The organism is Microbacterium sp. NPDC055599 (genome assembly GCF_053618975.1).
Genome location: NZ_JBSHIM010000002.1, coordinates 9,316 through 62,922 on the forward strand (window position 1 = coordinate 9,316; position 53,607 = coordinate 62,922).

Annotated in this window: 58 protein-coding genes, 2 tRNA genes and 1 pseudogene (1 of these 61 only partly in view); 32 read left to right on the forward strand and 29 right to left on the reverse strand. The window is 70.1% G+C overall.

Annotated features, from left to right (window positions below; translation table 11 throughout):
- Positions 1–146: 146 nt before the first annotated feature.
- Both ACWGQ1_RS01550 and ACWGQ1_RS01555 read right to left on the reverse strand, forming a co-directional pair.
- Positions 147–1,784: a solute symporter family protein gene (locus ACWGQ1_RS01550; RefSeq protein WP_206253002.1), complete on the reverse strand. Its 1,638-nt coding sequence runs from the start codon at positions 1,782–1,784 to the stop codon at positions 147–149.
- The gene (locus tag ACWGQ1_RS01555; RefSeq protein WP_452312228.1) at positions 1,781–2,128 is read right to left on the reverse strand and encodes a DUF485 domain-containing protein; all 348 of its coding nucleotides are present in this window, start codon (positions 2,126–2,128) and stop codon (positions 1,781–1,783) included. The genes ACWGQ1_RS01550 and ACWGQ1_RS01555 overlap by 4 nt, the downstream gene beginning before the upstream one ends.
- 110 nt (positions 2,129–2,238) lie before the next feature.
- Between ACWGQ1_RS01555 and ACWGQ1_RS01560 the strand changes: the two genes are divergently transcribed.
- Positions 2,239–3,096 carry a LuxR C-terminal-related transcriptional regulator gene (locus ACWGQ1_RS01560; RefSeq protein WP_136037066.1) on the forward strand — a complete coding sequence of 286 codons (858 nt, stop codon included), beginning with the start codon at positions 2,239–2,241 and terminating at the stop codon, positions 3,094–3,096.
- Between the two features lie 71 nt (positions 3,097–3,167).
- Positions 3,168–3,518, forward strand: coding sequence for a histone-like nucleoid-structuring protein Lsr2 (locus ACWGQ1_RS01565; RefSeq protein ID WP_136031573.1), 351 nt, complete (start codon positions 3,168–3,170; stop codon positions 3,516–3,518).
- A gap of 17 nt (positions 3,519–3,535) precedes the next feature.
- Here the strand turns inward: ACWGQ1_RS01565 and ACWGQ1_RS01570 are convergent, their stop codons facing one another.
- Positions 3,536–4,198: a MarR family winged helix-turn-helix transcriptional regulator gene (locus ACWGQ1_RS01570; protein ID WP_247637583.1), complete on the reverse strand. Its 663-nt coding sequence runs from the start codon at positions 4,196–4,198 to the stop codon at positions 3,536–3,538.
- Between the two features lie 73 nt (positions 4,199–4,271).
- Between ACWGQ1_RS01570 and idi the strand changes: the two genes are divergently transcribed.
- Genes idi through ACWGQ1_RS01610 form a run of 8 tightly spaced genes read left to right on the forward strand, consistent with a single transcriptional unit; the run spans position 4,272 to position 12,196 of the window.
- Positions 4,272–4,793, forward strand: coding sequence for an isopentenyl-diphosphate Delta-isomerase (idi, locus tag ACWGQ1_RS01575; RefSeq protein WP_136031571.1), 522 nt, complete (start codon positions 4,272–4,274; stop codon positions 4,791–4,793).
- Between the two features lie 3 nt (positions 4,794–4,796).
- Positions 4,797–5,879, forward strand: a complete 1,083-nt coding sequence (locus ACWGQ1_RS01580) for a polyprenyl synthetase family protein (RefSeq protein ID WP_136031569.1) — start codon at positions 4,797–4,799, stop codon at positions 5,877–5,879.
- Positions 5,876–6,784, forward strand: coding sequence for a squalene/phytoene synthase family protein (locus ACWGQ1_RS01585; RefSeq protein ID WP_452312229.1), 909 nt, complete (start codon positions 5,876–5,878; stop codon positions 6,782–6,784). Before ACWGQ1_RS01580 ends, ACWGQ1_RS01585 begins: the two co-directional genes overlap by 4 nt.
- Positions 6,781–8,370, forward strand: a complete 1,590-nt coding sequence (crtI, locus tag ACWGQ1_RS01590) for a phytoene desaturase family protein (RefSeq protein WP_452312230.1) — start codon at positions 6,781–6,783, stop codon at positions 8,368–8,370. Before ACWGQ1_RS01585 ends, crtI begins: the two co-directional genes overlap by 4 nt.
- A gap of 44 nt (positions 8,371–8,414) precedes the next feature.
- Positions 8,415–8,717 carry a lycopene cyclase domain-containing protein gene (locus ACWGQ1_RS01595; protein WP_136046294.1) on the forward strand — a complete coding sequence of 101 codons (303 nt, stop codon included), beginning with the start codon at positions 8,415–8,417 and terminating at the stop codon, positions 8,715–8,717.
- Positions 8,714–9,073 carry a lycopene cyclase domain-containing protein gene (locus tag ACWGQ1_RS01600; RefSeq protein WP_136046248.1) on the forward strand — a complete coding sequence of 120 codons (360 nt, stop codon included), beginning with the start codon at positions 8,714–8,716 and terminating at the stop codon, positions 9,071–9,073. Before ACWGQ1_RS01595 ends, ACWGQ1_RS01600 begins: the two co-directional genes overlap by 4 nt.
- Positions 9,070–9,963, forward strand: a complete 894-nt coding sequence (locus tag ACWGQ1_RS01605; RefSeq protein WP_136046249.1) for a prenyltransferase — start codon at positions 9,070–9,072, stop codon at positions 9,961–9,963. The genes ACWGQ1_RS01600 and ACWGQ1_RS01605 overlap by 4 nt, the downstream gene beginning before the upstream one ends.
- 46 nt (positions 9,964–10,009) lie before the next feature.
- Positions 10,010–12,196: an MMPL family transporter gene (locus ACWGQ1_RS01610; RefSeq protein ID WP_447653111.1), complete on the forward strand. Its 2,187-nt coding sequence runs from the start codon at positions 10,010–10,012 to the stop codon at positions 12,194–12,196.
- A gap of 20 nt (positions 12,197–12,216) precedes the next feature.
- On the opposite strand, the gene ACWGQ1_RS01615 is transcribed toward ACWGQ1_RS01610, so the two are convergent.
- The 4 genes from ACWGQ1_RS01615 to ACWGQ1_RS01630 all read right to left on the reverse strand — a co-directional run bounded on the left by ACWGQ1_RS01615 (position 12,217) and on the right by ACWGQ1_RS01630 (position 14,946).
- A tRNA-Arg gene (locus ACWGQ1_RS01615) sits at positions 12,217–12,290 on the reverse strand.
- Positions 12,291–12,338: 48 nt separating this feature from the next.
- On the reverse strand, positions 12,339–12,836 hold the full coding sequence (locus tag ACWGQ1_RS01620) for an HNH endonuclease (protein WP_452312231.1): 498 nt from the start codon (positions 12,834–12,836) through the stop codon (positions 12,339–12,341).
- A 305-nt stretch (positions 12,837–13,141) separates the two neighbouring features.
- Positions 13,142–13,876 (reverse strand): M23 family metallopeptidase, encoded by a 735-nt coding sequence (locus tag ACWGQ1_RS01625; protein WP_240744570.1) that lies wholly within the window; start codon positions 13,874–13,876, stop codon positions 13,142–13,144.
- 368 nt (positions 13,877–14,244) lie between these two features.
- Entirely contained in the window at positions 14,245–14,946 is a 702-nt protein-coding gene (locus ACWGQ1_RS01630; RefSeq protein WP_136031553.1) for a metal-dependent transcriptional regulator, read from the reverse strand.
- 101 nt (positions 14,947–15,047) lie between these two features.
- Here ACWGQ1_RS01630 and serC point away from each other — a divergent pair, with 101 nt between their 5' ends.
- A complete protein-coding gene (gene serC, locus ACWGQ1_RS01635; RefSeq protein ID WP_136037069.1) occupies positions 15,048–16,160 on the forward strand; it encodes a phosphoserine transaminase in 1,113 nt (370 codons plus the stop codon).
- Between the two features lie 10 nt (positions 16,161–16,170).
- Here serC and ACWGQ1_RS01640 read toward each other — a convergent pair whose 3' ends face one another.
- Both ACWGQ1_RS01640 and ACWGQ1_RS01645 read right to left on the reverse strand, forming a co-directional pair.
- The gene (locus tag ACWGQ1_RS01640) at positions 16,171–16,833 is read right to left on the reverse strand and encodes a DUF3027 domain-containing protein (RefSeq protein ID WP_378802650.1); all 663 of its coding nucleotides are present in this window, start codon (positions 16,831–16,833) and stop codon (positions 16,171–16,173) included.
- Positions 16,817–17,197, reverse strand: coding sequence for a cold-shock protein (locus ACWGQ1_RS01645; RefSeq protein WP_136031547.1), 381 nt, complete (start codon positions 17,195–17,197; stop codon positions 16,817–16,819). The genes ACWGQ1_RS01640 and ACWGQ1_RS01645 overlap by 17 nt, the downstream gene beginning before the upstream one ends.
- Before the next feature lie 116 nt (positions 17,198–17,313).
- Here ACWGQ1_RS01645 and ACWGQ1_RS01650 point away from each other — a divergent pair, with 116 nt between their 5' ends.
- The 6 genes from ACWGQ1_RS01650 (at position 17,314) to ACWGQ1_RS01675 (ending at position 23,932) form a co-directional block, all read left to right on the forward strand.
- Positions 17,314–17,589, forward strand: coding sequence for a multidrug ABC transporter ATPase (locus tag ACWGQ1_RS01650; protein WP_136031545.1), 276 nt, complete (start codon positions 17,314–17,316; stop codon positions 17,587–17,589).
- Between the two features lie 10 nt (positions 17,590–17,599).
- Positions 17,600–19,309: a helicase-associated domain-containing protein gene (locus ACWGQ1_RS01655; protein ID WP_452312232.1), complete on the forward strand. Its 1,710-nt coding sequence runs from the start codon at positions 17,600–17,602 to the stop codon at positions 19,307–19,309.
- A 37-nt stretch (positions 19,310–19,346) separates the two neighbouring features.
- Positions 19,347–20,993: a DNA repair helicase XPB gene (locus tag ACWGQ1_RS01660; RefSeq protein WP_136046254.1), complete on the forward strand. Its 1,647-nt coding sequence runs from the start codon at positions 19,347–19,349 to the stop codon at positions 20,991–20,993.
- Positions 20,994–21,065: 72 nt separating this feature from the next.
- Positions 21,066–21,758: a response regulator transcription factor gene (locus ACWGQ1_RS01665; protein WP_136031539.1), complete on the forward strand. Its 693-nt coding sequence runs from the start codon at positions 21,066–21,068 to the stop codon at positions 21,756–21,758.
- A gap of 55 nt (positions 21,759–21,813) precedes the next feature.
- Positions 21,814–23,505 carry a sensor histidine kinase gene (locus ACWGQ1_RS01670; protein WP_136031538.1) on the forward strand — a complete coding sequence of 564 codons (1,692 nt, stop codon included), beginning with the start codon at positions 21,814–21,816 and terminating at the stop codon, positions 23,503–23,505.
- A gap of 139 nt (positions 23,506–23,644) precedes the next feature.
- Positions 23,645–23,932 carry a WXG100 family type VII secretion target gene (locus ACWGQ1_RS01675; RefSeq protein WP_136031536.1) on the forward strand — a complete coding sequence of 96 codons (288 nt, stop codon included), beginning with the start codon at positions 23,645–23,647 and terminating at the stop codon, positions 23,930–23,932.
- Between the two features lie 74 nt (positions 23,933–24,006).
- Here ACWGQ1_RS01675 and groL read toward each other — a convergent pair whose 3' ends face one another.
- The 4 genes from groL to ACWGQ1_RS01695 all read right to left on the reverse strand — a co-directional run bounded on the left by groL (position 24,007) and on the right by ACWGQ1_RS01695 (position 27,657).
- Positions 24,007–25,626: a chaperonin GroEL gene (groL, locus tag ACWGQ1_RS01680; RefSeq protein WP_136037073.1), complete on the reverse strand. Its 1,620-nt coding sequence runs from the start codon at positions 25,624–25,626 to the stop codon at positions 24,007–24,009.
- A 123-nt stretch (positions 25,627–25,749) separates the two neighbouring features.
- Positions 25,750–26,328, reverse strand: coding sequence for a LytR C-terminal domain-containing protein (locus ACWGQ1_RS01685; protein WP_206252986.1), 579 nt, complete (start codon positions 26,326–26,328; stop codon positions 25,750–25,752).
- Between the two features lie 69 nt (positions 26,329–26,397).
- Positions 26,398–26,655, reverse strand: coding sequence for a DUF3263 domain-containing protein (locus ACWGQ1_RS01690; protein ID WP_136031532.1), 258 nt, complete (start codon positions 26,653–26,655; stop codon positions 26,398–26,400).
- 9 nt (positions 26,656–26,664) lie between these two features.
- Positions 26,665–27,657: a DUF2332 family protein gene (locus ACWGQ1_RS01695; RefSeq protein ID WP_452312233.1), complete on the reverse strand. Its 993-nt coding sequence runs from the start codon at positions 27,655–27,657 to the stop codon at positions 26,665–26,667.
- A gap of 72 nt (positions 27,658–27,729) precedes the next feature.
- On the opposite strand from ACWGQ1_RS01695, the gene msrB reads away from it, so the two are divergent.
- Both msrB and ACWGQ1_RS01705 read left to right on the forward strand, forming a co-directional pair.
- Positions 27,730–28,134, forward strand: coding sequence for a peptide-methionine (R)-S-oxide reductase MsrB (msrB, locus tag ACWGQ1_RS01700; RefSeq protein WP_136031528.1), 405 nt, complete (start codon positions 27,730–27,732; stop codon positions 28,132–28,134).
- Positions 28,131–28,829 carry a nitroreductase family protein gene (locus tag ACWGQ1_RS01705; protein WP_452312234.1) on the forward strand — a complete coding sequence of 233 codons (699 nt, stop codon included), beginning with the start codon at positions 28,131–28,133 and terminating at the stop codon, positions 28,827–28,829. Before msrB ends, ACWGQ1_RS01705 begins: the two co-directional genes overlap by 4 nt.
- Here the strand turns inward: ACWGQ1_RS01705 and ACWGQ1_RS01710 are convergent, their stop codons facing one another.
- The gene (locus ACWGQ1_RS01710) at positions 28,830–29,741 is read right to left on the reverse strand and encodes a DMT family transporter (protein ID WP_136031603.1); all 912 of its coding nucleotides are present in this window, start codon (positions 29,739–29,741) and stop codon (positions 28,830–28,832) included.
- A gap of 211 nt (positions 29,742–29,952) precedes the next feature.
- Here ACWGQ1_RS01710 and ACWGQ1_RS01715 point away from each other — a divergent pair, with 211 nt between their 5' ends.
- The 4 genes from ACWGQ1_RS01715 to ACWGQ1_RS01730 are packed head-to-tail and all read left to right on the forward strand — an operon-like array spanning position 29,953 to position 33,625.
- A complete protein-coding gene (locus ACWGQ1_RS01715; protein WP_136031524.1) occupies positions 29,953–30,864 on the forward strand; it encodes an ABC transporter ATP-binding protein in 912 nt (303 codons plus the stop codon).
- Positions 30,861–31,673, forward strand: coding sequence for an ABC transporter permease (locus ACWGQ1_RS01720; RefSeq protein WP_136031522.1), 813 nt, complete (start codon positions 30,861–30,863; stop codon positions 31,671–31,673). Before ACWGQ1_RS01715 ends, ACWGQ1_RS01720 begins: the two co-directional genes overlap by 4 nt.
- A 9-nt stretch (positions 31,674–31,682) precedes the next feature.
- Complete coding sequence (locus ACWGQ1_RS01725; protein WP_452312235.1) at positions 31,683–32,951, forward strand: histidine kinase; 1,269 nt, start codon at positions 31,683–31,685, stop codon at positions 32,949–32,951.
- Positions 32,948–33,625, forward strand: coding sequence for a response regulator (locus ACWGQ1_RS01730; protein ID WP_452312236.1), 678 nt, complete (start codon positions 32,948–32,950; stop codon positions 33,623–33,625). The genes ACWGQ1_RS01725 and ACWGQ1_RS01730 overlap by 4 nt, the downstream gene beginning before the upstream one ends.
- Before the next feature lie 4 nt (positions 33,626–33,629).
- On the opposite strand, the gene ACWGQ1_RS01735 is transcribed toward ACWGQ1_RS01730, so the two are convergent.
- Together ACWGQ1_RS01735 and ppk2 are read right to left on the reverse strand one after the other, a co-directional pair.
- Complete coding sequence (locus ACWGQ1_RS01735) at positions 33,630–34,586, reverse strand: aldo/keto reductase (protein WP_452312304.1); 957 nt, start codon at positions 34,584–34,586, stop codon at positions 33,630–33,632.
- 62 nt (positions 34,587–34,648) lie between these two features.
- Entirely contained in the window at positions 34,649–35,452 is an 804-nt protein-coding gene (gene ppk2, locus ACWGQ1_RS01740) for a polyphosphate kinase 2 (RefSeq protein ID WP_206252979.1), read from the reverse strand.
- A 184-nt stretch (positions 35,453–35,636) separates the two neighbouring features.
- Between ppk2 and ACWGQ1_RS01745 the strand changes: the two are divergent.
- The 3 genes and pseudogenes from ACWGQ1_RS01745 to ACWGQ1_RS01755 form a co-directional block, all read left to right on the forward strand.
- A pseudogene (locus tag ACWGQ1_RS01745) lies at positions 35,637–35,789 on the forward strand (TetR/AcrR family transcriptional regulator); the annotation flags it as partial.
- 36 nt (positions 35,790–35,825) lie between these two features.
- The gene (locus ACWGQ1_RS01750) at positions 35,826–36,206 is read left to right on the forward strand and encodes an LmrA/YxaF family transcription factor (protein WP_240744569.1); all 381 of its coding nucleotides are present in this window, start codon (positions 35,826–35,828) and stop codon (positions 36,204–36,206) included.
- On the forward strand, positions 36,203–36,940 hold the full coding sequence (locus ACWGQ1_RS01755) for a metallophosphoesterase (RefSeq protein WP_452312237.1): 738 nt from the start codon (positions 36,203–36,205) through the stop codon (positions 36,938–36,940). Before ACWGQ1_RS01750 ends, ACWGQ1_RS01755 begins: the two co-directional genes overlap by 4 nt.
- 55 nt (positions 36,941–36,995) lie before the next feature.
- On the opposite strand, the gene ACWGQ1_RS01760 is transcribed toward ACWGQ1_RS01755, so the two are convergent.
- Together ACWGQ1_RS01760 and ACWGQ1_RS01765 are read right to left on the reverse strand one after the other, a co-directional pair.
- Positions 36,996–37,068: transfer RNA gene (locus tag ACWGQ1_RS01760), tRNA-Thr, on the reverse strand.
- Between the two features lie 39 nt (positions 37,069–37,107).
- Positions 37,108–38,061, reverse strand: a complete 954-nt coding sequence (locus ACWGQ1_RS01765) for a thioredoxin domain-containing protein (protein WP_452312238.1) — start codon at positions 38,059–38,061, stop codon at positions 37,108–37,110.
- Between the two features lie 228 nt (positions 38,062–38,289).
- Here ACWGQ1_RS01765 and ACWGQ1_RS01770 point away from each other — a divergent pair, with 228 nt between their 5' ends.
- Complete coding sequence (locus tag ACWGQ1_RS01770; RefSeq protein WP_136031508.1) at positions 38,290–39,393, forward strand: ABC transporter ATP-binding protein; 1,104 nt, start codon at positions 38,290–38,292, stop codon at positions 39,391–39,393.
- Between the two features lie 72 nt (positions 39,394–39,465).
- Positions 39,466–40,770: a DUF4032 domain-containing protein gene (locus ACWGQ1_RS01775; protein WP_136031506.1), complete on the forward strand. Its 1,305-nt coding sequence runs from the start codon at positions 39,466–39,468 to the stop codon at positions 40,768–40,770.
- A gap of 9 nt (positions 40,771–40,779) precedes the next feature.
- On the opposite strand, the gene ACWGQ1_RS01780 is transcribed toward ACWGQ1_RS01775, so the two are convergent.
- The 5 genes from ACWGQ1_RS01780 to ACWGQ1_RS01800 form a co-directional block, all read right to left on the reverse strand.
- Entirely contained in the window at positions 40,780–41,421 is a 642-nt protein-coding gene (locus tag ACWGQ1_RS01780; protein WP_136031504.1) for an NAD(P)-dependent oxidoreductase, read from the reverse strand.
- A gap of 20 nt (positions 41,422–41,441) precedes the next feature.
- Positions 41,442–42,443, reverse strand: a complete 1,002-nt coding sequence (gene rlmB / locus ACWGQ1_RS01785; RefSeq protein WP_136031502.1) for a 23S rRNA (guanosine(2251)-2'-O)-methyltransferase RlmB — start codon at positions 42,441–42,443, stop codon at positions 41,442–41,444.
- Positions 42,436–43,836 carry a cysteine--tRNA ligase gene (gene cysS, locus ACWGQ1_RS01790; protein WP_452312239.1) on the reverse strand — a complete coding sequence of 467 codons (1,401 nt, stop codon included), beginning with the start codon at positions 43,834–43,836 and terminating at the stop codon, positions 42,436–42,438. The genes rlmB and cysS overlap by 8 nt, the downstream gene beginning before the upstream one ends.
- A gap of 59 nt (positions 43,837–43,895) precedes the next feature.
- Positions 43,896–45,122: a 2-C-methyl-D-erythritol 4-phosphate cytidylyltransferase gene (gene ispD / locus ACWGQ1_RS01795; protein ID WP_452312240.1), complete on the reverse strand. Its 1,227-nt coding sequence runs from the start codon at positions 45,120–45,122 to the stop codon at positions 43,896–43,898.
- Between the two features lie 68 nt (positions 45,123–45,190).
- Positions 45,191–45,673: a CarD family transcriptional regulator gene (locus ACWGQ1_RS01800; protein ID WP_136031496.1), complete on the reverse strand. Its 483-nt coding sequence runs from the start codon at positions 45,671–45,673 to the stop codon at positions 45,191–45,193.
- A 134-nt stretch (positions 45,674–45,807) separates the two neighbouring features.
- Here ACWGQ1_RS01800 and ACWGQ1_RS01805 point away from each other — a divergent pair, with 134 nt between their 5' ends.
- Positions 45,808–46,281 (forward strand): DNA modification methylase, encoded by a 474-nt coding sequence (locus tag ACWGQ1_RS01805; RefSeq protein ID WP_136031494.1) that lies wholly within the window; start codon positions 45,808–45,810, stop codon positions 46,279–46,281.
- A gap of 60 nt (positions 46,282–46,341) precedes the next feature.
- Here the strand turns inward: ACWGQ1_RS01805 and ACWGQ1_RS01810 are convergent, their stop codons facing one another.
- The gene (locus ACWGQ1_RS01810) at positions 46,342–47,025 is read right to left on the reverse strand and encodes a response regulator transcription factor (protein ID WP_136031492.1); all 684 of its coding nucleotides are present in this window, start codon (positions 47,023–47,025) and stop codon (positions 46,342–46,344) included.
- The gene (locus ACWGQ1_RS01815) at positions 47,022–48,242 is read right to left on the reverse strand and encodes a sensor histidine kinase (RefSeq protein WP_136031490.1); all 1,221 of its coding nucleotides are present in this window, start codon (positions 48,240–48,242) and stop codon (positions 47,022–47,024) included. Before ACWGQ1_RS01815 ends, ACWGQ1_RS01810 begins: the two co-directional genes overlap by 4 nt.
- A 211-nt stretch (positions 48,243–48,453) precedes the next feature.
- Here ACWGQ1_RS01815 and phoU point away from each other — a divergent pair, with 211 nt between their 5' ends.
- Positions 48,454–49,149 (forward strand): phosphate signaling complex protein PhoU, encoded by a 696-nt coding sequence (phoU, locus tag ACWGQ1_RS01820; protein ID WP_136031489.1) that lies wholly within the window; start codon positions 48,454–48,456, stop codon positions 49,147–49,149.
- 75 nt (positions 49,150–49,224) lie between these two features.
- Here phoU and ACWGQ1_RS01825 read toward each other — a convergent pair whose 3' ends face one another.
- A complete protein-coding gene (locus ACWGQ1_RS01825) occupies positions 49,225–49,974 on the reverse strand; it encodes a phosphoglyceromutase (RefSeq protein WP_136045551.1) in 750 nt (249 codons plus the stop codon).
- Positions 49,975–50,034: 60 nt separating this feature from the next.
- On the opposite strand from ACWGQ1_RS01825, the gene ACWGQ1_RS01830 reads away from it, so the two are divergent.
- On the forward strand, positions 50,035–50,862 hold the full coding sequence (locus tag ACWGQ1_RS01830; RefSeq protein WP_452312241.1) for a class I SAM-dependent methyltransferase: 828 nt from the start codon (positions 50,035–50,037) through the stop codon (positions 50,860–50,862).
- Positions 50,863–50,877: 15 nt separating this feature from the next.
- Here the strand turns inward: ACWGQ1_RS01830 and ygfZ are convergent, their stop codons facing one another.
- The 3 genes from ygfZ to ACWGQ1_RS01845 all read right to left on the reverse strand — a co-directional run bounded on the left by ygfZ (position 50,878) and on the right by ACWGQ1_RS01845 (position 53,056).
- Entirely contained in the window at positions 50,878–51,993 is a 1,116-nt protein-coding gene (ygfZ, locus tag ACWGQ1_RS01835) for a CAF17-like 4Fe-4S cluster assembly/insertion protein YgfZ (protein WP_247982023.1), read from the reverse strand.
- A gap of 20 nt (positions 51,994–52,013) precedes the next feature.
- On the reverse strand, positions 52,014–52,616 hold the full coding sequence (locus ACWGQ1_RS01840; RefSeq protein ID WP_136031483.1) for a nitrobindin family protein: 603 nt from the start codon (positions 52,614–52,616) through the stop codon (positions 52,014–52,016).
- Between the two features lie 149 nt (positions 52,617–52,765).
- Positions 52,766–53,056, reverse strand: coding sequence for a hypothetical protein (locus tag ACWGQ1_RS01845; RefSeq protein ID WP_168387152.1), 291 nt, complete (start codon positions 53,054–53,056; stop codon positions 52,766–52,768).
- Between the two features lie 74 nt (positions 53,057–53,130).
- On the opposite strand from ACWGQ1_RS01845, the gene ACWGQ1_RS01850 reads away from it, so the two are divergent.
- A protein-coding gene (locus tag ACWGQ1_RS01850; protein ID WP_136031479.1) for a winged helix-turn-helix transcriptional regulator crosses the window boundary here: on the forward strand, positions 53,131–53,607 show its 5' portion. 207 nt of this gene lie beyond the right edge of the window; 477 of the gene's 684 nt are visible here — the first part of the coding sequence; it begins with the start codon at positions 53,131–53,133; the stop codon falls past the right edge of the window.

Genomic DNA, 53,607 nt, shown 5'->3' on the forward strand with positions numbered 1-53,607 from the left:
GGTAAACACCCAAACCGCAAACGGTCCCTCCTCAACCTCGGTTCCCACGGACCCCCCCAACCCCACACACCCCACCCCACAGAAAAGTGGCCCCGGCGGGTGGCCCGCTGGTCCCACCTCCCTGTTCCGCCGAGGCGACGGGGTCTCTAGTGGTCCACCGCCTTCTCGGCACCGAAGCCGGTGAGGGAACGGACCTCCATCTCCGCAGCGAGCTCGGGCGACTCGCGTCGGGTGCTCGTGACCGTGCCGAGCCAGCCGAGGAGGAAGCCCAACGGGATGGAGACGATTCCCGGATTGTTGAGTGGCCACACCGCGATGTCGATGCCGGGGATCATCGACGTCGGCGTCCCAGAGAAGACCGGAGACAGGACGATCAGCAGGATCGCCGAGCCCAGGCCGCCGTACATGCTCCACACCGCGCCACGCGTGGTGAACCTCCGCCAGAACAACGAGTAGAGGATCGTCGGCAGGTTCGCCGACGCCGCGACGGCGAAGGCGAGCGCCACCAGGAACGCGATGTTCTGCCCCTGAGCGCCGATACCGCCCACGATCGCGAGGATGCCGATCACGATGACCGTACGACGGGCGACGCGCACCTCGCCGTTCGGATCGGCCTCGACCGGGTTCCCCGCGGCATCCTTGCGTCCCTTCTGGATCACGTTGGCATAGATGTCATGGGCGAACGACGCCGCAGCCGTGATGGTCAGCCCGGCGACCACCGCGAGGATCGTGGCGAACGCGACGGCCGAGATGAAACCGAGCAGCACGGGGCCGCCGAGCTGCAGCGCCAGGAGCGGTGCCGCCGAGTTCACCCCACCGGGTGCTGCCGCGATCACATCCGCTCCGACGAGCGCGCCGGCGCCGTAGCCCAGTACCAACGTCAGCAGGTAGAAGCCGCCGATGAGCCAGATGGCCCACACCACAGACCGCCGCGCCTCCTTGGCCGTCGGCACCGTATAGAACCGCATGAGCACATGCGGCAGACCGGCGGTACCGAGCACCAGGGCCATGCCGAGGGAGAGGAAGTCCCACGGATTCGCCCCGTACTGCAACCCGGGCGCGAGCACCGCGTCACCCTTGTCGGAGTTGGCGACCGCAGCCTCAAGCAGCGTGTTGAGGCTGAACCCGTTGAGCGCGAGCACCCAGATCGTCATCCCGAGAGCGCCGCCGATGAGCAGGACCGCCTTCACGATCTGCACCCACGTGGTTCCCTTCATCCCCCCGATCAGGACGTACACGATCATGAGGATGCCGACCACCGCGATCACGATCGACTGTCCGACGCGCCCGTCGATGCCGAGCAGCAGCGAGACGAGCCCGCCGGCGCCGGCCATCTGCGCGAGCAGGTAGAAGAAGCACACCGCCAGGGTGGTGATGGCCGCCGCCATGCGCACCGGGCGCTGCTTCAAGCGGAACGACAGCACATCCGCCATCGTGAACTTCCCGGTGTTGCGCATGAGCTCGGCCACCAGCAGGAGCGCGACAAGCCAGGCCACGAGGAACCCGATCGAATAGAGGAAGCCGTCGTACCCGTTGATGGCGATCGCACCGCAGATGCCGAGGAAAGACGCGGCGGACAGATAGTCGCCGGCGATCGCGAACCCGTTCTGCGGCCCCGTGAACGAACGCCCCGCCGCATAGTAGTCCGCCGCCGTCTTGTTGTTCCTGCTCGCGCGGATGACGATGAACAGGGTCACCGCCACGAAGGCCAGGAAGATCGAGATGTTGAAGACCGGATTGATCTCGAGGGCGACGGTGTCGGTTGCCGTCCGAATACCGATCATGCGTCGGCCTGCGCCTTCTCCAGTTCATCCCTGATCTCGGTCGCCAGCGGATCGAGCCTGCGATTTGCAAATGCGACATATGCCATGGTGATCGCGAATGTCGTGACGAATTGTCCCAGTCCGAAGAGCAGACCGACCGTGATATCGCCCCACACCCGCTGCGCCATGAAGTCGCGCGCGAATGCGGCCAGCAGCACATAGACGAAGTACCAGACCAGGAAGAAAGCAGCCAACGGGAAGATGAACGATCTCTGCGTTCGCTTCAGCCGGACGAATCGCGGAGACTGTTCGACGGCGACGTAGTCGATCGCTCCGCTCTGAGGGGTCGGTTGACGGTCGTTCATGGGGCCTCCTTGCCACATGTCCCGTGCTCGCGCGGCTCGATCCGCCCGAATGGTAGGGTCGACGCTACGAAACGGGGAACGGCGCCGTCACCCCCGAAAGTAGGTATTCCGTGACCTCTCCGATCGCCGCTGAGACCGAGGCGGATCTCGTCGCCAATGCGGTGCGCGAGCTCGCACGACGCACACGGTTCCCCGTGGCCTTCGGCGGTCTCGTGGAAGAGGGCGTGGTGAGCGTCACCAGTATCGTCGGGGCCCGCACCCGGTCGCTCGACGGGCTGCGCGTCCGACCGGAACGGGGTCTCGGCGGGCGCGCCATGATGGAGTTGCGGCCGCGCATGACCAGCGACTACGGCTCGTCACGGCAGATCACGCACGACTACGACGTCTTCGTCCTCGGCGAGGGGCTGCGCACGCTTCTGGCCCTGCCCATCGTGGTGCAGGGACGCTCGCGCGGCGTTCTGTACGCCGGCGCCTGGGACCACGCGCAGGTCGGCGGGGTGACCACGGCGCCCGCCATGCAGGTGGCGCAGTCGGTGGCGGACGAGCTCCGCATCAGGGACGAGGTGCAGCGGAGGCTCCGTGCGGCGACGGAAACGCCGCCGACCGTCGCGGCGCCGCAGCGCGAGGAGCTGCGTGAGAGCTTCGCCGAGCTGCGCAGCATCGCCGCCGCGGTCGAGGACGTCGACGTGCGCGCGCGTCTGGCTCAGGTGGAGCGGCGTCTGCTCACCCTTGCCGGTGAGACCGTGCCGCCCACCACCGCCCCGGTGCCGGTGGTGCACCTCTCCCCTCGGGAGACGGATGTGCTCGCGTGCGCGGCGCTCGGCGCGACGAATGCCGAGATCGCCGCGCAGCTCGGCCTGAGAGAGGGAACGGTCAAGGCATATCTGGGGACCGCGATGTCGAAGCTCGATGCTTCGACGAGGCACGCCGCCGTGACGAAGGCACGCCGCGCCGGTCTTCTCCCCTGAACTGCTTCTCTCTCCGGCCGAGCGACCGTGAATTATTGCTGCGTTTGCGTGCCGCAGGTACAGTCGCATTCATGGCGAGAAGAATTGTGCATCAACTGGTCGACGATATCGACGGCAGCGTCCTGGAGGTCGGTGAAGGCGAGACCGTGCATTTCTCGTTGAACGGAACGTCCTACGAGATCGATCTGAACGCGGCGCACGCGGAAGAATTGCGCGCCGCACTCGAGCCGTATATCTCCGCGGGCCGCCGCGCCGGGAGCGGATCATCCGCGCCGTCGCGCTCGAGTTCCACCCGGAAACGACCGGCACGCAACCCCGAAGTCGCGGCAATCCGCGCGTGGGCGAATGAGAACGGCTACACCCTCTCAGAACGCGGGAGGATTCCCGCCCCCATCCTCGAAGCCTACAAAGCGGCCCAGTGACACGGTCCCGCCCCACCTCACGGTCGGGCGGGATCTTCTTTTGCGCCCGCCGTCGCCCACGGCTCATCGCGGAGGGTGATCTCCTCCGTCATGTCCTTCAGGAAGCGGATCACGACATCACGCTCGGCCGAAGACAGCCGAGCGGCCGCATAGAAGCGCTTCGCCTGCTGTCGGCCGACGGTCTCCATCGCGGCGTGCCGCGTCTCCGGCGTGATGGTGATGGCGAGCGCACGACGATCGGTCGGATGGGGCGACCGCCGGATGTGCCCGCCCTTCTCCAGCCGGTCGAGGAGCTTGGTGGTCGCCGCCGTGGACACGCCCAGGTGATGCGCGATGCCGCTGGGGGTCGCGACCATCGCACGGTTGGCACACACGATCAGATAGTGCAGCGCGCGCATGTCGGTCTCGTTGAGCTGCATGTATCGCCGCGAGGCCTGCGACAGCCGCTGCTCGGCGTCTCGAAGATCGCTCAGCGCCTCCATGACGAGAGCGATCTGGCGCAGATCCTCCGGGGGCACCCCGGTGCGATCGATCAGTGTGCTGCGCGGGTCGCTCGCGTCGACGTGGTAGATCGATCCGTGACTCAGCCCGTCGGCGCTCTCCGTCGAGGCCGATTCAGCGGAGGAGTCCGCGGCCACAGCCGCCCCGGAGCGCAGGGTGGTGCGGGGCTCGGTGTCCATGCGATCATGTTACACACGAACAGATTCATGCTAAGTTGATATTTCACCAAGTTAGCTAAAGGACGGGGAAGTCATGCAACAGGTCACGCTCCTCGCGGAAGACGGGACAGCCGTCGGCGTCCTTCCCAAGCACGAGGTCCACACGTTCGACACCCCCCTCCATCTGGCCTTCTCGTGTTACGTCCTCGACCCGTCCGGGCGCGTCCTCGTCACGCGGCGCGCCCTGACCAAGCGCACCTGGCCCGGCGTCTGGACCAACAGCTTCTGCGGACACCCTCAGCCCGGCGAGGACATGGCGGATGCGGTGCGGCGGCACGGCCTGCACGAGCTCGGCCTCCGGGTCGACCAGGTCCGCCTCGTCCTCCCCGACTACCGCTATCGCGCCGTGGATGCGAGCGGCATCGTCGAGAACGAGATCTGCCCCGTGCACGTCGCCGTGCTCGATCACGATCCCGTCGCCAACCCGCAGGAGGTGTCGGAATGGGCCTGGGTCGACCCGGGGGCGCTGGCCGAGGCCGTGGCCCTCGCTCCGTTCGCGTTCAGCCCGTGGATCGTCGAGCAACTGCCACGCCTCCGCAGCCTCGGTGAGGTCTGAGCCATGAGCACGACCATCACGCACGAAGACCTCGGTACTCGGATCGAGGAGGTCCTGCGGCGGCGCTTCGCCGAGCGCGCCGTGGCCGCCGAGCATCACGGGGCCGAGTTCGCCGCGCTCTGGAACGAGGCCGCCCAGCACGCCCTCGGCGGCAAGCTCCTGCGTCCGCTCATGCTGATGGAGCTCTTCCCCGCGCTGGCGACGACCGTGCCCACCCGACGCGAGACCGAGGGCGCGATCGACGTGGCCGCGCACGTCGAGCTGTTGCACTTCGCGTTCCTGCTGCACGACGACGTGATCGACGGCGACCTCACGCGGCGCGGGCGGCCCAACCTCATCGGCTCCCTCGTGGCGCGGCGCCCCGACGAGACCGCGGCCGCCGCCCTGCACTGGGGACGCGCGAGCGCGATCCTCCTCGGCGATCTGCTCCTGTCGACCGCGGTGCTCGGCTTCGCCCGCGCCGAGGTGAGCGCCGACGGCCGCGAGCGGCTGCTGGCCCTGCTCGACACCACCGTGTTCGAGACCGTCGCGGGTGAGCACGCGGACGTCGCCCTCAGCGATGGCATCGTCACGCCCGACCTGCGGACCATCCTCGCCACGAGCGCGTCCAAGACCGCGACCTATTCTTTCGTGCTGCCGCTGCGCGCCGCTGCCGTCCTCGCCGGAGCCAGCGCGGAAGCCGAGGAGCAGCTCACCCAGATCGGCACCCACCTCGGACTGGCGTACCAGCTGCAGGACGACCTCCTCTCGGTGTTCGGCGACCCGCACGCACACGGCAAGGACGCCTTCTCCGACCTCCGAGAGGGCAAGGAGACCGCGATCATCGCGTACGCGCGCATGACGAGCCACTGGCCGAGCATCGAGCTGCGCTTCGGCACGGCCGACCTCAGCGCGTCCGACGCCGGCGACATCCGCGACCGTCTGCGCGAGTGCGGCGCCGAGCGCTTCGTCCGCGGACTCGTGCAGGAGCAGCTCACCGCCGTGTCGACCGTGCTCGCCGAGGCGGAGGAGTCCGGCACGCTCAGCCCCGCGGCCGGGCGCACGATCCTGGCGATCGCCGACCGCATCGAGGGCCGCCGCCGATGAGCCCCCGCCCCGTCGAACGCCCGGATCCCGCCGCCCTGCGCCGCTTCAGTCGCACCGCCGAGATCGCCACCACCGACGTCATCCGCACCTACTCCACCTCGTTCGGTCTCGCCACCCGGCTTCTCGGCACGCGGCATCGCCAGCACGTGCGCAACATCTACGCCATGGTGCGTATCGCCGACGAGATCGTGGACGGGGTCGCGGCCGAGGCGGGGCTGGACGCCTCGGCGCAGGCCGCGGCACTGGACTCGTACATCGCCGAGACCCACCGCTCGATGCGCACCGGGTACAGCAGCGACTTGATCCTGCACGCGTTCGCCCGCACCGCGAGGGAGTGCGCCATCGGCGAGGACCTGACGGGGCCGTTCTTCGACTCCATGCGTGCCGACATCTCCCGCGACGCCGGGTTCACCGCCTACGACGCGGACGCCCACGCCGCCTACGTCTACGGCTCGGCCGAGGTCGTCGGGCTCATGTGCCTGCAGGTGTTCCTCCGCGATGCCGACCGCACCCCGGAGGAGCGGGAGATCCTGCACCGGGGAGCCCGGCGGCTCGGAGCCGCGTTCCAGAACGTCAACTTCCTGCGCGACCTCGCCGACGACACCGACCGCCTCCAGCGCGGCTACCTCGGTGGCACCGAACGGCTCACGGACGCCGACCGCGACGCCTGGGTCGCCACGGTCGAACGCCAGCTGGCCGACGCCCGCGCCGCGATCCCCCTCCTGCCGAAGGACGCGAGGGCGGCCGTCCGCAGCGCGCTGGCGCTGTTCGCCGCACTCACCCGCCGCGTCGCGAAGACCCCCGCCGCCGAGCTCTACCGCCGCCGTGTGCGCGTGCCGGACCCGGTGAAGGCGCTGCTCGCGGCACGGGCCGTCGTGACCACCGCGTGGGAGCGTGACCGATGAGCCGCGTCGTCGTGATCGGTGCCGGTGTCGCGGGGCTCGCGACCGCGGGGCTCCTCGCCCGCGACGGGCACGAGGTCGTGGTGCTGGAGCGCAACGACCGGGTGGGCGGACGCGCCGGAACGCTCGAACGCGAGGGCTTCCGCTTCGACTCCGGCCCCTCGTGGTACCTGATGCCGGAGGTGTTCGACCACTTCTTCCGGATGATGGGCACCAGCACCGAGGAGCAGCTCGACCTGACGCTGCTCGACCCCGGGTACCGCGTCTTCCGCGCACCGGAGTCGGCGGAGGGCGCTGTCACCGTTCCCGCGGGCCGCGATGCCGTCCGACGACTGTTCGACGACCTCGAGCCGGGCGCCGCTGCCACGCTCGACCGCTACCTCGACTCGGCGTACCACGCGGGCACCATGGCGCAGCGCTACTTCCTCTACAACCCGTTCACCCGCACGCGCTCCCTCGCGGCCCCGGAAGTGCTGCGTGCCCTCCCCCGCCTGTTCTCCCTCCTGGGAACCCGACTCCAGTCGTTCGCCGCCCGGCGCTTCCGCCACCCCGTGCTCCGGCAGATCCTGGGCTACCCGGCGGTCTTCCTCGGCACCGATCCGCGCAGCGCCCCCGCGATGTACCACCTCATGAGCGCGCTCGACCTCGATCAGGGCGTGCTGTACCCGCAGGGCGGATTCTGGCGCGTGGTCGAGCGGATCGCGGCCCTGGCCGAGGGCTCGGGCGTCCGCATCGTGACGGGAGCCGAGGTCACCGGCATCCTCACGCGGGACGACAGCGCCGGGACGCACGTGTGGGGCGTGGGGTGGACGGACCCCAGCGGAGACCAGCACGTGGAAGAGGCAGACATCGTGGTGTCCGGCGCCGACCTGCACCACACGGAGACCGCGCTGCTGCCGCCGTCGCTGCAGTCGTACCCCGAGTCGTGGTGGGCGCGGCGGACAAGCGGGCCCGGCGGGGTGCTGGTCATGCTCGGGGTACGGGGATCGCTGCCGCAGCTGCCGCACCACTCCCTGTTCTTCACCGACGACTGGGACGCGAACTTCGACGCGATCTTCGGGCGCACCCCGCAGATCCCCGCACCGGCATCGACGTACGTGTGCCGCCCGAGCGCGACCGACGCCGACGTCGCGCCCCCCGACCACGAGAACCTCTTCGTCCTCGTCCCGGTGCCCGCCGATGTCGACCTCGGCCATGGCGGATCGGACGGATCCGGCTCGCCGCAGATCGAAGCGGCCGCCGACGCCGCGATCGACATGATCTCCTCGTGGGCGGGGATCCCGGACCTGCGCGAACGCATCGTGGTGCGCGAGACCGTGGGACCTGCCGACTTCCACGACGACTACCACTCCTGGCGCGGCGGAATGCTGGGCCCGGCGCACACCCTGTCGCAGAGCGCGATGTTCCGCGCGCAGAACGCGTCGCGCCGAGTCCGCGGGCTGTACTACGCGGGCGCCACGACGGCGCCCGGGGTCGGCGTGCCGATGTGCCTGATCAGCGCGGAGCTGGTGCTCAAGCGCATCCGCGGCGACCACTCGCCCGGTCCCCTCCCGGAGCCGGCGCCCTCGGAACGGACGGCCCGGCCGTGACCGGCGCGATCTACCTCGGCGCCCTGCTGGTGTCGCTCGGGTGCATGCTGCTGCTGGACTGGCGCTTCCGCCTGTTCTTCTGGCGCGACGTGTTCGCCGCGGCCGTCGTGACGGTGCTCGGGGTCGCGTTCTTCCTCGTCTGGGACGTGGCGGGCATCGCCGCCGGGATCTTCTTCCGCGGTGATGCGGTGATCGCGACGGGCATCGTCCTCGCCCCGGAGCTGCCGATCGAGGAGCCGGTCTTCCTGGTGTTCCTGGTCGTGTGCACCATGGTCCTGTACGGCGGTGCCGTGCGGATCGTCGAGCGCCGCCGCGCACGGTCGCCCCGCGCGGAGGTCGCCCGATGACGTATCTGCAGCTGTCCGCCGTGTTCCTGGCCGTCGCCGCGACGGGCGGCCTCGTCGCCGCGCTCGTGGCCCGGCGCGGTCCCCACGCCGGCGCTCTGGCCGCCACCGCCCTGACCCTCCTGGCGCTCACGGCCGTGTTCGACACCGTCATGATCGCGACCGGGCTCTTCCACTACTCCCCCGCACATCTCGTCGGCGTGCACATCGGTCTCGCTCCGCTGGAGGACTTCGCCTATCCGGTCGCCGCGGTGCTGCTGCTGCCCGCCGTGTGGACCGCCCTGCGGGCGCGACGTTCCCGTAGGGGAACCTCGGCCGCAGCGACCGCAGCCGCCACCGAACGGGAGGAGCGCGCATGAGCCGGGCGTCCGTGCCGCGCACGGGAGTCGGACACGACATCGCGCAGATCCTCCTGTCGTCGCGGCCTATCAGCTGGATCAACACCGCCTTCCCGTTCGCCGCCGCCTACCTGCTCAGCACGCGCGAGATCGACCCCACGTTCGTCATCGGCACGCTGTACTTCCTCATCCCCTACAACCTGGCGATGTACGGCATCAACGACGTGTTCGACTACGCGTCCGACCTGGCGAACCCGCGCAAGGGCGGGATCGAGGGAGCACTGCTGTCGCCGCGCATCCACCGCACCACCCTGTGGGCCGCTGCCGCGACCAACGTGCCGTTCCTCGTCTACCTGTTCGCGGTCGGCAACCCCGCGTCGTGGTGGTGGCTCGCGGTGAGCGTGTTCGCGGTGATCGCCTACTCCGCGCCGGTGCTGCGCTTCAAGGAACGACCGTTCCTTGACTCGATCACGTCGAGCACCCACTTCGTCAGCCCGGCCATCGTCGGCCTCGCCCTCGCGGGAGCTCCGGTCTCGGCGGCGACCGTGGTCACGCTCGGCGCGTTCTTCCTGTGGGGCATGGCAGCGCACGCGTTCGGCGCCGTGCAGGACGTGGGGCCGGACCGCGAGGGCGGCATCTCGTCCATCGCCACCGTGATCGGTGCCCGAGCCACCGTGCGCCTCGCGATCGGCCTCTGGGCGGTGGCGGGGGTCGCAATGCTCCTCACGCCCTGGCCCGGCCCCCTCGCGGCGGTACTCGCCGTGCCTTACATCGTGAACGCCGCACCGTGGTGGAACGTCACCGATGACACCTCCGGCAGGACCAACCGCGCCTGGCGCCGCTTCATCGCCCTCAACTACATCGCCGGCTTCCTCGCCACGATGATCCTCATCCTCGCCTGGGTCTCCTGACTCCGACGCCCCCGCGACGAACCCACCTCCTCCCGAAAGGAACCCGATGTCCCGCCCCGCCGAAACGCCGACCCCGCCCTCCCGAGAGCGCGTCCGTCGCCACTCGTGGCTGCGGGTCTTTCTCCCGGTCCTGCTGATCCTGGTGTGGCTGGCCGGGGCGTCGTTCGGTGGTCCCCTGTTCGGCAAGGTCGACGAGGTCTCCTCGAACGACCAGACCACGTACCTGCCCGAATCGGCCGACGCGACCACGGTGCAACAGCTCCTGGGCGAGTTCAACGACAGCGACGCGATCCCGGCCATCGCGGTGTTCACCTCGGACCAGGAGCTGACGCAGACCGAGCTCGACGCGATCAGCGATGCGGTCGCCGACGCTCCGTCGGTCGAGGGCGTCGCGGACGACGTCTCGCCCGCGCTCCCCTCCGACGACGGGAAGGCCGTGCAGGCGTTCATCCCGATCGAGGGCGACGCGGAACTCGCCGATACCACCACGGCGCTCGGCGAGGAGTTGCGCGCGGCGGTCCCCGACGGGGTCACGGTCTACATCACCGGACCGGCCGGTTTCAGCGCCGACCTGGTCGCCGGCTTCTCGGGGATCGACGGCCTCCTGCTCGGGGTGGCGCTGCTGGCGGTCCTCGTGATCCTCGTCCTGGTCTACCGGTCGTTCCTGCTGCCCCTCGTCGTGCTGTCCACGAGTCTGTTCGCGCTGTGCGTCGCGCTCCTGGTGGTGTGGTGGCTGGCGAAGTGGGAGATCCTGCTGCTGAGCGGACAGACCCAGGGCATCCTGTTCATCCTCGTGATCGGCGCCGCGACCGACTATGCGCTGCTCCTCGTCGCCCGCTTCCGTGAAGAGCTGCGCGTCGCGCAGGACAAGGGCGTCGCGCTGCGGGCCGCGTGGAAGGGCTCGGTCGAGCCGATCGTCGCGTCAGGCGGCACCGTGATCGCCGGACTGCTGTGCCTGCTGCTCAGCGACCTGAAGTCGAACAGCACGCTGGGGCCGGTCGCCGCGATCGGCATCGTGTTCGCGATGCTGTCGGCGCTCACACTGCTCCCGTCGTTGCTGCTGCTCTTCGGGCGCGCGGTGTTCTGGCCCCGCCGGCCCCGTTTCGAGCCCGAGGTCGTCGCGGAGGAGCACGGCATGCGCACCACCGGGCTGTGGGCTCGCCTCGCCGGCGCGGTGAAGAAGCGCCCCCGGGTGATCTGGATCGTGACGACGCTCGTGCTCCTGGCCGGAGCCGCCGGAGTCACCCAGCTCGACGCGGTGGGAGTGCCGCAGTCCGACCTCGTGCTCGGAGCCTCTGAGGCGCGCGACGGGCAGGTCGCGCTGGGCGAGCACTTCCCCGGCGGGTCGGGCAGCCCGGTGTCGGTCGTGGTCGACGAGGAGCGCATGCAAGACGCGGCGGACGTGCTCCTGTCCAACGACGGGATCGACGGGGTCACGGTGACCGCCGCCGACTCCCCGAGCGGCTCCGCGCCGATCGACGAGGACGGGATCACGGCGGTCGGCCCTCCGGGAACCCCCGCGCCGGATCCCACGGTCGTGGACGGTCAGGTGCTGCTGCAGGGGACCCTGACCGACGCAGCGGACTCGGCAGCGGCTGCCGCGACGGTGCGGGAGCTGCGCGTCGAGCTCGACGACCTCGGTGCGATCGTGGGCGGCGTCACGGCCACATCGGTCGACACGAACGATGCCTCGATCCACGACCGTAACCTCATCATCCCGGTGATCCTGCTCGTGATCATGCTGATCCTGATGCTGCTGCTCCGGTCGATCCTCGCCCCGGTGCTGCTGATCCTGACCACGGTGCTGTCGTTCGGAACCGCGCTCGGCGTGTCCGCGCTCGTGTTCAACGGGATCTTCGCGTTCCCCGGCGCCGACCCGGCCGTCCCGCTCTACGGCTTCGTCTTCCTCGTGGCCCTGGGCATCGACTACAACATCTTCCTGATGACCCGCGTGCGCGAGGAGTCGAAGCAGCACGGAACACGCGAGGGCATCCTGCGCGGGCTCTCGATCACCGGGGGCGTCATCACCTCTGCCGGCCTCGTGCTCGCCGCGACGTTCGCCGCCCTCTCGGTGATCCCGATCCTGTTCCTCGTGCAGCTCGCGTTCATCGTCGCGTTCGGCGTCCTGCTCGACACGTTCGTCGTGCGCTCGCTGCTCGTGCCCGCTCTCACGTACGACATCGGGAAGGCCATCTGGTGGCCGTCCGCGCTATGGCGCCGCGGGAAGCCGTGACGACGGGATCGCGGGAAGGGTGCCCTCGACAGGATTCGAACCTGCGACCTGCCCTTTAGGAGAGGGCTGCTCTATCCTGCTGAGCTACGAGGGCGCGCACCCAGTCTACGGGACCGGGATGCGCGCCCTCGGCCGCTCAGGGTCACGCCGCGAGGGCGAGGTACGGCTCCCACCGCGGGTCGCTCCGCTCGGACCCCCGCACCGTCCAGGCGGTGCCGTGGGGTGGGCGCGGCGCGAACCGCAGCTGCCACCGCATCTCCTGCGGCGTGCGATTGCTCTTGAGGTTGTTGCACCGCAGGCAGCACGCGACGAGGTTCTCCCACGAGTCCGCTCCCCCGCGCGACCGGGGCAGGACGTGGTCGATGGTCGATGCCGACTTGCCGCAGTAGCCGCAGCGGTGGTCGTCGCGGCGGAGCACCCCGCGCCGGGTGACCGGAACACGTCGCCCGGTCGGCACCCGCACGTAGCGGGACAGGATGATCACGGCTGGCCGGTCGTAGACACCGTGCGTCCCCCAGACGGGGTCGTCTTCGACGCGCTCGATCACGGTCGCTTTCTCATTCATGACCAGGACCAGTGCTCGCTTGAACGACACGATCGCCAGCGGCTCGTACCCGGCGTTCAGGACCAGTGTGCGCATTCGTCATCCTCTCGATCCGCCGGGACGGCTTCCCGGCACTCTCGACTCACACGGCATCGCACAGGCGGTGGAGTGCACGCAGGGACGAAAAAAGGCGCTGTCTAGAGACAGCGCCTTTCGCGCGCGGCAGGACCGCGGCATCCCTGCGGGCGATGCTGAAGGACGTGACGACCGAGGGCATCCATGGTTCGGATGGTCGGTATTCGCTCCATCAGCCTCTCCCGCCTGTTCGACGACGGGTTCAGGCTAACCCATCCCACAGGGGGCAGGGCGCAACAGCGGGTGAACGATCGGAGGTGTGTCCGTCAGCCGGCGTTGATCGAGAGCCAGTTGCCCGGCTCCACCAGGCCGCCGTTGATCCACACCTCGAAGTGCAGGTGGTTCGCGGTCGAACGTCCCGTGCTGCCGACGTAGCCGATGAGCTGACCGGCCGCGACGCTCTGGCCGGCCTGCACCTGACGCGAGCCGTAGAGCATGTGGCCGTACGTGGTCTGCACGCGCTGGCCGCCGATGACGCTGTCGAGCATGACGCAGACGCCGTAGCCGCCGATGTTCTCGGCCGAAGCCCGGACGACGCCGGCCGCAGCCGCGTAGATCGGGGTGCCCGCGGGTGCGAGCATGTCGATGCCGTTGTGACCGCCGCCGATCGTGCGGCTGACGTGCCACGAGCCGAGCGGCAGCGGATAGCGCACCTCGCCGGAGCCCGGCGCGGTGAGCGCGTAGCCGGCCGTGTTGAAGCGACCGCCCGACGACGAAGCCGCAGCGGTGGCGGCGGCCGCGGCGCGAGCGGCAGCGGCCTCCTCGGCCTTCTTCTTCGCGATCTCGTCGGGAGTCGTCGCGCTGAAGGTGCCGCGCACGACGGGAGCGGAGGTCGCCTCGGAAGCGACGACCAGCGACTGCGCGTCGACCGCGGCGAGCTGCTGCACCGTCGTGGTGGCGGCATCGGCCGGCTTGGACGCGGCGTAGGCGGGAAGCGCGACGGCGGCGACCAGTGCACCGACGGCACCGAAGATCGCCACCGACCGGAGAGGCTTGACCACCTTTCGCGCCGTCACCTTCGGTGGGGTGCGGCGAGCCGGAACTCGATCTTCAGGTGTCTTCTCGGTCGGTTCGATGTCTGCGGCCAAAACGTGGTCCTCCTGGGCCTTCGCACCTCGGGTGTGCTGGCTCATCAGCGCTCTCCTCGATGGCGCGGATGGGGAATCGGGTACGAGAGTCATCCGTGCCGAGAAGACGATGAGCCTGAAGGCGTATCTTCGCGGTCCATCCCCAACGGGCTTCTTCGCTGAGGACCTGACCGAGGTTACCGGAAGATAACGATCATGTCACCCTGGGAAACTGGCAATCCTCGGTGAGGCCGTCCCACGCCCCGAGACGGTGCGCGACGAACCGCGATTCTGCGGCGCGATCAGGCCGGTTCGCCCACCAGGAAGATGTGCGACGCGAGCTCGACGGGAAGCTCGAGCCCCTCGTCCTTGCCGTCCATCTGGATGAGGACGTAGCCCTCGTTGAACCGGAAGTCACCGCGCGCCCCCGGTACGACGCCCGCATCGCGCAGCTGCTCCAGCAGTTCGGGGTCGACCTGCGCGGGCTCGGCCAGACGACGCACCGTGCCCTCGACGGGCTCGCCCGCCGCGTTCAGACGCTGCACCAGACCGACGACGCCCTCATCGAACGTCCGGGCCGGGAGGTCGCCGAGCTGATCCAGACCGGGGATCGGATTGCCGTAGGGCGACTCCGTGGGATGCCCGAGCAGCTCGACGAGGCGGCGCTCCACCTGCTCGCTCATCACGTGCTCCCAGCGGCAGGCTTCTTCGTGCACGAACGCCCAGTCGAGTCCGATCACATCCGACAGCAGGCGCTCGGCGAGACGGTGCTTGCGCATCACGTCGACCGCCTTGCGGCGACCGGCGTCGGTGAGCTCGAGCGTACGATCCTCGGAGACCACGACGAGCCCGTCGCGCTCCATCCGCCCGACCGTCTGCGACACGGTCGGTCCGGAGTGGCCGAGCCGCTCGGAGATGCGCGCGCGCAGCGGCACGATGTTCTCCTCCTCGAGCTCGAGGATGGTGCGGAGATACATCTCCGTGGTGTCGATCAGATCGGTCATGTGCGGGCCCTCCGAAGTTCTTAGGCAAGCCTACATTCCCGCGGGGACATCGGATCGACCGCGGGCGGGGCTGCCCCGTGCGCTCCCCCTAGAATCGACCCATGGCGATCGAGATTCCCGGTGACCTCCTGCCCGCTGACGGGCGTTTCGGCTGCGGCCCCTCGAAGGTGCGGCCCGCACAGCTGGAGGCGCTGCTCTCCTCCGGCTCGTCGATCCTCGGCACCTCGCATCGTCAGGCGCCCGTGAAGAACCTCGTCGGCAGCGTGCGCGAGCGGCTCGCCGCGCTGTTCCGCATCCCGGACGGATACGAGATCCTGCTCGGCAACGGCGGCTCCACCGCGTTCTGGGACGCCGCAGCGTTCGGCCTCATCGAGCGTCGTAGCCAGAACCTCGTGTTCGGCGAGTTCGGCGGCAAGTTCGCCGCCGCCGCCGGGGCCCCGTGGCTCGAGGCCCCCGACGTGCGCAGAGCGGAGCCGGGGTCCCGCACGCAGGCCGCATTCGTCGACGGGATCGACGTGTACGCGTGGCCGCACAACGAGACCTCGACCGGCGTGAGCGCTCCGGTGTCGCGCGTCGACGCCGACGGGGCCCTGACCGTGATCGATGCGACGAGCGCGGCGGGCGGCATCGACTTCGACGTCGCACAGGCCGACGTGTACTACTTCGCCCCGCAGAAGAACCTCGGGTCGGACGGCGGACTGTGGTTCGCGGCCGTCTCGCCCGCCGCGGTCGACCGCATCGAGCGCATCGCCGCTTCGGGCCGCTACATCCCCGAGTTCCTCAGCCTCAAGCAGGCGGTCGACAACTCCCGACTCAACCAGACCCTCAACACCCCGGCGCTGACCACGCTGCACCTGCTCGACAGCCAGCTGCAGTGGATCCTCGACAACGGCGGCCTCGCCTGGGCTGCGGCGCGCACCGCGGAGTCGTCCTCCGTGCTGTACGACTGGGCCGAGGCCTCCACCGTGGCGACGCCGTTCGTGTCCGACCCGGCACACCGCTCGCCGGTCGTCGCGACGATCGACTTCGACGACAGCATCGACGCGGCAGCGATCGCGAAGACGCTGCGCGCCAACGGCATCGTCGACACCGAGCCGTACCGCAAGCTCGGACGCAATCAGCTGCGCGTCGCGACGTTCGTCTCCATCGAGCCCGACGACATCCGTCAGCTCACGCGCTCGATCGACTACGTGCTGGAGAACCTCGGCGGCTGAGCGCCGGGACTCACTCCTCCTCGTCGACCTCGCCGGCGTCCGCACCGCGGACGTCGGCGTCGTCGTCTTCGGCGTCGTCGTCTTCGGCGTCGTCGTCCTCCGCGTCGTCGGATGCGGAGTCGTCGAGTTCGTCGTCGGATGCGGAGTCGTCGAGTTCGTCGTCGGATGCGGAGTCGTCGAGCTCGTCGATGTCGACGCCGTCGAGGTCGCCGGCGTGAAGGATGTCGGACGCCTCGTCGTCATCCTCGTCGAGCTCGTCGTCCAGGACATCGTCGAGTTCGACGTCCGCGGCTCCGTCTGACCGGTCGCCGTCATCGCCGTCCGTTGCCGCCGCAGCCGCGTCGGCGAGCTCGGCCTGGTGCGCGCGATACTCCGCCAGGCGCTCGGCCCAGGGCACCCATTCGGGCGCGAGGAGTGCGCCGTCGCCCGGCAGGAGCTCGGCCTCCAGCACCGTGGGCTCTTCGTCGTCGACGCGGGCCACCGTCACGGTCCAGTACCACCCCGGATATCCGGCCAGCCGGTTCTCGAAGCGCAGCGAGACCGATCCGTCTTCCTCTGCGATGTATCCGGCGGCCGGCCCGATGGTGGACGCGGGAGTGAACTCGCGCAGCGCTGCGAGCGCGAGATCGTGGGCCTCGACGAGGCGGGCGTCAGCCTCAGGCTTCGAGGTCATCAGCGACCTTGCGCAGAACGGCTGCGATCTTGCGGCCGTGACCGGAGGACGGGTAGCGCCCGCGACGCAGATCGCCGCCGATGCCGTCGAGCAGCTTCACCAGGTCTTCGATGATGATCGCCATGTCGTCGGCGGGCTTGCGCTTGGCCTTCGCCAGGCTGGGCGGGGCCTCGAGCACCCGCACGGACAGCGCCTGCAGGCCGCGCTTGCCATCGGCGACGCCGAACTCCACGCGCGCACCCGCCTTGATCGCGGTGCCGGCCGGCATCGCGGAGGCGTGCAGGAAGACGTCCTGGCCGTCATCGCTGGCGATGAAGCCGAAACCCTTGTCTTCGTCGTAGAACCTGACCTTGCCGGTGGGCATGGGTGAACCTCGCTGGTATCGAAAAGCAGAACAGAGCGCGCTCGTGCGCGTGCGTCCAGCCTACCGGTCGCGGGGCGAACGGAACCGACCGCGCCGGGGCGAGTAGTCTGGAGCGGATGAGCACGCAGAGCCCCGGACCGGAGGTCCCCATCCGCCGGATCGATCGCATCCTGGCGTTCACCGCACTCGGGATCGCCGCCGCCTCCGTGGTGTGCTTCTTCGCGATCATCATCGGCACCGCCACGGGCATGGACCGCGCCGCGTTCGGTGAAGGCGCGTGGCCGGTCGTCGCCGCGATCCCCTACTGGGGGCTGCCGCTCGCGTTCGTGCTGATCATCACCCTGCTGATCATGAGCTTCGTCCGGAAGGGTCGCGCGCAATCGCGTCGCTGAGCCCCCGCCGATGAGCACGCACGCACGACCGCTGGCCGACCGCCTGGCCGCAGCGAGCGATGCCGAGCTCCGGGAGCTGTTCGCCGCCCGCGGCGTACGCCCCGACGCGACGTGGCAGGACTTCTTCGATGCGGCCGAGGCCCTGCTGGAACCGTCCTCCCTGAGCCGAGTCCTCCCGGCACTCACCGCCGCGGAGGCCGCGTCCCTCGTGGATGCCGTCGCCGGTGAGCGGCCGGGCGAGGGCCGCGAGCGACTGGTCGCCCTCGCCCTCCTGCGCGCCGACGGGACACCGCAGCCGCCCGTGGACCTGCTGGTCGAAGGCCGCGCGCGGCCGACGCCGATCGACGCCACTCCCCCCGCGCCGTCCTCCGAGGCCACGTCCGCTCACGCCGCCGAGCGCGCCTTCACCACGGTCGCGCGCCTCGCCGACCTCCTCCTCATCGCCAGGGAGCGGCCCTTCGCCCTCCTGCTCGGCGGAGCGGTGAGCGCCGGCGAGAAGCGACAGCTCGCCGAGGCCGGGCTGCCCACCGAGGCCATCGACCTGCTCTCCGGACTCGCCGTCCGTGCCCGGCTGGCGGCCCCGGTCGACCGTCGGCTGCGGACGACCGCGCTCGCCGAGGAGTGGCTGCGCTCTTCCGTCGCCGCCCGCTGGACGCTCCTCGCGACCGCCTTCCGCGACTCCCTGCCGCGCGGTCTTCGCCCGGCGACTGCCGGGTGGATCCCGGTGTCGCAGTGGCCGCTCGCGCACCCCTGGGACGCCGCCTGGACGGAACACGCCGCTGAGCTCACGGAATCGGCCCGGCTGATCGGTCTGATCGCCGACGACGGCACCGAGCCCCCCTGGGCCGCGCCGCTCCGACGCGGAGAGCCCGCCGACGCCCGCACCCTCGTCGCACAGCTCCCGGCGGAGGTCGACCGCATCTTCCTCCAGAACGACCTCACGGCCATCGCTCCCGGTCCGCTGCAGCCCGCCCTCGACGTGCGACTGCGCACGATCGCCGTCCGGGAGTCCGCTGCACAGGCCTCCTCCTACCGGTTCACCGCCGAGTCGGTGGCCCACGCCTTCGCCACCGGGGAGAGCGAACACTCCATCCTCGACTTCCTCGGCGCGATCTCCCTCACCGGAATACCCCAGCCGCTGGGCTACCTGGTGGCGCAGACCGCCCAACGGCACGGCCTCATCCGGGTGTCGGTCGACGGCGAGACGGGGCGCACCCGGATCGAGAGCAGCGACCCGCACGTGTTGGAAGCCCTCGCGGTCGATCAGGCGCTCCGACCGCTCGCGCTCACAGCCCACGTGGGCTCGCTCACCACGCGAGTGGCACAGGACACCGTGTACTGGGCGCTGACGGACGCCCGCTACCCCGCGAGCCTCGTCGACGAGGACGGAGCGATCGTCGTGCGCGACCGCCACCCCGCCGCTCCCCCGGCCGACGGACACGACCCCGCTGACGACTACGACACGCTGATCGCCCGGTTGCGCGATCGCCAGGGGCCGGACGCCGATGCCGCCTGGCTCGACCGGGAGCTCGAAGCCGCGGTGCGAGCCAAGGCCGTCCTGCGTGTGACGGTCGGCATGCCGGACGGATCCACGCGGGACCTGCTCCTGGAGGCCACGGGTATCGGCGGCGGACGGCTGCGCGGCCGCGACAGGGCCGCCGACGTCGAGCGCACGCTCCCGGTGTCGAGCATCCGCGCGGCGACCGTCGTGGCCCCGTGAGGCCCTGCCCTCCGGACGGCCGGTAGACTGGGCAGCTATGTCTGATGGCCCCCTGATCGTCCAGAGCGACCGCACCGTGCTGCTCGAGGTCGCCCACGCCGATGCCGAGAGCGCCCGACACGAGCTCGCGATCTTCGCCGAGCTGGAACGCGCGCCGGAGCACATCCACACGTACCGCATCACCCGCCTGGGACTGTGGAACGCGCGAGCCGCAGGGCACACGGCAGAAGACATGCTGGAGACACTCGACCGCTGGTCGCGTTTCCCGGTGCCCCCGTCGGTCGCCGTCGACCTGCGCGAGACCGTCAACCGCTACGGGCGGCTCGTCATCGAGCGCGACGACGAGGGCGTGCTGATCCTGCGGTCGACCGATCCCGCCGTGCTGGCGCAGGTCGCGAACAACAAGCGCATCCAGCCGCTGCTGATCGGCCACCCGACTCCCGAGACCTTCGTGGTCGACGCGTGGGCCCGCGGACAGATCAAGCAGGAGCTGCTGAAGATCGGCTGGCCCGCGGAGGACCTCGCGGGCTACACGCCCGGCACTCCGCATGAGATCGAGCTCGCCGAGGACGGCTGGCACATCCGCCCGTACCAGCAGGACGCGGTCGACGCCTTCGCGAAGGACGGCTCCGGCGTCGTGGTCCTCCCCTGCGGCGCGGGCAAGACGATCGTCGGGGCCGGAGCCATGGCCGCGACGAAGACGACGACGCTGATCCTCGTGACCAACACGGTCTCGGCGCGACAGTGGCGCGACGAGCTGCTCAAGCGCACCAGCCTCACACCGGAGGAGATCGGCGAGTACTCGGGGCAGTCGAAGGAGGTCAAGCCGGTCACCATCGCGACCTACCAGATCCTCACCGCCAAGCGGAAGGGCGAGTACGCGCACCTGGCGCTGCTCGACGCCTTGGACTGGGGCCTCATCGTGTACGACGAGGTCCACCTCCTGCCCGCGCCGGTGTTCAAGCTGACCGCCGACCTCCAGGCCCGCCGCCGCATCGGCCTGACCGCGACGCTCGTCCGTGAGGACGGCCGCGAGGGCGACGTCTTCAGCCTGATCGGGCCGAAGCGCTTCGACGCTCCCTGGAAGCAGATCGAGGCGCAAGGGTTCATCTCCCCGGCCGTCTGCTACGAGGTGCGCGTGGACCTTCCGCCGAGCGACCGGCTGGAGTACGCCGCGGCGACCGATGACGAACGCTACCGCCTCGCCGCGTCGGCGCCCGCCAAGATCGACGCCGTCCGCGAGCTGATCGCGAAGCACGAGGGAGAGCAGATCCTCGTGATCGGCCAGTACCTCGATCAGCTCGACTCGCTGTCCGATGCGCTGAACGCACCGCAGATCACCGGATCGACGCCGGTCGAGGAGCGCGAGGAGCTGTACCGCGCCTTCCGCGAGGGCGACATCTCACTTCTCGTGGTGTCGAAGGTGGCGAACTTCTCCATCGACCTGCCCGAGGCCTCGGTCGCCATCCAGGTGTCCGGCTCGTTCGGCTCACGGCAGGAGGAGGCCCAGCGGCTCGGACGGCTCCTGCGTCCCAAGCAGTCCGGACACACGGCGAGCTTCTACACGCTCGTCGCTCGGGACACGATCGACCAGGACTATGCGCAGAACCGCCAGCGGTTCCTCGCCGAGCAGGGCTACAGCTACACGATCATGGACGCGGACGCGATCGCCGCGGCCGCCTAGCCTCGGCGGCGCGGCTTCCGGCGCTCCGAAGGTAATCAGCAACCGCATGGCCGAAGTCACCATAATGGGGACATGACTGCTGCGCGCATCCTGGTCGTCGACGACGAGCCCAACATCCGCGACCTGCTCTCCACGGGTCTCAGCTTCGCCGGGTTCCAGGTGAAGACGGTCGCCAACGGCGCCGCCACGATCTCGGCCGTCCTCGAGGAGGAGCCGGACCTCATCATCCTGGACGTCATGCTGCCGGACATGAACGGCTTCAGCGTGACCAAGCGCCTCCGCGGCGCCGGCTTCACCGCTCCCATCCTGTTCCTCACCGCCAAGGACGGCACGGACGACAAGATCGAAGGCCTCAACGCCGGCGGCGACGACTATGTCACCAAGCCGTTCAGCCTCGACGAGATCGTCGCCCGCGCCCAGGCCATCCTCCGTCGCACCATGCAGGCCGACGAGGAGTCGATCATCCGCGCCGGCGAGCTGTCGATGGATCAGGACACCCACGACGTCTACGTCGGCAAGGAGCCGATCGAGCTGAGCCCCACCGAGTTCAAGCTCCTGCGCTACCTGATGCTCAACCCCAACCGGGTGCTGTCGAAGGCTCAGATCCTCGACCACGTCTGGGAGTACGACTTCAACGGCGATGCCGGCATCGTCGAGAGCTACATCTCCTACCTGCGTCGGAAGATCGACCCGCACACGGAGGAGTCGCTGATCCAGACGAAGCGCGGCTTCGGCTACATGCTCAAGGTCGGCAAGACGGTCTGACGACGTCGCACGGATCCGCCCTCGACGGCGGGATCGCCACAGCAGGGAGGGCCGCATGGCGCACGAGCCGGATGCGGTGACCACGTGGTGGCGGCGGATCAGCCTCCGCGCCAAGGTCACCGGCGTCACGGTCGCCGTGCTCGCGCTCGGTCTGCTGGTGGCCGGGATCGGCACGGTTCCGCTGCTCCGCAACGCGCTCGTGGAGAACATCAACGCGCAACTTCCTGCCCTCGTCACGAGCGATCTGATCGAGCGCTACTTCGACACCACGACGATCGACGGCGTCACGACCTACACGCCCCGCGACGAGAAGCCCCGCGACTTCTCTTTCGCGGTGTACGACGCGGAGGGCGCGCTGCGCGCGACGGCCCCCAGCGCGTCGGGTCGTGCCCCCTTCTTCCCCGCGGAGTACTCGCTCTCGGAGGCGCAGGCGAACGAGGACAAGGTGCTCGCGCTCGAGGGGGACAACGGCAGCGTCTACCACGGGGCCGTCGCCCTGGTGCAGCAGGAGGGCACGCCGCTCAGCATCCAGATGGTCGCTCTGCCGTTGGCCGAGGCCGATCGCATCATCAGCCAGTACTTCGGCATCTACATCACGATCGCGCTGATCACGATCTTCGTCGCCGCATTGCTCACGCGCGGCCTGGTGACGCTGACGTTCCGGCGGCTGGGGCAGGTCGAGCAGACCGCCATGTCGATCGCGGCGGGCGACTTCCGACAGCGCCTCACCGACCTGGAACCGACCACCGAGGTGGGCCGCCTCAATGCCGCGATCAACACGATGCTCGACCGCGTCGATCGCTCCCTCGCGCAGCGCGACCGGACCGTGCAGCACATGCGACGCTTCATCGGAGACGCGAGCCACGAGCTGCGCACCCCGCTCGTGAGTGTCCGCGGCTACGCCGAGCTCTATCGCATGGGCGCGATCACGGGCGAAGAGGACACCGCCAGGGCCATGGAGCGCATCGAGAAGGAAGCGATCCGGATGGGGGTGCTGGTGGAAGACCTGCTGGCGCTGGCTCGGCTCGATGAGGAGCGCGAGCCCACGATCGAGCCGCTCGACCTCCGGCCGATCGCGCGCGACGCGGCGCTCGACGTACGGGCGGCAGCACCCGGCCGGGTGGTCTCGGTGATCGACCGGACGCTGGAGAACGTCCCCACGGCACCGGTGCGCACGCCGATCGTCCCGATCGAGCCCGAGCGCACGACCCCGCGCGTGCGGCCGCTCGCACCGCTGTCCCGGCTGCGCCGCCGCGCCAAGCAGAACGAGGAACCGCCGGCCATCGACTTCAGCGAGGTGCAGGACATTCCCGTGCGGACACCGCCGATCGTGCTCGGCGAGGAGAACAAGGTGCGCCAGGTCGTGACCAACCTCTTGGGCAACGCGCGGCGCTTCTCCCCCGCCGACAGCCCCATCGAGATCGTCGTGGACTCGGATCGCCTGGCGGGAACGGCGAGTATCGCCATCGTCGATCACGGCGAAGGCGTGCCGCCGCAGATCCGGGAGCAGATCTTCGAGCGGTTCTGGAGAGCGGACACTTCGCGGGCGAGGGAGACCGGCGGATCCGGGCTGGGCCTGGCGATCGTGGCCTCCATCCTGAAGGCGCTCAACGGCGACATCGCGGTCTCCGAGAGCCCGGGGGGCGGAGCGACCTTCACGGTCACGCTGCCCCTGGCACCGGCCCAGGCTACGCCGGCCCACCTGCTCGAAGACACGCAACCGCTCGACCCGCTCGACCTGCCCTGACTGCGACGCGTGGCGCTGGCTCTGCACGGAGTCGTGAGCGGACGAGGTGTCCCCAGGACGCAGGGGTGACCCGCCTCCCGTCCGCTCCATCGACGTGGCCTCACCTACCGTCGGAAGCTCCGAGATGAAGGAGTTCCTCATGACCGTATTCACCGTCGACACCGATGCCATGCACGCCGCGCACGCCTCCACCCGCGCGACCATCGAGCGTCTGCGTGCCGAGTCATCGACGCTCATGGCGCAGCTCAGGCAGTTGCAGTCGTCGTGGGTGGGAACCGCGTCCAATGCGTTCCAGGGGTGTGCCGAGCAGTGGCAGGGCGCGCAGCTCCACGTCGAGCAGGTGCTCGACGGCATCGGCACATCGCTCGGCTCCGTCGCGACGCAGTACGCCGACGCCGACCAGTACTCGGCGAGCATGTTCCGCTGAGCGTCGGCTTCACTTCCCGTGAACACCAGAAAGCCCCCGGCCGGAGCCGGGGGCTTTCTGTGGATGCAGCGGGATCAGAAGTCCATGCCACCCGAGGGGTCACCCACGGGAGCGGCAGCCTTCTCCGGCTTGTCGGCGACGACGGCCTCCGTCGTCAGGAACAGGCCGGCGATCGACGCGGCGTTCTGCAGCGCGGAGCGCGTGACCTTCGCCGGGTCGATGATGCCCTGTGCGAACATGTCGCCGTACTCGCCGCTGGCGGCGTTGAGGCCCTGGCCCGCGGGGAGCTCGGAGACCTTGTTGGCGACGACACCCGGCTCGAGACCGGCGTTGAGGGCGATCTGCTTGAGCGGAGCCTCGATCGCCACGCGGACGATGTTCGCACCGGTCGCCTCGTCACCCTCGAGGGACAGGGCGTCGAGCGCCTTGGTGCCGGACTGGATGAGCGCGACGCCACCACCGGGGACGATGCCCTCCTCGACGGCCGCCTTCGCGTTGCGCACGGCGTCCTCGATGCGGTGCTTGCGCTCCTTGAGCTCGACCTCGGTCGCAGCGCCCGCCTTGATGACGGCCACGCCACCGGCGAGCTTCGCCAGGCGCTCCTGCAGCTTCTCGCGGTCGTAGTCGCTGTCGGTGTTCTCGATCTCGCGACGGATCTGCGTGACGCGACCCTCGATCTGGTCGGCCTCGCCGGCACCCTCGACGATCGTGGTCTCGTCCTTGGTGACGATGACCTTGCGGGCACGACCCAGCAGGTCGAGCGTCGCGTTCTCGAGCTTCAGGCCCACCTCTTCGGTGATGACCTGGCCGCCGGTGAGGATCGCGATGTCCTGCAGCTGCGCCTTGCGACGGTCGCCGAAGCCGGGAGCCTTGACGGCGACCGACTTGAAGATGCCCTTGAGCTTGTTCAGCACGAGCGTCGCCAGAGCCTCGCCCTCGACGTCCTCGGCGATGATGACGAGCTCCTTGCCGTCCTGGATCACCTTGTCGACGATGGGCAGGAGGTCCTTGATGTTCGAGACCTTCTGGTTGGCGATGAGGATGTACGGGTCCTCGAACACGGCCTCCTGGCGCTCCGGGTCCGTGACGAAGTACGGGTTCAGGTAGCCCTTGTCGAAGCGCATGCCCTCGGTGAGCTCGAGCTCGGTGCCGAAGGTCTGCGACTCCTCGACGGTGACCACACCCTCCTTGCCGACCTTGTCGATCGCCTCGGCGATCAGCTCGCCGATGGCCGGGTCTGCCGCCGAGATGGACGCGGTCGCGGCGATCTGCTCCTTGGAGTCGATCTCCTTCGCGCTGCTCAGCAGCTCCTCGGTGATGGCGGCGACGGCCTTCTCGATGCCGCGCTTGAGGGAGATGGGGTCGGCGCCGGCCGCGACGTTGCGCAGACCCTCGCGGACCAGGGCCTGGGCGAGCACCGTGGCGGTCGTCGTGCCGTCACCGGCGACGTCGTCGGTCTTCTTGGCGACCTCCTTGACGAGCTCCGCGCCGATCTTCTCGTACGGGTCGTCCAGCTCGATCTCCTTGGCGATGGAGACACCGTCGTTCGTGATCGTGGGGGCGCCCCACTTCTTCTCGAGCACGACGTTGCGACCACGCGGGCCGAGGGTCACCTTGACCGCGTCGGCGAGGATGTTGAGGCCACGCTCGAGGCCGCGGCGGGCCTCCTCATCGAAGGCGATGATCTTTGCCATGAGTTTTGTCGTCCCTCCTGGACGTAGACGGTGGGTTTAGCACTCAGAGTGAGAGAGTGCTAACGCCATTCTGGCACTCGACACCATCGAGTGCAAGCCGCGTCGCCCGCCTGTGGAGGGGCGTCAGGGAGCGGGAGTCTCCTCGGACTGCTCCGGCGCCGACGCTGAGCGATCGAGGCCGATCACGACGGTGAGCTGCTTGCCGCCCGTCTCGTTCAGATCGGCGTAGAAGTCGTCCTGCTTCACCGCAGCGCCCCCGATCACCCCGGCGAGACCCACGGCCGCCTGCTCGTCCGCGTCGTCGACGTAGTAGATGGTCGTCGTGGCGAAGTCGTCGCTCGCGCTGTCCGTGGCGAACACGATCCCCGCCGGCCAGCCGGCATTGATGAGAGTGTCACGCATCTGGTCGTCGAGGCCGGAATCAGGGGTCGCGTTGAGGATCATGACCGAGTAGCTCGGGTCGATCACACCCGTCTCCTCCGGTGTCGGCACCGCGCTGGGGCCTGCCTCGGGGAACAGCTCGATGCGCCCCATGACGACCAGCGAACCGAAGATCCCGGCGATGATCAGAACGAGCGCAGCCACGAAGGACCACAGCAGGACCACCCAGCCGTTCATGCCCGGAGCCTCCGCGCGGTGGGCCCCGACGCGTCCGGAGGCGCGGGGAACGTCATCGAATCGGTCACGGGAGGGCTTGGACACCCCTCGATGCTAGCGGCACGATGCTGGCAATCCGCGACGGAGGCCAGCGAGCGGAGCGAAGCGGGTCCGTCAGCCGACGAAGCCGGGCATGCGCGCCGCCCGTCGGGTGCCCCGGGTGTCGCGGAGCCGTCGCAGCCGCCGCACCAGGACCGGGTCGAACGCCAGGGCCGCCTCGGAGTCGATGAGTCGTCCGAGCAGCTGGTAGTAGCGCGCCGCGCTCATGCCGAGGGTGCTGCGGATGACCTCTTCCTTCATGCCGCCATGCCGCGGCCAGGCGGCTTCGAGGGCGAGGATCGCGCGGTCGCGTTCCGTGAGGTCTCCGAGCATGGCTCCAGGTTAGGACGCGGTGACGCCATCGCCCGCGCGCCACTCCCACCATCGCCCGAGCGGGTCGGCCGCCGCCCGCACCCTGCCGTCGAGCGCGACCACGAAGCCGGACCATGTCGTCGCGTCCACGGACGGCCGCCACACGTCGAGCAGTCCGGGTGGGTCGATCGTGATCCATCGCGCCGGCAGCCCCTGGATCTGCGCGACGAGAGCCTCGCGCGCACGGCGGGGGATGTGGACGAGCACCCCGGGCGTCGTGACGACGGGGGTGGCACCCACAGGCACCATCGCCAGGAGCTCCTCGAGCCTCTCGGCCGCGTTGCCGGCGAGCAGCAGCGGTGGATCGGCTGCAGCGATGTCGAGCGCGGCCTCGATGCGGCGCTCGCGCCCGGACTCCCCCGGCCACACGAGCCCGCGCAGCCACCGCCGGTCTCCGTCGTCCGCGGCATCGAGCGGTGCGAGATCGATGCCGCCCCGCCACACGACCTCGGGCAGGCGAACACTCGGCATCGTCCCCGTCACCCGACTCTGCAGCACGACCGGGGAGGGACCGTCGTGCGGGTCGACGGCGAGCCGTTCGGAGCCCTCGGCCGTCACGTAGCGATACGAGTACCGGTCGGGGTACAGGCAGAGACCGGCCGATGCGCCGAGCTCGAGAAGCGCGATCGGCCCCTCGATCTCGGAGAGGACCGGGAGCAGCGCCGCCAGCCGCAGCGGCTCGTTCGTCTGCAGGGACCGCGCCGCGCACTCGGCCACGAGCACGTCGGCGTGCGCCAGGACGAAGGCGCGCCACGCCGCGTAGTCCTCGAGCGGGGCGCCGAGCAGCCGGGACACCGCGAACACCAGCGGTGGCTGGCGGTGCGTCTCCGGGATGCGACGCAGCACATCGCGCAGCTGCTCGTCATCGCTGACGCCGGCCGCCCACTCCCCGTACAGGGGGCTGCGCCCGGGGGCTTCGTCGCGCGCGAAGCGGGCATAGCGCTCCCGGATCGGGTCGGTCATGCGTCCATTCTGACGCGCAGCGCCGAGACACCGCCGCAGCGTGGAGAATGGAGAGGACCCGAGGAGGACGCAATGTCGTACAGCGTGGACAAGACCGAAGACGAGTGGCGCAAGGAGCTCGGCGAAGAGCAGTACGCGGTGCTGCGCCAGGCCGCGACCGAGCGCGCCTGGACCGGAGAACTGCTCGACGAGGAGCGCGCCGGCCTGTACACGTGCGGAGCGTGCGGCGCCGAGCTGTTCAAGAGCGGCACCAAGTTCGACTCCGGGTGCGGGTGGCCCAGCTTCTACGAGTCGATCCGGCCCGACGCCGTTGAGCTCCTGGAGGACGACAGCCTGGGCATGGTGCGCACCGAGGTCCGCTGCGCCGCGTGCGGCTCACACCTCGGGCACGTGTTCCCCGACGGCTTCGGCACTCCCACGGGCGACCGCTACTGCATGAACTCGATCGCGCTGAACTTCACACCAGACGAGTCGTGAGCGCGCTCGACGCCGTCCGCGCACGACAGTCCTGGTCGAAGGTCGGAGACACCGCGCCCGGGCGGGAAGAACTGCTGACCCTGGTGGCCGCGGCCGGACGCGTCGCCGATCACTCCTCGCTGCGACCGTGGCGGCTGATCGAGCTGCGCGGCGCCGATCGAGAGGCCCTCGGAGCAGCGATCGCCCAGGCGCAGGGCGACGACTCCCCCTCGACGAAGCCGCTGCGCGCCCCCCTGCTGATCGCGGTGGTGGCCAGCTACCAGCCGAGCGAGAAGGTGCCGCGGTGGGAGCAGGAGGCCGTCGCCTCCGGCGTCGCCCACGTGCTCAGCCTCCTGCTGGACGAAGCAGGGTGGGGTGTGATCTGGCGCACCGGACATTACACGCGGTCGCAGCCGGTCGCGGCGATGCACGGCCTCGCCGACGACGAGGAGCTGCTGGGCTGGCTGTACGTCGGCGACAAACCGCCGGGGAAGTCGCCGGGCCGACGCAAGGCCGTCGACGCGCGCAGACTGCTGACGCGTCTCCCCTCGACCCAACCGGCCGTCGCCGCCGCCGAGCCCGCCGAGAACGAGAAGAAGGCCGAGGCGAACGCGGAGAAGAAGGCCACCAAGAAGGCGAAGAAGAAGGCGAAGAAGAAGGCGAAGAAGGCCGCCAAGAAGGCGAAGAAGAAGGCCGCGAAGGAGAACCCCGCGTAGTCACCGGCGACGACGCCGCGGCACTGCCACGACGACCGACGCCACCGCGACGACGACCATCGCGATCACCTGCCACAGCGCCGGTCCCGCCTCCGCAGGCCACAGCACGTCGATCACCACCGAGGTCACCAGCTGGCCCAGCACCGAGCCGAGCCCCATCAGCAGCACACCCGTGTGAGCCACGATGAACGCGCCGAGCAGGATGTACGCGGCACCGAGGAACCCGCCGAGGTAGAGCCACGGCTCGGCCGGGAGGGGGTCCGGCGCTCCGCGCAGCGCGACGCTCAGGGCCGCGGCGACCGCGAGCACGACCGTGCCGGCGATGAAGCTCATGAGCGTGGCGGCGATGGGCGACTGCACGCGCTGCGCCAAACGCCCGTTGGTCGCGGCCTGCCAGGCGATGCCCACTCCCGCGAGGAACGGCAGCACCAGCATCCACAGCGGAGCGGACGCCAGGACGTCGCCCGACAGGGAGATCGCGACCGCGGCGAGCGCCAGCGCCCCACCGAGCAGGCGACCGGGGGTCACCGCGACGACGCCCGCGGGCCCGAAGCCGATCCGGTCCAGCACCAGGCCGTGGAGCGTCTGCCCCGCCACCACGCCGACCGTGAACAGCGAGACGCCGAGGACGCCCGCTGTGAGCCCCTGCGTCGAGACCGTGAGGGCCCCGCACGCGCCGCCGAGGAGCATCCAGAACGGGACGGAGCGCCCGCGGATCCCCCGCCATAGCCGTACGGCACCGCGACGGGCGAACGGCAGGAGCGCGATCACGACCGCGAGCGCCACGAGCCCGACCGAGAAGGAGAGGAAGCCCGCGACGATGCCGTTGTCGACCCGTACGCCCAGCACCCCGTTGATCCGCGCCTGGATGGCGGTCATGACGCCGATGGCGACGGCTCCGCCGAGGGCCAGGGGCGCGGGGAGTCGACGGGCGTCTGTCACCCGTCGACCCTATCCGAGCCCCGGAACCCGACGGCTCACGGCGCTCCCGGGCGCAGCATGGTTGCCCCGGACGGCACCCCGGTGCAAGCGGTCTCTCATCCATCCGGGGGAGGATGCGGAGCGCGCGGAAAGGTACCGCGGGCGGACGCGCGCGGCGGGCGCCGTCCGTAGCGTGGACGACATGATCACAGCAGAAGGCCTCACCAAGAGGTTCGGAGACAAGACAGCCGTCGATGACGTGTCGTTCACCGTCCGGCCGGGCACGGTCACCGGGTTCCTCGGCCCGAACGGTGCCGGGAAGTCGACGACCATGCGCCTGATCGTCGGACTCGACCGGCCCACCTCGGGTCGCGCTGCCGTCGGCGGGCGCGAATACCGCAAGCTCCGCGCCCCGCTCACCGAGGTCGGGGTGCTCCTCGACGCGAAGGCCGTGCACACCGGGCGCAGCGCCAGGAATCATCTGCGGGCGATGGCCGCGACCCACGGCATCCCCGACTCGCGGGTCGACGAGGTGATCGACCTCGCCGGCATCGGCTCCGTCGCCCGCAAGCGCGCCGGGAAGTTCTCCCTGGGCATGGGCCAGCGCCTCGGCATCGCCTCGGCTCTACTGGGTGACCCGCATACGTTGATCCTCGACGAGCCGGTCAACGGTCTCGACCCCGAGGGTGTGCGCTGGGTGCGGCAGTTCGTGCGCCACGCCGCCTCGGAGGGGCGGACCGTGCTGCTGTCGAGCCACCTGATGAGCGAGATGGCGCAGACCGCCGACCACGTGATCGTGATGGGACGCGGGCGTGTCCTCGCCGATGCTCCCCTCGCGGACCTCGTGCGTTCGTGGACCAGGAACACCGTTCGGGTGCGCACGCCGCGTCCCGCGGAGCTCGCCGCGGCCGTGGGGGCGCCGGACGTCGAGATCGTCAGCTCCGCGCCGGATCTGCTCGACATCGTCGGTCTCCCGGCCGCACGCATCGGCGACCTGGCTGCCGAACGCGGTATCCCCCTGCACGAACTCACGCCCACCACCGGCTCTCTCGAGGACGCCTACCTCGCTCTCACCGGCGACGCCGTCGAGTACCGCACGAAGGAGCTCTCATGACCACGCAGGCCCCCGTCGCCACGACACCGCGCGTCGACACCGGTCGCCGGCTCACCTTCTTCCGGGCCGTCCGCAGCGAGACCATCAAGCTCACCACGCTGCGCTCCACGTGGTGGTCCATCGCGATCGCCGCCGTCCTCACGATCGGCATCGCCATGCTGATCGCCCAGGCGGTGGACGTTCCGGGGTTCGAACCCATCCAGGCCGTGGTCATGCCGATCCAGTTCACGATGCTGTTGGCGGGAATCATCGGCGCGATCGCGGTGACCGGCGAGTACTCGACCGGCATGATCCGCTCGACGCTCACGGCCGTTCCGGTGCGCGGGGCCGTCCTGCTCGCGAAGTCGCTCGTGCTGGCGCTGTTCCTGTTCGTGTCCTCGCTCGTGATCTTCGGTGTCGCGGCCGTGGCGGTCGGGATGATCGTCGGTTCCCGCGATCAGAGCATCGACTGGTCCGACCCGTCGGCGTCGTTCCTGCCGATCCTGGTCGCATCGCTGTCGATGTCGGTGTTCGCACTGATCGGCGTCGCGTTCGGGTTCATCCTGCGCTCGGGCGCCGGCGCGATCGCCGCGACGGTCGGCCTGCTGTTCGTGCTGCCGATCGTCGGGAACTTCTTCTCGATGGCCGGTGAGGCGTGGGCGTGGGTGGTGGACGCCGCGACCTATCTTCCGGTGGCGGCCGCGCAGAGCGCGATCCTCCCGGGTGAGGGAGCGGCGCTCGAGGCCCCCGTCGCCTTTCTGACGCTCGCTTGCTGGGTGGTCGGAGCGCTGCTGGCCGCATGGGCGGTCCTGCGCACGCGCGACGCGTAGAGTCGGCCCGTGAGGAGAACGCGCAGCCGCAGCGACTCGATCCGTGAGGACGAGGAGCTGCGGCTTCCGCGTCCGCCCGGGGTGTTCCGACGTTTCTGGGCGCGGCACCCCGTGGTCGCCGACGTCCTCCTCGCGGCGCTCTGCGTCCTGCTCACGCTGACACCGGCCGCGCGTCTGGACGCTCTGCCGGAGCCGTGGGCCGTCGTCCGTGCGATCGTCTGGCCCCTGGCCGTCCTCGCCGCCTGTGCCACGCTGCTGTGGCGGCGGCGGCTCCCGCTGCTCCCGGCGGTCGCGGCGTATGCACTCGACGTGTTCTTTCTGCTCGCGGGTTCTCCGGGCAGCAGCCCGCTGCTCCTGATCGCGGGCTTCTCCCTCGCCGTCCACGGGTCGTCGCGCGCGGCCTGGGCGGCCTTCGGCTGGGGTGTCGCCGCGGTGTCGGCGGTCGCCGGCGCGCTGCTGCTGACCGGTGGCGTCACCCTCCAGTCGGGCCTCAACACGGTCCTGAGCACCGTGGTCCTCGGTCTCATCGGCACTCTGATCGGCGTGAACGTCGGCAATCGCCAGCGATACATCGACGCGGTGATCGACCGATCGCGGCAACTCCTGGTCGAACGCGATCAACAGGCCCAGCTGGCGGCGGCCGCGGAGCGCGCGCGGATCGCCCGCGAGATGCACGACATCGTGTCGCACTCGCTGACGGTGATCGTCGCCCTGTCGGAGGGTGCGGCCGCGACCCCCGATCACACGCAGGCCCGCGCGGCAGCCTCGACCGCTGCCGAGACGGCCAGGAGCGCGCTGGCGGAGATGCGATCGATGCTGGGCGTGCTGCGCGACGACGACTCGCCGCTCCCCCTCGCGCCGGTCGAGCCCGCCCAGCCGCGGGAGACGGTCGAAGCCGCCCAGCGCGCGGGGTACCCGGTGACGCTCACGGTGACGGGCACCGCCGACGTCCCGCCGTCCGTCGCCCACGCACTGGGCCGGATCGTGCAGGAGGGGGTGACGAACGCCATGCGCCACGCTCCTGCCGTCTCGATGATCGGTGTCTCGATCGGCTATTCCGACGACGAGGTCCGCGTCGAGGTGGTCAACGACGGCGTCTCCGGCACCGACGTCGGCGCGGGCGGCTTCGGCCTCCGCGGACTCACCGAACGCGCGGCGCATGTCCACGGCCGGCTGCACTCCGGACCGGACGGTCCCGGCCGATGGCGCCTGCACGCCCGACTGCCCCTCAGCCCGGTCGTCCCCGCGACGACACCCACCCCGGAGGACCCCTCATGACATCGCCGATCCGCGTGCTCCTCGTCGACGACCAGGAGCTGATCCGCCTCGGCTTCCGGATGGTGCTCGAGTCCGAACCCGACATCGTGGTCGTCGGGGAGGCGAAGGACGGCCGCGCGGCGATCGCCCAGAGCGCGGCCCTTGCGCCCGACCTCGTGCTCATGGACATCCGGATGCCCGAACTCGACGGCATCGCCGCCACGTCGGCCATCGTGCGCGACCACCCGGAGACCCGCGTGCTCGTGCTCACGACCTTCGACCTGGACGAGTACGCGTTCGGGGCGATCCGCGCGGGAGCGAGCGGGTTCCTCCTCAAGGACGCGCAGCGCCGCGAGATGCTCGCAGCGGTGCGGGCCGTGCACCGTGGGGACGCCGCGCTCTCCCCCCGCATCACCCGCCTGCTGCTCGAGCACGTGGGGCCGCGGCTCGGATCCGGAACACCGGCGGAGCCCGACCGCGCGGATGCGTCCCGCTACGCCTCGCTGACCGACCGGGAGCAGGAGGTGTTCCTGGCGATCGGTCAGGGCCTGACCAATGCCGAGATCGCGCGCGCTCTCTATGTGGGCGAGTCCACCGTCAAGACGCACGTGGGCCGGGTGCTGGCCAAGCTCGACGCCCGCGATCGCATCCACGCGGTCATCCTCGCGCATCGGCTCGGACTCGTCGGCGACTGACGACTCAGGCGGCGGAGGTCGGCGTCCACGCCGAGACATCGTTCAGACGGTGCACCTCGTCGGACGACAGCTCGAGCCGTGCGCCCTCCAGCAGGTCGGGCACCTGATCCACGGAGCGGGCGCTCGCAATCGGGGCGACCACGGTCGGCTGGGCCCGGAGCCAGGCGAGCGACACCGCGGCGATCGAGCTTCCGCGGGCGTGCGCGACCTCACCGAGCGCGTCGAGGACGCGCAGGCCCTGGTCGGTGGCGTAGCGCGCGGCACCCGCGGCCCTCGGCGACGCCTCGCCGCTGGCGTCGGTCGAGCGATACTTCCCGGTGAGGAACCCACTCGCCAGGGCGTAGTAGGGCACCAGCCCGAGTCCGAACTCCTCGGCGACCGGGATGATGGTGTCTTCCACGACGTTACGGTGCACGAGGTTGTAGTGCGGCTGGATCGCGATCGGCTGCGCGACCCCGAGCCGCCCGGCGATGTCGACCCACTCGCGAATGCGCTCGGCCGAGTAGTTCGACACCCCCACGTGTCGCACGAGGCCGTCGCTGACCAGCTGGCCGAACGCGGCGACCGTCTCCTCCAGCGGAACGGTCTCGTCGTCGAAGTGCGCGTAGTACAGGTCCAGCTCGTCGACGCCCAGCCGCGTCAGTGACGCCTCCGCTGCGGCGCGCACCGTGGTCGCGGAGAGCCCGGAGAAGTCCGGATGCTGGCTCACCTTCGTCGCGACGACGACACCCCGCGGACGGCGGGAAGCCAGCCACTCCCCGATGATCTCCTCACTCTCCCCGCCCCGATTCCCCGGGACCCACGCACTGTACGAGTCCGCTGTGTCGATGAAGTCGCCGCCACCGTCGACATAGGCGTCGAGGACGGCGAAGGATGCGTCGCGATCGGCGGTCCAGCCGAACACGTTGCCACCGAGGGCGAGGGGGAAGACGTCGAGGTCACTGCTGCCGATGCGGGTCATGCTCATCACAACCGCGATCGCGATACTCGGCATTCCCGCGTGACGCCGCTCCGTCACCGTCGTTACGCGGCGGACTCGCCCTGGTCGTAGATCTGCGACGGACGCCCGACGAGACGGCTGTCCGGCGCGTGTGCGACCCGCGCGTCCTTTCCGTCGTATTCGAAGCGCGACAGCACGTAGCGGATGGCCTCGAGCCGTGCGCGCTTCTTGTCGTTCGAGCGCACCACGATCCACGGCGTGACCGGGGTGTCCGTGTGGAAGAACATCGCTTCCTTCGCCGTGGTGTAGTCGGCCCACCTGTCCATGCTCGCGATGTCGGTGGGGCTCAGCTTCCACTGCTTCACCGGATCCTCGCGACGGCGGTCGAACCGGCGGCGCTGCTCCGCCTCACCCACCGAGAACCAGAGCTTGATCAGCCGGATGCCCGAGCCCACCAGCATCCGCTCGAATTCCGGAGCGGTTCGGAGGAACTCCTGGTACTCCTCATCGGTGCAGTACCCCATGACGCGCTCGACCCCGGCGCGGTTGTACCAGGAACGGTCCATGAGGACCATCTCACCGCCGGACGGCAGATGGGCCACGTACCGCTGGAAGTACCACTGCGTGCGCTCGGCGTCGGTCGGCTTGTCGAGCGCGACGACCCGGGCCCCGCGAGGGTTGAGATGCTCCATGAAGCGCTTGATGGCCCCGCCCTTGCCGGCTGCGTCGCGCCCCTCGAACAGGACCAACACCCGCTCCGCGCTGTGCTTCACATGCGCCTGCAGCTTGAGCAGCTCGATCTGGAGGAGGCGCTTCTCGGTCTCGTATTCCGCGCGGGAGAGCTTTTCCGAATACGGGTAGCCCTGCTGCCACTCGGGAACGTCCATCGTCAGCCTCCTGCGAACGGGGCGGCCGTAGGAGGCCTGAACAGATGCGCGCAGGTGGCCGGGGCGGGGTGCCGGCCACCTGCACATAAGTAACATAACACTCGCCAAAGTGTTACGCAAATGGCGCGACCGCGGCAGTGCACGACCTCCCCATACCTACCTCTAGGTATGGCATGATCCTTCTATGAGCACAGATGCGAGGGAATCCCTGCTACGCGCGGCGCAACAGCTGTATGCCGCCAACGGGGTGGCGGCGACCACCCCGCGGCAAGTCATCGAGCGAAGCGGTGTGGGACACGGGAGCCTCTATCACCACTTCCCTTCGAAGCGCGACCTGGCGCTCGCTGCCGTCGGCCGTTCGGTGGATGAAGCGTTGGCATCGTCCTCCGACGCCCTGAACGCCCACACCGAGTCGCGAGCGAGGATCGCCGCGTACCTCGAACGTCCCCGCGAGGCGACCTCGGGGTGCCGTATCGGTCGCCTCACGGCTGACCCCTTCGTCGCGGCCGACGAGGAGCTCAGCGCCTCCGTCGCCCGCTACTTCCTCGACCTCATCGGTCTCGTCGCCGACGTCTTCGAAGAGCAGGGGCTCGATGGGGGCGTCGCGCGCGACCGGGCTACGGCCGCGGTCGCGGTGATCCAGGGCGGGTATGTCCTGTCGCGAGCCACGGGGGACGAGCAGATGATGCGCGCCGCCGTCCGCGGGTTCCTCGGCCTCGTGGACACACCCCAGCGACAGGAGGGCGACTCATGACTCTGATCGCGCACCTCAGCGACCCGCATCTGGACACATCTCCGCACCGACTGCGCCGGCTCGAGGCAGTGCTCGCAGCGGTGTCCTCCCTGCCCGACGTCGATGCGATCGTCCTCAGCGGCGATCTTGCCGACCACGGCGCCGCCGAGGAGTACGCCCAACTGTTCGCGACCCTCCCGGTGGACATACCGACGATCTTCGTACCCGGGAATCACGACCACAGCGAGACGATGCTCCACTCCCAGGCCCAGGCCGGTCTCAACCCGGCCCTGTCGGGCTTCATCGACGTGGGCGAGGTGCGCGTCATCGGGCTGGACTCGCACCTCGATGCTCGCGTCGAAGGCCACCTCACGCCGGACACGATCGACTTCGCGCGGCACGCAGCGAGCTCGGCCCCCGGCACCGCCCTTCTCGCACTGCACCATCCACCGGTGCCCGTCGGGCATGATGTCGCCGACGGGTGGAATCTCGAGAACACGAGCGACCTGGAGGCGCTGATCGTGGGGAACGCACGAATCATCGGCGTCCTGACCGGGCACGTGCACTCCGCCCTCGCCGCGTCGTTCGCCGGGGTACCGGTGCTCGGTGCCCCGGGCATCGTCTCCACGATGCGACTGGGAAGCAGGCTCAATCCGATCGCGGACGACACGGCGATGCCGGGGCTGGCCATTCACACCATCGACGGCACCGCCATCCGCACCGTGTTCCACTACCTGAGCCCCGCCGAGCTGTGAGACGCAACGCCCGCCATCCCCCGGAAATACAGGGATGGCGGGCGTTGCCGTCCGGAGCCGACTACGGGACTCGAACCCGTAACCCCCGTATTACAAGTACGGTGCGCTACCAATTGCGCCAAGTCGGCGGGTGCCATCAGCTTAGCGATGGCGGAGGCGCCGCTCGATTACGGCGCGGGCGTCGACGTGGCCGACGGCGTCGGAGTGGGGGTCGAGGTGGACTCGTAGTACGCCTCGCTCGCCACCGACATCACGAACGTGGACAGCTCCTGCGGGTCGTCGAGCGCCCCCACATAGGCCTCGCCGTTCACGACGATCATCGGCGCGGCGGTGAGGACCAGGTCGTCGGAACCGGCGAGCGGACCCTTGAGCGCCCGCGTGGTCGCTTCCTTCGCCCAGTTCACGAAGTCGCCCTCCTCGATGCACTTGCGGACGACCTTCCCGTTGTCGACGCCGACCGCTCCAGCGAGGTTCGCCAGCTCCTGATCGGAGAGACCGTCGCTGCCGACCTCGGGCTGATCGTCGAGCAGGTCGTGATTGAACGCGTAGAACTGGTCGGGCGAGTGCGTCGCGACGCACGCCGCAGCTGCGGCCGAGCGCAGCGAGTACTTCGTGCCGTTGGAGCTGGCCGTCAGCAGCGCGACGGGGTGATAGCTCACTGTCGCCGCGCCGTCCTCGATCCACTGCGCGAGCAGTCGCGCGTTCGCGCGCTCGAACTTCCCCGCATCGGGCGACAGATAGTCGACGTAGACGTGCACGTCCACAGCCTGAGACGCGGTCGGATCCGGCGTGGGAGAAGCGGAGGCACCGGCCTCGGACGGCGTGGGCGTCGGCGTGGCGGGGGCTTCGGCGGAGGTGGCCATCGACGAGATGTCGGTCACCACGACGCCGTCCGACTCCATGCCGCTCGGGCTGAGCTGAGGCTTGGATACCTGCGACGTCACGGCCATGGTCACCGCGGTGCCGACGGCCCCGACGGCGATCACCGCGACCGCGCCGATGATGATCCGTCTCATCAGGCGGGCCCTCGACTGCTGGGCGTGCACCTTCTGGGCCTTCTCCCGCACGACCTCGCGGGAATTGCGAGGTGCGGGGACGTTCGGCGTTTCGTCGCTCGACATCGTTCCTCTTGAGTCTCGGGGGGTCCGGGTTGGCCCCGACCGTCGCCCGGCGACGATCGCCGCAGAACGCGGCCGGATTCGATGCTAGTCAGTGAGGCTGAGAAATACCCAGGTACGGCCGATCGTGCCATACTGAACCCGACCCGATGGCGGGTCACGGCGGGTCACTCCGCCGCTTCATTCACTACGGATCGTCCGGCACGTACCTGCCGGTGAAGGAGAAACACGATGGCATCTGTGACTTTCGACGAGGCCACCCGCCTCTACCCCGGCGGAACCCGTCCGGCCGTCGACAAGCTCAACCTCGAGGTGGGCGACGGTGAATTCCTCGTCCTCGTCGGCCCTTCCGGTTGTGGTAAGTCCACCTCGCTCCGCATGCTCGCCGGCCTCGAAGAGGTCAACTCCGGCCGCATCCTGATCGGTGACCGCGACGTCACCGACGTGCCGCCGAAGGACCGCGACATCGCGATGGTCTTCCAGAACTACGCCCTGTACCCGCACATGACGGTCGCCGAGAACATGGGCTTCGCGCTCAAGATCGCCGGCGTCGGCAAGGAGGAGCGCGCCGCCCGTGTCCTGGAGGCCGCCAAGCTCCTCGACCTCGAGCAGTACCTGACCCGCAAGCCGAAGGCCCTGTCGGGTGGGCAGCGTCAGCGCGTCGCGATGGGCCGCGCCATCGTCCGTCAGCCGCAGGTGTTCCTCATGGACGAGCCGCTGTCGAACCTCGACGCCAAGCTCCGCGTGCAGACCCGTACGCAGATCGCGTCGCTGCAGCGCCGTCTCGGCGTCACCACGGTCTACGTCACGCACGACCAGACCGAGGCGCTCACGATGGGCGACCGGATCGCCGTGCTGAAGGACGGTCTGCTGCAGCAGGTCGGCTCGCCGCGCGACCTGTATGAGAAGCCGAACAATGTCTTCGTCGCCGGCTTCATCGGCTCCCCCGCCATGAACCTGTTCGCGGCGGACCTCGCCGACGGCGGCGTGCGCTTCGGCACCGAGGTCGTCCCGCTCGACCGCGACACGGTCGGCCGCGCCAACGGCTCGCAGGTCACGGTCGGCGTCCGCCCCGAGGACATCACCGTGGGTCCGGCCGACGGCAAGGGCCTGTCGGTCGTCGTCGACCTCGTCGAGGAGCTCGGCGCCGACGGCTACCTCTACGGCCACACCGAGATCAACGGCAAGCGCGCCGACCTCGTGGCCCGCGTGGACGGCCGCAACCACCCGAACGCCGGCGAGACCGTGACCCTCGCGGCCAACGCCGGTCACGTGCACGCCTTCGACCAGGAGACGGGCGACCGCCTGAACGACAAGCCGGTCGTCTCCGCCTGATCGGACACACCATCCGCGGCGCGGGCTGACTTCGGTCGCCCGCGCCGCGCTCGTTTCCCCTCAGGAGCATCCATGCAGGAGTCGCTGCGCATCACCGCCAGCACCGTCGACCCGGGGCTCCTCGCGCTGCCCTGGTCGACCAGCCTCGCCAAGTGGCCGTCCGAGCACATCGTGTCGCTGCCGAAGGGGCTGTCCCGGCATCTCGTGCGCTTCGCGGACCTCTCCGGTCGGGTCGTCGCCGTCAAGGAGACCACCGCCGCGATGGCGCAGCGCGAGTACGACATGCTCGGCAACCTCGCCCGCCTCGACGTCCCCTGCGTCGCCAGGGTCGCCGTGATCGCCGGGCGCACCGACGCCGCCGGCGAGCCCCTCCCCGCGGCGCTCGTCACCTCGCACCTCCGCTTCTCCATGCCGTATCGCGCGCTGTTCACACGCGTGCTCCGACCCGACACGGCCACGCGACTCGTCGACGCGCTCGCCCTGCTCCTGGTGCGCCTCCACAACGTCGGCTTCTACTGGGGCGACGTGTCGCTGTCGAACACCCTCTTCCGCCGCGACGCCGGCGCGTTCGCGGCCTACCTCGTGGATGCGGAGACCGGCGAGCTGCACGAGGAGGGCCTGACGGACGGTCAGCGCGCGTACGACCTCGACCTCGCCAGGACGAACATCGCGGGCGAGATCATGGACCTCGCGGCGGGCGGTCGGCTCGAGCACGGCGTGGATGCGGTCGCGATCGCCGACGGCATCGTGTCCTCCTACCGCTCGCTCTGGGCGGAGCTCACGGCGCAGGAGTCGTTCTCAGCGGCGGAGACATGGCGCATCACCGAGCGCGTCGAACGCCTCAACGCGCTCGGCTTCGACATCGACGAGATGTCCATGTCCACGACCGCCGACGGGACGGTGGTCGAGATCCAGCCGAAGGTGGTGGATGCCGGCCACCACCAGCGCCGCCTCATCCGGCTGACGGGACTCGACGTGGAGGAGAACCAGGCGAGACGCCTGCTCAACGACCTCGACGAGTTCCGTGCCCGCTCGACCAAGCAGTGGGCGGACGAGGAGATGTACGCGCATGAGTGGCTCACGCGCGTGTTCGAGCCCGTCGTCCGCGCCATCCCCTACGACCTGCGCGCCAAGCTGGAGCCCGCCGAGGTGTTCCACCAGGTGTTGGAGCACCGCTGGTACCTGTCGCAGGCGCAGGGCCGCTCGATCCCCCTCGCGGAAGTCCTGACCAGCTACATCAACGACGTGCTGCGCCACCGCCGCGACGAAGCGACCATCATGGGACCGCCGACCGAGACCATGAGCCTCCCGGTGATCACCGGCACGCTCTCGCTCGCCGATGACGAGGACGAGGTCGACTGGCGCGACCTCGTCTGAACGCCGCCCTCAGTAGCCGACCGTGAACCGCTCGCGGTGGTGGTTGCCCTGCTCGATCTCGTCCACGACGGCCACGGCGAAGTCCGCGCCGGAGATGTACGACTTCCCCTCCTCGTCGCGCACCAGCACGTCGCCGCCGTCGCGGTAGCGACCCGTCCGCTCCCCCTCGGCCCAGGGGCCGAAGACCTCGGCGGGGTGCACGAAGAACCAGTCCAGCGCGGGATCGGTCTCCTCGAGCAGCGCGAGCGAGTCGATGCCCACCTGCGCCTCGTGCTTGTACTCCTCCGGGAAGTCGAGGTCGAAGAGCCTCGGCCCCTCCGGAGCGACCAGGCTGCCGCCGGCACCGCCGACCACACCGAGCCGTGTCTCGGTCCCGGCGAGCACGCCGATCACCGTGGTGAGGGCCTCGAGCACCCGATCCTCCATGTCACCGCGGGGCGACAGCGCGGACACCACGGCATCCGCACCCGCGAAAGCCTCCCGCAGCGACGCCGCGTCGAGGGCGGATCCCTGCACGTACGCGGCGCCGGCGACCGGGTCGGACGGCGTCGTGCGGGAGATCGCGACGACCGCATGATCGCGGCTCACCGCCTCCGACACGATGTGCCGTCCGGCATAACCGGTTCCTCCGAGGACGATGATGCGCGCCATGCTCTGCCTTTCTCGTGCGGTCAGTCCGCCGCGCGGACGGTCGCCACCTGGTACAGGGCGACCGACGCGGCGATCCCGGCGTTCAGCGACTCCGTCGCCGCCGAGATGGGGATGGAGACGATTTGGTCGCAGGTCTCGGTCACCAGACGCGACAGGCCCTTGCCCTCGGAGCCGACGACGATCACGACCGGTCGATCCGCGAGCTGCAGCTCGGGCAGCGACACATCTCCATCGCCGTCGAGCCCTAGCACGAACACGCCCTGCTTCTTGAACTCCTTGAGCTGCGTGGTGAGGTTCGTCGCGAGGGCGACGGGGATGCGCGCGGCGGCACCGGCACTGGTCTTCCACGCCGCCGAGTTGACACCGGCGGAACGGCGCTGCGGCAGGATGATGCCGTGGCCGCCGAACGCCGCCGTCGAGCGGATAATCGCGCCGAGGTTGCGCGGGTCGGTCACGCCGTCGAGCGCCACGAACAGCGGCGTATCCCCGCGGTCGATGACCTGCTCGAGCAGATCCTGCGGGTGCGCGTACTCGTACGGCGGCACCTTCAGCGCGACGCCCTGGTGCACGCCGTCGAAACCCGCCATGCGGTCGAGCTCCTGGCGTGTGACCTCCAGCACCGGGATGTCGCGGTGAGTCGCGATCGACAGCATCTCCTTGACGCGATCGTCCATCTCGACGCGCTGCGCGATGTACATCGCCGACGCCGGGATCTTGGCCCGCAGCGCCTCCAGCACCGAGTTGCGGCCGGTCACCGTCTCGGTGTCGGTGGTGTTGTCCTTGGCACGGGCCGTGCGGTTGGGGCTGCCACCCGACGGGCGCCCGCCGGGCTTGCCCTTACCGCCCGCCGCGGCGTAGCGCTCGGCCGCGGCCTTGCGCTTCCCGGCCGGGTGCCATGCGCGGTCCTCCGCCTTCGGGGTGGGACCGCGGCCCTCGAGCGCCTTGCGCCCGAGACCACCGGTGCCCTTCGTGGGGCCCTTCTTCTTGCCCTTGCTCGCGCCGGGGCGCCCTGGCTTAGTCATCGATGCTCCAATGAGTTCCGGCCGGAGTGTCCTCCAGCGTGATTCCTGCGGCAGCGATCGCATCACGGATGCGATCCGCCGCCGCCCAATCCTTGTCCGCCCGCGCCTGCGCACGCTGCGTGATCATCTCCTGCACCAGCGCGTCCAGTGCGGCCGCCCGGGCGTCGCCCGCGGGCGTGGCGTCGCTCGGTCGGAGACCGAGCACCGACGTCATCGCCGACACCGCGCGCGCCGCCTGCGCGGCCGCGTCGCGGTCTCCCACGTCGAGCGCGGAGTTTCCCGCCCGCACGGTCTCGTGCACGACCGCGAGCGCCTGGGGAACGCCGAGATCGTCGTCCATCGCAGCGGCGAAGGCCGGCGGCAGGTCTTCGCGACTCTCGGCGGCGTCCACCTCCGCGACACGCGCCGACCGCTCCAGGAAGGTACGGATACGACCGAGGGCCGCCTCCGCCTCCGCCCACGAGGACTCCGACAGGTCGAGGCTCGAGCGGTAGTGCGCGGCGGCGAGCGCATAGCGCACCACCAGCGGGTCGTGCGCGTCGAGCACGTCACGGGCGAGCGTGAAGTTGCCGAGCGACTTCGACATCTTCTGCCCGTCCACCGTCACCAGGCCGTTGTGCACCCAGTACCGCGCGAAGCCGTCCCCCGCCGCCGTCGACTGCGCGAGCTCGTTCTCATGGTGGGGGAAGCGGAGGTCGAGCCCGCCGCCGTGGATGTCGAACTCGTCGCCGAGGTAGCGCTTCGACATCGCCGAGCACTCGATGTGCCATCCCGGTCGCCCGAGACCCCACGGCGAACGCCACGTGGCATCGGCCGGCTCATCCGGCTTCGACGCCTTCCAGAGCGCGAAGTCCTGCGGATTGCGCTTCCCCCGGGGGTCCGCATCCTCCGCCGCCTCCATCGCGTCGACCGACTGATGCGTGAGCGCGCCGTACTGCGCCCACGACCGCACGTCGAAGTAGACGTCGCCGCAGCCGTCGGGCGCGGGATAAGCGTGGCCGCGGTCGATGAGGCGCGTGATCAGCTCCTGCATCTGCGGCACCGAGGCGGTGGCACGGGGCTCGTAGGTGGGCGGCAGGATGCCGATGCCCGCATACGCCGCGGTGAACTCCTGCTCCATCCGATACGCCAGCGCCCACCACGGCTCCTCCGGTGTGGCGTTCTGCAGCACCTTGTCGTCGATGTCGGTGACGTTGCGCACGAACGTGACGCGACCGTAGCGGTGCTCGAGCCACCGGCGCAGCAGGTCGAAGCTCAGCGCGGCCCTGACGTGACCGATGTGGGGTCCGGACTGCACCGTCGGTCCGCACACGTACATCGTGATGTTCTCGGAGTCGAGAGGCACGAAGTCGCGCAGCAGCTGTGCGCGGGTGTCGTAGAGGCGGAGGGTCACCGGTCAAGCCTACTCGGCGGGCGCGCGGCGCTCCTGATCGTGTCGCGGATACGCTCGGCTCAGCGGTGCGGGCCGTCCACCGGCACCACGAGTGCGACGGCCGTGACCGCGATGCCTTCTCCGCGGCCGGGGAAGCCCAGGGCGTCGGTCGTCGTCGCAGTGACCGACACGGGAGCGCCCCCGAGCGCCGCCGACAGCGCGCGCTCCGCCTCGACACGGCGGGCGCTGAACCGCGGACGGTTGCCCTGGAACTGCACGGAGACGTTCCCGATCGAGAAGCCGGCTTCGGCGAGCAGCCGCCGCGTCGCCGACAGGAACACGTCGGCGTGCGCGCCCGCATACTCCGGATGCGCCGTGCCGAAGTGGGTGCCGATGTCACCCAGCCCCGCCGCGCCGAGCAGGGCGTCGACGATGGCGTGCGCGACCGCGTCGCCGTCGGAATGACCCGACAGCGGCTGTTCGCCCGGCCACTCCAGCCCGGCGAGCCACAGGTCGCCCTCGCCGCCGAACGCGTGCACGTCGGTTCCGACGCCCACGCGCGGTAGAGCGCCTGCGACGCGGTCTCGCCGAGCACCCGTGCTCGGGGGCGCCGTCGCGAGGAGAGCCCTGGCACGCTCGAGGTCGTCGGGAGTCGTGATCTTGAACGATCGCTCCGAACCAGGGACGAGGCGGACCGTGTGACCGGCCGCGGCGAACAGCGCCGCGTCGTCCGTGTACTCCGCGCCCTCCTCGGCGGCACGCGCGTACGCCGCCTCGAGCGCGTCGCGCGGGAAGCCCTGCGGCGTCTGCGCCGCGGCGAGCTCGGAGCGGTCGACGGTGCCGGTCACGACGCCGCCGTCCACCCGCTTGAGGGTGTCGACGACGGGAAGCACCGGAAGCGCGGCCGCCTGCGCCGTGACGGCCGCGGCGACCGCATCGATGACGGACGGCGGGGTGAGCGCCCGCGCCGCATCGTGGACGAGCACCGTCGTCACGTCACCCCAGAGGGCCGCCAACCCCGCGGCGACGGATTCCTGACGGGTGGCGCCTCCCGTGACCACGCGGCCGAGATCGGCGCGGTCGCCCGCGGCGGCGAGAAGCTCGGTCTGCGCATCGCCCTCGTGCCCGGCCGGCGCGACCACGATGACCTGCAGGGGCTGCGCCGCGAACACCCCGTCGAGGGCGTGGCGCAGGATCGTGCGGTTGTCGATGCCGACGAACGCCTTCGGGGCGCGCGCCTCCAGTCGGGTGCCGGAGCCGGCGGCGACGATGATGATCGCGGTGTGCGGGACGGGAACGATGCTCACGCCTTCACGTTACCGGCGGAGACGACGAAAGGCGGGTGCCGCAGCACCCGCCTTTCGTCGTGAAGAAGTCAGGAGGCGAGGACCTCGTCGAGCAGGGTGCCCGCCTTGTCCTCGTCGATCTTCTCTGCCAGCGCCAGCTCCGAGATGAGGATCTGACGAGCCTTCGCCAGCATCCGCTTCTCGCCGGCGGAAAGCCCGCGGTCCTGGTCGCGACGCCACAGGTCGCGCACGACCTCGCTCACCTTGATGACATCGCCGGAGGCGAGTTTCTCCAGGTTCGCCTTGTAGCGGCGGGACCAGTTGGTGGGCTCCTCCGTGAAGGGAGCGCGCAGCACCTCGAACACGTGATCGAGGCCCTCCTTGCCGATCACGTCGCGAACGCCGACCAGGTCGACATTCTCGGCCGGGACCTCGATGATGAGATCGCCCTGCGTGACGTTGAGCTTCAGGTACTTCTTCGTCTCGCCCTTGATGACGCGTTCCTTGACCTCGATGATGGTCGCAGCGCCATGGTGCGGATAGACGACGGTCTCGCCAACCTCAAAAAGCATAAAAACATGTCCTTTCGGCAACCTCAAGGATACCACAGGGGATATGCGCTAAGGTTCGCGCTTCCTCGTCCACGCCCCGCTGACACATACCCATAGAATGGGTACGGATACCCCGCCGGACCTCAGGAGGACCCGTGAAATCGCGCCTTGTCGCGTCTGCCGCCATCAGCGCCCTCGTTCTGCTCGGCGCGACCGGGTGCACGTTCATCACGCCGCAGTCGACCAAGATCGAGTACGCGGCCTCCGACGGCGTGAACGTCTCCGACAAGGACGGCCCGATCGACGTGCGGAACGCCCTGGTCATCGCGAACGAAGACGGCTCCGTCGGCAACTTCGTCGGCGCGATCGTCAACCCGACGCAGGACCGCGCCACCCTCACCATCACCCTGGAGGGCGTCGACCCGTTCACGGTCACCGTCTCCGCCGGCCAGACCATCAGCCTCGGCTCCGACGAGGAGCCGCTGCGCATCGTCGGGCTCGACACGAAGCCCGGCGCCACGGTCGACATCCACTTCCAGTCCGGCGACTCGGCCGGCGTCACGACCGCGGTGCCCGTGCTCGACGGCACCCTCCCCTACTACTCGGACCTCGCGCCCGAGGGCGACTGACACCGCACGAACGCACGAGGCCGGCACCCACGGGTGCCGGCCTCTTCGCGTCCCCGGTCGTCAGCCCTCGAAGCGGTAGCCGAGACCGCGCACGGTCACGAGCATCACGGGCTCGCTCGGGTTCTCCTCGATGCGGGACCGGATCCGCTTGATGTGCACGTCGAGCGTCTTCGTGTCACCGAAGTAGTCGCTCCCCCACACCCGGTCGATCAGCTGCCCCCGCGTGAGCACGCGCCCGGAGTTGCGCATCAGGACCTCGAGGAGCTCGAACTCCTTCAGCGGCATGTTGATCTGCTCCCCCGCGACCGACACCGTGTGGCGATCGATGTCGAGCGACACGCGTCCGCCCTCGAGCACCCTCTCGTCGAGCTCACCCTCGGCCTGGACGACCCGACGCAGAACGGCCCGCATCCTGGCCAGCAGCTCCCGCGACGAGTACGGCTTGGTGATGTAGTCGTCGGCGCCCAGTTCGAGCCCCACCACGATGTCGACCTCGGAGTCCTTCGCGGTCAGCATGATGATCGGGATGGCCGACGTCGACCGGATCTGACGACACACCTCGGTGCCGGGCATCCCCGGCAGCATCAGGTCCAGCAGCACGATGTCGGCACCGCGCTCCCGGAACGCCGCCATCGCACCGGGACCGTCCTCGGCGATCTCCACCTCGTACCCCTCGCGGCGCAGCAGATACGCGAGGGGATCAGCGAGGTCGGGCTCGTCTTCGACGAGAAGGATGCGGGTCATGCGGTCTCTCCGTTTCGGACGCGCGAGCCGGCCGACCTGGCCGCTTTCCGCGCACGCTTCTTCTTGTTCTTCTTGTCACGATCGGCGTTCGCCGGCGCGGCGATCTGCGGAAGACGGATCGTGAAGGTGGAGCCACGGCCCGGCCGGGACCACAGGCGCACCTCGCCGCCGTGGCGCTGCGTGGCGTGCTTCACGATCGACAGTCCGAGCCCTGTGCCGCCGGTGCGGCGCGAGCGCGCCTCGTCCGCACGGTAGAAGCGCTCGAAGATCCGCTCCCTGTCGGCCTCCGCGATCCCGATGCCCTGATCGGACACGGCGATCTCGACCACGTCGTCGTCGGCCCGCACCCCCACACCCACGCGCGAGCCGCGCGGGGAGTACACGATCGCGTTGGCGATCAGGTTGCCCACCGCCTCGATGAGGATCTGCGCGTCGCCGCGCACCCACACGCCGCGGTCGCCCCCGCGTGCAAGCTCCACCCCCGCCGAATCGGCCTGCACGACGTGCGCCTCGATGGACGAGGCGATGACCTCATCGATCGAGACGGGTCCGACCTCCGTCAGGCCGTCCTCCGCCTGCAGGCGGGACAGGCTCATTATGCGGCCGGTGAGCTGTCCGAGCCGGTTGGCCTCCGCCGAGATGCGCGACGCGAAGACGCGCACCTGTGCGGGATCGTCGGCGGCGGACTCGATCGCCTCCGCGAGCAGGCTCACCGCCCCCACCGGGGTCTTGAGCTCATGACTCGTGTTCGCCACGAAGTCCCGACGCATCTGGTCCAGGCGCTCCTGCTCGGTGACATCCCGCACGATCAGCAGCACCAGGCGCGCCCCGATCGCACTCGCCCGTGCCGACACCAGGCGCGGATCGAGGCTGAGCCCTCCGCGAGTGATGCGCAGCGACTCCATCGCCGTGTCGCCCGAGGCGCGCACGCCGCGCACCAGCTGCCGCAGCTCCGGGTTCTCCAGTGTGGAGCCGACCTCGATGCCGAACCGCGCCGCCGCCCGCGAGGTCGCGAGCACGAGTCCCGAGGCGTCGACGACGCAGGCCGCGTCGTCCATGCTGCCGAGCACATCCGTGATCCCCTGCGGGATCGACGTCGACGTCTCCTCCTCCGCACGCGCCCTCGCCCGGTAGGCCCAGACGACCAGGAGCGACATCCCGACGCCGATCACCAGCCCGATGGCAAGGGAGGACAGCGCGAGCTGCGGCAGGGTCATGACTCCAGCGTAGAGCGCGTTCACCGCCCGTCCGGCGGGTTTCCGCGCCGTGACGGGGAGGCGAGACGTACTATTCACTCGCTGGGCACCGTTCGTTAACCTTCGGAGCAGACAATCGATTCAGGCCTGCGCACAGGCCCGAACTCGTGCGGACGCCCCGCCGCCTCGCGCTGACGACTCAGCAGAGATCCGAACGAAAGGTTGCGCCCCCATGCGCGAAGTCTTCCACCAGTCCCTCGAGGACCTGCAGTCCCGCCTCGTCGAGATCGCCGACCTCGTCACCGTCTCGATCGACAAGGCGACGCGCGCGTTCGCCACCAGCGACGTCGCCCTGGCCGAGGAGGTCATCGCCGATGACGCGAAGATCGACGAGCTGGCCGTCGCGCTCGACGAGCAGGCCATCGAGATCCTCGCCCGCCAGCAGCCGGTCGCGCGCGACCTGCGCATCGTCGTCACCGCGCTGCGCGTGAGCGCCTCCCTGGAGCGCATGGGCGACATGTCCGAGCACATCGCGCAGCTGGCGCGGCTGCGCTTCCCCGAGCGCGCCATCCCGAAGGGCCTCAAGGGCACCTTCGTGCGGATGGGCGAGCTCGACGTCGAGATCTCGCGCACGCTCGCCGAGCTGCTGCGCACCCAGGACCTGAAGTTCGCCGACCAGATCCGCAACGCCGACGACGACGTGGACGAGCTGCACGCCAGCGTGTTCGAGAAGGTGCTCAGCGACAACTGGAAGGGCGAGGCGGTCGCCACCGTCGACGCCACGCTGGCCAGCCGCTACCACGAGCGCTTCGCCGACCACGCGGTCGCCGTCGCGAAGAAGGTCGTGTACCTGGCGACGGGCGACTGGCACGTCGAGGAGGAGGACATCGCCCTCGCCGTGGAGCAGCAGGAGCTCGGACACGCCTGACGCGTCGCCCGTCGTACGCGAGAGACCCCCTGCGCCGATCGGCGGCAGGGGGTCTCTCGCGTCGGGGCGTGCGCGTTACTTCTTGCCCTGCGCGGCCACGGCGGCGGCACCGGCGGCGGCGGCCTCGGGGTCGAGGTAGCGGCCGGGGCCGGTGGGCGCGTTGTTCTCGTCGAGCTCGTAGACCAGCGGGATGCCGGTGGGGATGTTGAGTCCGGCGATGTCGTCGTCGCTGATGCCCTCGAGGTGCTTCACGAGCCCGCGCAGCGAGTTCCCGTGCGCGGTGACCAGCACCGTCTTGCCTGCCTCGAGGTCGGGCACGATCGCGGTCTCCCAGTAGGGCAGCAGGCGGTCGATCACGAGCTTGAGCGACTCCGTGCGGGGCACCTCACCATCGATGTGCGCGTACCGGGGGTCGTTCACCTGGCTGAACTCGCTCGCGTCGTCGAGCGGGGGCGGCGGCACGTCGAACGAACGGCGCCACAGCTGGAACTGCTCTGGACCGAACTCCTCCAGCGTCTGCGCCTTGTCCTTGCCCTGCAGCGCGCCGTAATGCCGCTCGTTGAGTCGCCACGAGCGCGTGACCGGGATCCACAGCCGGTCGGCCGCGTCCAGCGCGATGTCGGCGGTCTGGATCGCTCGGCTCAGCAGCGAGGTGTGCAGCACGTCGGGGAGGATGCCGGACTCGGCGAGCAGCTCACCGCCGCGACGGGCCTCGCCCTTGCCCTGCTCGGTCAGGCGGACGTCCACCCAGCCGGTGAAGAGGTTCAGTTCGTTCCACTCGCTCTGGCCGTGGCGGAGCAGGATCAGGGTGCGCTTCGCAGTCATGCGGCCAGTTTATCCGCGGCCGTGGATCGGACTGCGCCGGGCACGGGAGAGGATGGACGCATGGCGTCATCTCCGCTCGGCCAGCCGACCCGTGGCACGACCGGGACCAACCGGCTGCGCCGCAACGACCGCTGGATCGCCGCGAGCACCGCGTTGCGTCGCGCGGATGATCCGCTCGTGGTCGACCTCGGCTACGGCGCCAGCGGGGTCACGGCGCTCGAGCTCGCCGCGCGCCTGCGCCGGGTCCGTCCCGACGCGGAGGTGCTCGGCCTGGAGATCGATCCGGCGCGCGTCGCCACGGCCACGCGACAGCTCGCCGAGGTCCGGGCGGGTCGGGCGGGATTCCCGCCCGATCTGCGGGTGTCGTTCGCGCGCGGGGGCTTCGAGGTGCCGCTGCCGGGCGACCGCCGTGCCGCCGTGATCCGCGCCATGAACGTGCTCCGGCAGTACGACGAGGCCGAGGTCCCCGCTGCGTGGCGCACGATGGCGGCGCGCCTCGCCCCCGGCGGCTTGCTCGTGGAGGGGACGTGCGACGAGATCGGCCGCATCGCCAGCTGGGTCGACGTGGACCGGGATGGATCGGCGCTGCGCCTCACGATCTCGCTGCGACTGGAGGGACTCGAGCGTCCGAGCATCGTCGCGGAGCGGCTGCCCAAGGCGCTGATCCATCGCAACGTCCCCGGCGAGCGCATCCACGCGCTGCTCACCGAGCTCGATCGGGAGTGGGACCGCGCGGCTCCCCTGTCGACCTTCGGCGCCACGCAGCGGTTCCTCGCGGCCGTGTCCGCGCTGCGCGACCAGGGGTGGCCCGTGCAGGGCGGCCGCACGCGCTGGCGTCTCGGCGAGCTCACGCTGCCGTGGGACGCGGTCGCCCCGCGCACGACCTGACGCCGGGACGCCCGCTCAGGCGGACGGCGAGGTGCGGCGCGGGTCCGGCGCGGTCGGGCGGCGCGACAACCGCGTCAGGCGGGGCACCTCCGCCGTGGCGCCCGCGTCTGCGGGGACGATGACCTGCTGCGACGCCGCGATGTCGACGCCCTCGGAGCGCACGACCAGGTCCCCGACCGGGGCGCGGCGCGACAGGATCGCGAGCGCGATGGGGCCCTCCTCGTGGTGTCGCGCGACCGAGGTGATGTGCCCCACCTCGTCGTCGCCCGCGAAGACCGGAGCGCCGGGCTCGGGGAGCACTGCGTCGCTGCCGTCGAGGTGCAGCGCGGCGAGCCGCCGAGGCGGATGACCGAGGTTGTGCACCTTCGACACGGTCTCCTGCCCGCGGTAGCAGCCCTTGTCGAGGTGCACCGCGCTGCGCAGCCAGTCGGACTCGTGCGGCAGCGACCGCTCATCGACCTCGGACGCCCACCGCGGTCGCCACGCGGCGATGCGCAGAGCCTCCGCGGCCAGCAGTCCGGCGACCTCGCCGTCGTCGAGGGTCGCGGCGAGCGCGGGCACGCTGCCGCTCGGGACGATGGCGATGCGCCAGGCCAGGTCGACCCCGGGGTGCTCGGCGGTCGCGGCGTACTGATACCCGCCTGCGCTGACGCGCTGCCAGGGGTCCGCCCACACGAGGGCGCCGTCGATGGTGCGGATCCGCTCGGACGCCGCGCCGGCGTCGACGAAGCCCAGCAGCGCCACATCGTCGCGCACCTCGACCGTGGCCTGGGTGCGGAACTTCATGCGGGTGAGCCAGCCAGCCAGTGCCTCCGCGTCGGCGGCATCGACGATGAGCCAGGTCGCGGAGCCGTCGTCGACGACACCGGCGGCGTGCTCCACCCGCCCCTGGGGATCGAGCACCAGCAGCTCGGTGCTCTCGCCCGGTGCGAGTCGCCCGACGGCCTGCGACGTGATGGAGTCGAGCCAGCCGAGACGCTCGGGGCCCGCCACTTCGATGACGGCGCGGTCGTCCAGCGGGACCAGCGCCTCGCCCGCCGCCAGCCAGCGCTGCTCGCGGAAGGGATCGCCGAAGTGCGCCACGCCCCCGTCGCCGAGGACGGCCCCGTTCCGCTCGTCGAACCCGCCCATGCCTGCTCGCCCCTCTCCGTTCACACCCGCGCGAGGCGGGCCGAGGCGTGCGCGCGCAGCGGTGTGCCGAGCGCGGCGATGTCCCAGGCCCACAGCAGGTGGCCGTCGACCAGGCCGTACATGCGCGAGGCCGAGCCGTACTCCTTGGTCCCCGCTCCGCGCACGATCGCGTCGGACGCCAGGTCGACGCGCGGGCCGTTGATCTCGCCGAGGTAGAACTCGAGCATGCCGTCGGAGCGGGCGATCGAGACCTCGAGCGGGAACGCGCCGTTCGGTCCGCGGAGCTCCTCCACGTCGTCGACCGTGCGGACGACCGGCGCGACGGTCGGCGGCAGCAGCGCGGGTCCCGCATCGGATGCGGCAGCCGGGCGCGCGAGGCGCCAGAAGCCGGACTCGGCGGTCAGGGGAATCGACGCCGACTGGTCTTCGCCGGTGAAGGTGGCGGTCGCGGCGTAGTTGAGGAAGGGGCCACCGTCATGGCTGAAGCTGACGCGGTGGGTGAACTCGCCCTGCAGACGCTCCTCGCCGACCGGGTACTCGATCACGCCGGTGCCCTCCCAGACCCCGATCAGCCACGAGAGCGGAACGAGATCGGCGGGAAGGTCGGTCGGGAGCTCGATCACGATCTCGTCAGCGCTGACCGCGGAAGAGGTTGCGCAGCACCACGGCCGACACGAAGACGATCGCCAGGCTCGCGAGGCCCAGGAGGCCGATGAAGAAGATTTCGAGCGCCATGATGTCCATGGATCCACCATACCGCGCCGGATCGGCGTCAGGACGGGATGAGCGCCGCCAGCCCGAACCCGACCGAGATGACCCCCATCAGCAGCAGGGCGCCGGTGACGCTGCTCGCCACGCGGAAGATGAACCCCTGCGTGCGGCCGTACCAGAGCTGCACCGCGAAGGAGATCAGGACGACGGCACCGAACCCGACGAGCATCCAGGGGATGCGCCACTCCTCCGCAGCGAAGATGCCGATCAGGATCGTGCCGACGAAGGCCACCGCCCACACCACGATCACGCCGGTGAAGGCGTTGCGCGGAGCGAGGGCGGGTTCTGACATGTCTCCATTCTTGCGCATCCACGGCCGCTATCATGGCGGCACGGCGTCGAACCCCCCGCCGGTGAGGAGTGCGCGTGGCCCTGGTGCTGGTTCTGACCAACGCTCCCCTCTCGGAGCAGGTGCTTCCCGCGCTGGAGCTGCTCAGCCATCGCACCCGCCAGATCCCGGCCGAACCGGCGCAGCTCGTGAACGCTCCGGAGTACGACGTGGCGGTGGTCGACGGCCGCCACGACCTGGTCGGAGCGAAGTCGCTGTGCCGGCTGCTGCGCGCCACCGGCCAGCAGGCCCCGCTCCTCCTCGTCGTCACGGAGGGCGGCATGAGCGCGCTCTCCGGCGACTGGGGCATCGACGACGTGCTGCTCGCGACGGCCGGCCCCGCCGAGATCGACGCCCGCGTCCGGCTCGCCATCGCCCGCCGCGACGAGGTGTCCGAGCCCGCGCGCGTGCAGGCCTCCGGCGTCACGATCGACGAGCAGTCGTACTCGGCCAAGCTGCACGGCAAGCCCCTCGACCTCACCTACAAGGAGTTCCAGCTCCTGCACTTCCTGGCC

What these genes read in the sequence shown, in the direction of transcription:
- ACWGQ1_RS01690 (WP_136031532.1), bottom strand. Translation starts at nt 26,655, where the DNA reads ATGCTCGGAGACCTCACGGAACGCGACCGCGCGATCCTCGCCCTCGAA.
- ACWGQ1_RS01800 (WP_136031496.1), bottom strand. Translation starts at nt 45,673, where the DNA reads ATGCTTTTTGAGGTTGGCGAGACCGTCGTCTATCCGCACCATGGCGCT.
- ACWGQ1_RS01555 (WP_452312228.1), bottom strand. Translation starts at nt 2,128, where the DNA reads ATGAACGACCGTCAACCGACCCCTCAGAGCGGAGCGATCGACTACGTC.
- ACWGQ1_RS01660 (WP_136046254.1), top strand. Translation starts at nt 19,347, where the DNA reads ATGTCTGATGGCCCCCTGATCGTCCAGAGCGACCGCACCGTGCTGCTC.
- ACWGQ1_RS01670 (WP_136031538.1), top strand. Translation starts at nt 21,814, where the DNA reads ATGGCGCACGAGCCGGATGCGGTGACCACGTGGTGGCGGCGGATCAGC.
- ACWGQ1_RS01645 (WP_136031547.1), bottom strand. Translation starts at nt 17,197, where the DNA reads ATGCCCACCGGCAAGGTCAGGTTCTACGACGAAGACAAGGGTTTCGGC.
- ACWGQ1_RS01765 (WP_452312238.1), bottom strand. Translation starts at nt 38,061, where the DNA reads ATGTCGAGCGACGAAACGCCGAACGTCCCCGCACCTCGCAATTCCCGC.
- ACWGQ1_RS01845 (WP_168387152.1), bottom strand. Translation starts at nt 53,056, where the DNA reads ATGTCAGAACCCGCCCTCGCTCCGCGCAACGCCTTCACCGGCGTGATC.
- groL (WP_136037073.1), bottom strand. Translation starts at nt 25,626, where the DNA reads ATGGCAAAGATCATCGCCTTCGATGAGGAGGCCCGCCGCGGCCTCGAG.
- ACWGQ1_RS01595 (WP_136046294.1), top strand. Translation starts at nt 8,415, where the DNA reads ATGCTGCTGCTGGACTGGCGCTTCCGCCTGTTCTTCTGGCGCGACGTG.
- ACWGQ1_RS01640 (WP_378802650.1), bottom strand. Translation starts at nt 16,833, where the DNA reads ATGACCTCGAAGCCTGAGGCTGACGCCCGCCTCGTCGAGGCCCACGAT.
- ACWGQ1_RS01585 (WP_452312229.1), top strand. Translation starts at nt 5,876, where the DNA reads ATGAGCCCCCGCCCCGTCGAACGCCCGGATCCCGCCGCCCTGCGCCGC.
- ACWGQ1_RS01675 (WP_136031536.1), top strand. Translation starts at nt 23,645, where the DNA reads ATGACCGTATTCACCGTCGACACCGATGCCATGCACGCCGCGCACGCC.
- crtI (WP_452312230.1), top strand. Translation starts at nt 6,781, where the DNA reads ATGAGCCGCGTCGTCGTGATCGGTGCCGGTGTCGCGGGGCTCGCGACC.
- phoU (WP_136031489.1), top strand. Translation starts at nt 48,454, where the DNA reads ATGCGCGAAGTCTTCCACCAGTCCCTCGAGGACCTGCAGTCCCGCCTC.
- serC (WP_136037069.1), top strand. Translation starts at nt 15,048, where the DNA reads ATGGCGATCGAGATTCCCGGTGACCTCCTGCCCGCTGACGGGCGTTTC.
- ACWGQ1_RS01600 (WP_136046248.1), top strand. Translation starts at nt 8,714, where the DNA reads ATGACGTATCTGCAGCTGTCCGCCGTGTTCCTGGCCGTCGCCGCGACG.
- ACWGQ1_RS01570 (WP_247637583.1), bottom strand. Translation starts at nt 4,198, where the DNA reads ATGGACACCGAGCCCCGCACCACCCTGCGCTCCGGGGCGGCTGTGGCC.
- ACWGQ1_RS01735 (WP_452312304.1), bottom strand. Translation starts at nt 34,586, where the DNA reads ATGACCCGCATCGGCAGCAGTGACCTCGACGTCTTCCCCCTCGCCCTC.
- ACWGQ1_RS01810 (WP_136031492.1), bottom strand. Translation starts at nt 47,025, where the DNA reads ATGACCCGCATCCTTCTCGTCGAAGACGAGCCCGACCTCGCTGATCCC.
- ACWGQ1_RS01550 (WP_206253002.1), bottom strand. Translation starts at nt 1,784, where the DNA reads ATGATCGGTATTCGGACGGCAACCGACACCGTCGCCCTCGAGATCAAT.
- ACWGQ1_RS01605 (WP_136046249.1), top strand. Translation starts at nt 9,070, where the DNA reads ATGAGCCGGGCGTCCGTGCCGCGCACGGGAGTCGGACACGACATCGCG.
- ACWGQ1_RS01825 (WP_136045551.1), bottom strand. Translation starts at nt 49,974, where the DNA reads ATGACTGCGAAGCGCACCCTGATCCTGCTCCGCCACGGCCAGAGCGAG.
- ACWGQ1_RS01630 (WP_136031553.1), bottom strand. Translation starts at nt 14,946, where the DNA reads ATGACCGATCTGATCGACACCACGGAGATGTATCTCCGCACCATCCTC.
- ACWGQ1_RS01720 (WP_136031522.1), top strand. Translation starts at nt 30,861, where the DNA reads ATGACCACGCAGGCCCCCGTCGCCACGACACCGCGCGTCGACACCGGT.
- ACWGQ1_RS01655 (WP_452312232.1), top strand. Translation starts at nt 17,600, where the DNA reads ATGAGCACGCACGCACGACCGCTGGCCGACCGCCTGGCCGCAGCGAGC.
- ACWGQ1_RS01815 (WP_136031490.1), bottom strand. Translation starts at nt 48,242, where the DNA reads ATGACCCTGCCGCAGCTCGCGCTGTCCTCCCTTGCCATCGGGCTGGTG.
- ACWGQ1_RS01780 (WP_136031504.1), bottom strand. Translation starts at nt 41,421, where the DNA reads ATGGCGCGCATCATCGTCCTCGGAGGAACCGGTTATGCCGGACGGCAC.
- ppk2 (WP_206252979.1), bottom strand. Translation starts at nt 35,452, where the DNA reads ATGGACGTTCCCGAGTGGCAGCAGGGCTACCCGTATTCGGAAAAGCTC.
- idi (WP_136031571.1), top strand. Translation starts at nt 4,272, where the DNA reads ATGCAACAGGTCACGCTCCTCGCGGAAGACGGGACAGCCGTCGGCGTC.
- ACWGQ1_RS01665 (WP_136031539.1), top strand. Translation starts at nt 21,066, where the DNA reads ATGACTGCTGCGCGCATCCTGGTCGTCGACGACGAGCCCAACATCCGC.
- ACWGQ1_RS01580 (WP_136031569.1), top strand. Translation starts at nt 4,797, where the DNA reads ATGAGCACGACCATCACGCACGAAGACCTCGGTACTCGGATCGAGGAG.
- ACWGQ1_RS01650 (WP_136031545.1), top strand. Translation starts at nt 17,314, where the DNA reads ATGAGCACGCAGAGCCCCGGACCGGAGGTCCCCATCCGCCGGATCGAT.
- ACWGQ1_RS01775 (WP_136031506.1), top strand. Translation starts at nt 39,466, where the DNA reads ATGCAGGAGTCGCTGCGCATCACCGCCAGCACCGTCGACCCGGGGCTC.
- ACWGQ1_RS01620 (WP_452312231.1), bottom strand. Translation starts at nt 12,836, where the DNA reads ATGCGCACACTGGTCCTGAACGCCGGGTACGAGCCGCTGGCGATCGTG.
- ACWGQ1_RS01715 (WP_136031524.1), top strand. Translation starts at nt 29,953, where the DNA reads ATGATCACAGCAGAAGGCCTCACCAAGAGGTTCGGAGACAAGACAGCC.
- ygfZ (WP_247982023.1), bottom strand. Translation starts at nt 51,993, where the DNA reads ATGGGCGGGTTCGACGAGCGGAACGGGGCCGTCCTCGGCGACGGGGGC.
- ACWGQ1_RS01565 (WP_136031573.1), top strand. Translation starts at nt 3,168, where the DNA reads ATGGCGAGAAGAATTGTGCATCAACTGGTCGACGATATCGACGGCAGC.
- ACWGQ1_RS01830 (WP_452312241.1), top strand. Translation starts at nt 50,035, where the DNA reads ATGGCGTCATCTCCGCTCGGCCAGCCGACCCGTGGCACGACCGGGACC.
- ACWGQ1_RS01770 (WP_136031508.1), top strand. Translation starts at nt 38,290, where the DNA reads ATGGCATCTGTGACTTTCGACGAGGCCACCCGCCTCTACCCCGGCGGA.
- msrB (WP_136031528.1), top strand. Translation starts at nt 27,730, where the DNA reads ATGTCGTACAGCGTGGACAAGACCGAAGACGAGTGGCGCAAGGAGCTC.
- ACWGQ1_RS01730 (WP_452312236.1), top strand. Translation starts at nt 32,948, where the DNA reads ATGACATCGCCGATCCGCGTGCTCCTCGTCGACGACCAGGAGCTGATC.
- ACWGQ1_RS01755 (WP_452312237.1), top strand. Translation starts at nt 36,203, where the DNA reads ATGACTCTGATCGCGCACCTCAGCGACCCGCATCTGGACACATCTCCG.
- ACWGQ1_RS01610 (WP_447653111.1), top strand. Translation starts at nt 10,010, where the DNA reads ATGTCCCGCCCCGCCGAAACGCCGACCCCGCCCTCCCGAGAGCGCGTC.
- rlmB (WP_136031502.1), bottom strand. Translation starts at nt 42,443, where the DNA reads ATGACTAAGCCAGGGCGCCCCGGCGCGAGCAAGGGCAAGAAGAAGGGC.
- ACWGQ1_RS01695 (WP_452312233.1), bottom strand. Translation starts at nt 27,657, where the DNA reads ATGACCGACCCGATCCGGGAGCGCTATGCCCGCTTCGCGCGCGACGAA.